55 protein-coding genes and 4 pseudogenes (1 of these 59 cut by a window edge) are annotated in these 56,805 nt (G+C 64.8%); 25 read left to right on the top strand and 34 right to left on the bottom strand.

The features are described from left to right. Window positions 1-273: 273 nt before the first annotated feature. The 4 genes from ACGFK1_RS16525 to ACGFK1_RS16510 all read right to left on the bottom strand — a co-directional run bounded on the left by ACGFK1_RS16525 (window position 274) and on the right by ACGFK1_RS16510 (window position 4,660). Entirely contained in the window at window positions 274-1,125 is an 852-nt protein-coding gene (locus ACGFK1_RS16525; RefSeq protein WP_393430978.1) for a nucleotidyl transferase AbiEii/AbiGii toxin family protein, read from the bottom strand. Then, window positions 1,122-1,679, bottom strand: coding sequence for a type IV toxin-antitoxin system AbiEi family antitoxin domain-containing protein (locus tag ACGFK1_RS16520; protein WP_393430976.1), 558 nt, complete (start codon window positions 1,677-1,679; stop codon window positions 1,122-1,124). The genes ACGFK1_RS16525 and ACGFK1_RS16520 overlap by 4 nt, the downstream gene beginning before the upstream one ends. A 413-nt stretch (window positions 1,680-2,092) precedes the next feature. Then, complete coding sequence (locus ACGFK1_RS16515; protein WP_393430973.1) at window positions 2,093-3,391, bottom strand: mercuric reductase; 1,299 nt, start codon at window positions 3,389-3,391, stop codon at window positions 2,093-2,095. Between the two features lie 528 nt (window positions 3,392-3,919). After that, entirely contained in the window at window positions 3,920-4,660 is a 741-nt protein-coding gene (locus ACGFK1_RS16510) for an SDR family NAD(P)-dependent oxidoreductase (protein ID WP_393430970.1), read from the bottom strand. A 274-nt stretch (window positions 4,661-4,934) separates the two neighbouring features. On the opposite strand from ACGFK1_RS16510, the pseudogene ACGFK1_RS16505 reads away from it, so the two are divergent. Both ACGFK1_RS16505 and ACGFK1_RS16500 read left to right on the top strand, forming a co-directional pair. Next, window positions 4,935-5,297: pseudogene (locus ACGFK1_RS16505) on the top strand (cytochrome P450); the annotation flags it as partial. Further along, window positions 5,290-5,979, top strand: a pseudogene (locus tag ACGFK1_RS16500) (TetR/AcrR family transcriptional regulator). The pseudogenes ACGFK1_RS16505 and ACGFK1_RS16500, both read left to right, overlap by 8 nt. A 130-nt stretch (window positions 5,980-6,109) precedes the next feature. Here ACGFK1_RS16500 and ACGFK1_RS16495 read toward each other — a convergent pair. Beyond that, entirely contained in the window at window positions 6,110-6,943 is an 834-nt protein-coding gene (locus ACGFK1_RS16495; protein WP_393430967.1) for a cutinase family protein, read from the bottom strand. Between the two features lie 555 nt (window positions 6,944-7,498). On the opposite strand from ACGFK1_RS16495, the gene ACGFK1_RS16490 reads away from it, so the two are divergent. After that, window positions 7,499-8,191: a cutinase family protein gene (locus ACGFK1_RS16490; protein ID WP_393430965.1), complete on the top strand. Its 693-nt coding sequence runs from the start codon at window positions 7,499-7,501 to the stop codon at window positions 8,189-8,191. 127 nt (window positions 8,192-8,318) lie between these two features. On the opposite strand, the gene ACGFK1_RS16485 is transcribed toward ACGFK1_RS16490, so the two are convergent. After that, a complete protein-coding gene (locus ACGFK1_RS16485; RefSeq protein WP_393430962.1) occupies window positions 8,319-9,017 on the bottom strand; it encodes an anti-sigma factor domain-containing protein in 699 nt (232 codons plus the stop codon). Continuing rightward, window positions 9,014-9,577: a sigma-70 family RNA polymerase sigma factor gene (locus tag ACGFK1_RS16480; protein ID WP_393431264.1), complete on the bottom strand. Its 564-nt coding sequence runs from the start codon at window positions 9,575-9,577 to the stop codon at window positions 9,014-9,016. Before ACGFK1_RS16480 ends, ACGFK1_RS16485 begins: the two co-directional genes overlap by 4 nt. Before the next feature lie 211 nt (window positions 9,578-9,788). Here ACGFK1_RS16480 and ACGFK1_RS16475 point away from each other — a divergent pair, with 211 nt between their 5' ends. From ACGFK1_RS16475 to ACGFK1_RS16465, 3 genes are all read left to right on the top strand, one after another. After that, window positions 9,789-10,376 (top strand): fasciclin domain-containing protein, encoded by a 588-nt coding sequence (locus ACGFK1_RS16475; protein WP_393430959.1) that lies wholly within the window; start codon window positions 9,789-9,791, stop codon window positions 10,374-10,376. A 217-nt stretch (window positions 10,377-10,593) separates the two neighbouring features. Continuing rightward, complete coding sequence (locus ACGFK1_RS16470; protein ID WP_393430956.1) at window positions 10,594-11,397, top strand: nitroreductase; 804 nt, start codon at window positions 10,594-10,596, stop codon at window positions 11,395-11,397. A 201-nt stretch (window positions 11,398-11,598) separates the two neighbouring features. After that, entirely contained in the window at window positions 11,599-12,852 is a 1,254-nt protein-coding gene (locus ACGFK1_RS16465; RefSeq protein ID WP_393430953.1) for an alpha/beta hydrolase, read from the top strand. Between the two features lie 219 nt (window positions 12,853-13,071). Here the strand turns inward: ACGFK1_RS16465 and ACGFK1_RS16460 are convergent, their stop codons facing one another. Both ACGFK1_RS16460 and ACGFK1_RS16455 read right to left on the bottom strand, forming a co-directional pair. Next, window positions 13,072-14,445, bottom strand: coding sequence for an NAD(P)/FAD-dependent oxidoreductase (locus ACGFK1_RS16460; RefSeq protein WP_393430950.1), 1,374 nt, complete (start codon window positions 14,443-14,445; stop codon window positions 13,072-13,074). A 357-nt stretch (window positions 14,446-14,802) separates the two neighbouring features. Beyond that, window positions 14,803-15,780 carry an alpha/beta fold hydrolase gene (locus ACGFK1_RS16455; RefSeq protein WP_393430947.1) on the bottom strand — a complete coding sequence of 326 codons (978 nt, stop codon included), beginning with the start codon at window positions 15,778-15,780 and terminating at the stop codon, window positions 14,803-14,805. Here ACGFK1_RS16455 and ACGFK1_RS16450 point away from each other — a divergent pair. Next, window positions 15,775-16,224: an alpha/beta fold hydrolase gene (locus ACGFK1_RS16450; RefSeq protein WP_393430944.1), complete on the top strand. Its 450-nt coding sequence runs from the start codon at window positions 15,775-15,777 to the stop codon at window positions 16,222-16,224. The genes ACGFK1_RS16455 and ACGFK1_RS16450 overlap by 6 nt on opposite strands. A 311-nt stretch (window positions 16,225-16,535) precedes the next feature. On the opposite strand, the gene ACGFK1_RS16445 is transcribed toward ACGFK1_RS16450, so the two are convergent. Next, complete coding sequence (locus ACGFK1_RS16445; RefSeq protein ID WP_393430941.1) at window positions 16,536-16,994, bottom strand: cupin domain-containing protein; 459 nt, start codon at window positions 16,992-16,994, stop codon at window positions 16,536-16,538. 237 nt (window positions 16,995-17,231) lie between these two features. On the opposite strand from ACGFK1_RS16445, the gene ctaD reads away from it, so the two are divergent. Further along, window positions 17,232-18,983, top strand: coding sequence for a cytochrome c oxidase subunit I (gene ctaD, locus ACGFK1_RS16440; protein ID WP_393430938.1), 1,752 nt, complete (start codon window positions 17,232-17,234; stop codon window positions 18,981-18,983). A gap of 13 nt (window positions 18,984-18,996) precedes the next feature. Here the strand turns inward: ctaD and ACGFK1_RS16435 are convergent, their stop codons facing one another. The 3 genes from ACGFK1_RS16435 to ACGFK1_RS16425 all read right to left on the bottom strand — a co-directional run bounded on the left by ACGFK1_RS16435 (window position 18,997) and on the right by ACGFK1_RS16425 (window position 20,156). Beyond that, window positions 18,997-19,362, bottom strand: coding sequence for a hypothetical protein (locus ACGFK1_RS16435; RefSeq protein WP_393430935.1), 366 nt, complete (start codon window positions 19,360-19,362; stop codon window positions 18,997-18,999). Window positions 19,363-19,397: 35 nt separating this feature from the next. After that, window positions 19,398-19,679, bottom strand: coding sequence for a hypothetical protein (locus ACGFK1_RS16430; protein WP_393430933.1), 282 nt, complete (start codon window positions 19,677-19,679; stop codon window positions 19,398-19,400). Window positions 19,680-19,796: 117 nt separating this feature from the next. Further along, window positions 19,797-20,156: a MerR family transcriptional regulator gene (locus ACGFK1_RS16425; protein ID WP_393430930.1), complete on the bottom strand. Its 360-nt coding sequence runs from the start codon at window positions 20,154-20,156 to the stop codon at window positions 19,797-19,799. 224 nt (window positions 20,157-20,380) lie between these two features. On the opposite strand from ACGFK1_RS16425, the gene ACGFK1_RS16420 reads away from it, so the two are divergent. Next, complete coding sequence (locus ACGFK1_RS16420) at window positions 20,381-21,292, top strand: ANTAR domain-containing protein (RefSeq protein ID WP_393430927.1); 912 nt, start codon at window positions 20,381-20,383, stop codon at window positions 21,290-21,292. Between the two features lie 3 nt (window positions 21,293-21,295). On the opposite strand, the gene ACGFK1_RS16415 is transcribed toward ACGFK1_RS16420, so the two are convergent. Beyond that, window positions 21,296-21,601, bottom strand: coding sequence for a DUF732 domain-containing protein (locus ACGFK1_RS16415; protein ID WP_393430924.1), 306 nt, complete (start codon window positions 21,599-21,601; stop codon window positions 21,296-21,298). 337 nt (window positions 21,602-21,938) lie between these two features. Between ACGFK1_RS16415 and ACGFK1_RS16410 the strand changes: the two genes are divergently transcribed. The 5 genes and pseudogenes from ACGFK1_RS16410 to ACGFK1_RS16390 form a co-directional block, all read left to right on the top strand. Next, window positions 21,939-22,307 (top strand): hypothetical protein, encoded by a 369-nt coding sequence (locus tag ACGFK1_RS16410; protein WP_393430921.1) that lies wholly within the window; start codon window positions 21,939-21,941, stop codon window positions 22,305-22,307. A 181-nt stretch (window positions 22,308-22,488) separates the two neighbouring features. After that, window positions 22,489-24,528 (top strand): alkaline phosphatase family protein, encoded by a 2,040-nt coding sequence (locus ACGFK1_RS16405; RefSeq protein WP_393430918.1) that lies wholly within the window; start codon window positions 22,489-22,491, stop codon window positions 24,526-24,528. Window positions 24,529-24,848: 320 nt separating this feature from the next. Next, entirely contained in the window at window positions 24,849-25,079 is a 231-nt protein-coding gene (locus tag ACGFK1_RS16400; RefSeq protein WP_393430915.1) for an MbtH family protein, read from the top strand. A gap of 22 nt (window positions 25,080-25,101) precedes the next feature. Beyond that, window positions 25,102-25,299: pseudogene (locus ACGFK1_RS16395) on the top strand (hypothetical protein); the annotation flags it as partial. 2 nt (window positions 25,300-25,301) lie between these two features. Further along, window positions 25,302-25,977: pseudogene (locus ACGFK1_RS16390) on the top strand (MMPL family transporter); the annotation flags it as partial. Here ACGFK1_RS16390 and ACGFK1_RS16385 read toward each other — a convergent pair. From ACGFK1_RS16385 to ACGFK1_RS16375, 3 genes are all read right to left on the bottom strand, one after another. Beyond that, window positions 25,978-26,328: a hypothetical protein gene (locus ACGFK1_RS16385; protein ID WP_393430912.1), complete on the bottom strand. Its 351-nt coding sequence runs from the start codon at window positions 26,326-26,328 to the stop codon at window positions 25,978-25,980. Window positions 26,329-26,374: 46 nt separating this feature from the next. Beyond that, window positions 26,375-27,349: an aldo/keto reductase gene (locus ACGFK1_RS16380; protein ID WP_393430909.1), complete on the bottom strand. Its 975-nt coding sequence runs from the start codon at window positions 27,347-27,349 to the stop codon at window positions 26,375-26,377. Between the two features lie 217 nt (window positions 27,350-27,566). Then, window positions 27,567-28,187, bottom strand: a complete 621-nt coding sequence (locus tag ACGFK1_RS16375) for an isochorismatase family cysteine hydrolase (protein WP_393430908.1) — start codon at window positions 28,185-28,187, stop codon at window positions 27,567-27,569. Window positions 28,188-28,253: 66 nt separating this feature from the next. Here ACGFK1_RS16375 and ACGFK1_RS16370 point away from each other — a divergent pair, with 66 nt between their 5' ends. After that, a complete protein-coding gene (locus ACGFK1_RS16370; protein ID WP_393430905.1) occupies window positions 28,254-28,664 on the top strand; it encodes a hypothetical protein in 411 nt (136 codons plus the stop codon). Between the two features lie 7 nt (window positions 28,665-28,671). Here the strand turns inward: ACGFK1_RS16370 and ACGFK1_RS16365 are convergent, their stop codons facing one another. Continuing rightward, on the bottom strand, window positions 28,672-29,007 hold the full coding sequence (locus ACGFK1_RS16365; RefSeq protein ID WP_393430902.1) for a hypothetical protein: 336 nt from the start codon (window positions 29,005-29,007) through the stop codon (window positions 28,672-28,674). A gap of 143 nt (window positions 29,008-29,150) precedes the next feature. Here ACGFK1_RS16365 and ACGFK1_RS16360 point away from each other — a divergent pair, with 143 nt between their 5' ends. Then, a complete protein-coding gene (locus tag ACGFK1_RS16360) occupies window positions 29,151-30,860 on the top strand; it encodes a hypothetical protein (RefSeq protein ID WP_393430899.1) in 1,710 nt (569 codons plus the stop codon). A gap of 59 nt (window positions 30,861-30,919) precedes the next feature. Here ACGFK1_RS16360 and ACGFK1_RS16355 read toward each other — a convergent pair whose 3' ends face one another. The 6 genes from ACGFK1_RS16355 to ACGFK1_RS16330 all read right to left on the bottom strand — a co-directional run bounded on the left by ACGFK1_RS16355 (window position 30,920) and on the right by ACGFK1_RS16330 (window position 37,029). Next, entirely contained in the window at window positions 30,920-31,090 is a 171-nt protein-coding gene (locus ACGFK1_RS16355) for a hypothetical protein (RefSeq protein WP_393430896.1), read from the bottom strand. Between the two features lie 172 nt (window positions 31,091-31,262). After that, complete coding sequence (locus tag ACGFK1_RS16350; RefSeq protein ID WP_393430893.1) at window positions 31,263-32,003, bottom strand: SDR family NAD(P)-dependent oxidoreductase; 741 nt, start codon at window positions 32,001-32,003, stop codon at window positions 31,263-31,265. A 29-nt stretch (window positions 32,004-32,032) separates the two neighbouring features. Further along, window positions 32,033-33,640 (bottom strand): ABC transporter ATP-binding protein, encoded by a 1,608-nt coding sequence (locus ACGFK1_RS16345; protein ID WP_393430890.1) that lies wholly within the window; start codon window positions 33,638-33,640, stop codon window positions 32,033-32,035. 13 nt (window positions 33,641-33,653) lie between these two features. Further along, entirely contained in the window at window positions 33,654-34,541 is an 888-nt protein-coding gene (locus ACGFK1_RS16340; RefSeq protein WP_393430887.1) for an ABC transporter permease, read from the bottom strand. Further along, a complete protein-coding gene (locus ACGFK1_RS16335) occupies window positions 34,538-35,503 on the bottom strand; it encodes an ABC transporter permease (RefSeq protein WP_393430884.1) in 966 nt (321 codons plus the stop codon). The genes ACGFK1_RS16340 and ACGFK1_RS16335 overlap by 4 nt, the downstream gene beginning before the upstream one ends. Further along, window positions 35,503-37,029, bottom strand: a complete 1,527-nt coding sequence (locus tag ACGFK1_RS16330) for an ABC transporter substrate-binding protein (RefSeq protein ID WP_393430881.1) — start codon at window positions 37,027-37,029, stop codon at window positions 35,503-35,505. Before ACGFK1_RS16330 ends, ACGFK1_RS16335 begins: the two co-directional genes overlap by 1 nt. Before the next feature lie 90 nt (window positions 37,030-37,119). On the opposite strand from ACGFK1_RS16330, the gene ACGFK1_RS16325 reads away from it, so the two are divergent. Together ACGFK1_RS16325 and ACGFK1_RS16320 are read left to right on the top strand one after the other, a co-directional pair. Further along, complete coding sequence (locus ACGFK1_RS16325) at window positions 37,120-37,641, top strand: hypothetical protein (RefSeq protein ID WP_393430878.1); 522 nt, start codon at window positions 37,120-37,122, stop codon at window positions 37,639-37,641. Beyond that, window positions 37,638-38,762 (top strand): DUF4185 domain-containing protein, encoded by a 1,125-nt coding sequence (locus tag ACGFK1_RS16320; protein ID WP_393430875.1) that lies wholly within the window; start codon window positions 37,638-37,640, stop codon window positions 38,760-38,762. The genes ACGFK1_RS16325 and ACGFK1_RS16320 overlap by 4 nt, the downstream gene beginning before the upstream one ends. Window positions 38,763-38,765: 3 nt before the next feature. On the opposite strand, the gene ACGFK1_RS16315 is transcribed toward ACGFK1_RS16320, so the two are convergent. Further along, the gene (locus tag ACGFK1_RS16315; protein WP_393430872.1) at window positions 38,766-39,509 is read right to left on the bottom strand and encodes an SDR family NAD(P)-dependent oxidoreductase; all 744 of its coding nucleotides are present in this window, start codon (window positions 39,507-39,509) and stop codon (window positions 38,766-38,768) included. Window positions 39,510-39,565: 56 nt separating this feature from the next. Here ACGFK1_RS16315 and ACGFK1_RS16310 point away from each other — a divergent pair, with 56 nt between their 5' ends. From ACGFK1_RS16310 to ACGFK1_RS16295, 4 genes are all read left to right on the top strand, one after another. Beyond that, complete coding sequence (locus tag ACGFK1_RS16310) at window positions 39,566-40,318, top strand: potassium channel family protein (RefSeq protein WP_393430869.1); 753 nt, start codon at window positions 39,566-39,568, stop codon at window positions 40,316-40,318. Beyond that, entirely contained in the window at window positions 40,293-41,390 is a 1,098-nt protein-coding gene (locus ACGFK1_RS16305; protein ID WP_393430866.1) for a dihydrodipicolinate reductase, read from the top strand. The genes ACGFK1_RS16310 and ACGFK1_RS16305 overlap by 26 nt, the downstream gene beginning before the upstream one ends. A 313-nt stretch (window positions 41,391-41,703) precedes the next feature. After that, window positions 41,704-43,455: an Hsp70 family protein gene (locus ACGFK1_RS16300; protein WP_393430864.1), complete on the top strand. Its 1,752-nt coding sequence runs from the start codon at window positions 41,704-41,706 to the stop codon at window positions 43,453-43,455. Between the two features lie 10 nt (window positions 43,456-43,465). Further along, window positions 43,466-45,205, top strand: a complete 1,740-nt coding sequence (locus ACGFK1_RS16295) for an acyl-CoA dehydrogenase family protein (protein ID WP_393430860.1) — start codon at window positions 43,466-43,468, stop codon at window positions 45,203-45,205. Here ACGFK1_RS16295 and ACGFK1_RS16290 read toward each other — a convergent pair. From ACGFK1_RS16290 to ACGFK1_RS16255, 8 genes are all read right to left on the bottom strand, one after another. Continuing rightward, the gene (locus ACGFK1_RS16290; protein ID WP_393430857.1) at window positions 45,168-45,485 is read right to left on the bottom strand and encodes a hypothetical protein; all 318 of its coding nucleotides are present in this window, start codon (window positions 45,483-45,485) and stop codon (window positions 45,168-45,170) included. The two genes, ACGFK1_RS16295 and ACGFK1_RS16290, sit on opposite strands and share 38 nt — an antisense overlap. Then, window positions 45,473-46,102 (bottom strand): DJ-1/PfpI family protein, encoded by a 630-nt coding sequence (locus tag ACGFK1_RS16285; protein WP_393430854.1) that lies wholly within the window; start codon window positions 46,100-46,102, stop codon window positions 45,473-45,475. The genes ACGFK1_RS16290 and ACGFK1_RS16285 overlap by 13 nt, the downstream gene beginning before the upstream one ends. A 72-nt stretch (window positions 46,103-46,174) precedes the next feature. After that, entirely contained in the window at window positions 46,175-46,873 is a 699-nt protein-coding gene (locus ACGFK1_RS16280; protein WP_393430851.1) for an alpha/beta hydrolase, read from the bottom strand. Beyond that, a complete protein-coding gene (locus tag ACGFK1_RS16275) occupies window positions 46,870-48,108 on the bottom strand; it encodes a glycosyltransferase (protein ID WP_393430848.1) in 1,239 nt (412 codons plus the stop codon). The genes ACGFK1_RS16280 and ACGFK1_RS16275 overlap by 4 nt, the downstream gene beginning before the upstream one ends. A gap of 38 nt (window positions 48,109-48,146) precedes the next feature. Then, on the bottom strand, window positions 48,147-49,334 hold the full coding sequence (locus ACGFK1_RS16270) for a multidrug effflux MFS transporter (RefSeq protein ID WP_393431261.1): 1,188 nt from the start codon (window positions 49,332-49,334) through the stop codon (window positions 48,147-48,149). 37 nt (window positions 49,335-49,371) lie between these two features. Then, window positions 49,372-50,952: an AMP-binding protein gene (locus ACGFK1_RS16265; protein WP_393430845.1), complete on the bottom strand. Its 1,581-nt coding sequence runs from the start codon at window positions 50,950-50,952 to the stop codon at window positions 49,372-49,374. A gap of 127 nt (window positions 50,953-51,079) precedes the next feature. After that, window positions 51,080-51,490: a cupin domain-containing protein gene (locus ACGFK1_RS16260; protein WP_393430842.1), complete on the bottom strand. Its 411-nt coding sequence runs from the start codon at window positions 51,488-51,490 to the stop codon at window positions 51,080-51,082. Window positions 51,491-51,557: 67 nt separating this feature from the next. Beyond that, on the bottom strand, window positions 51,558-53,000 hold the full coding sequence (locus ACGFK1_RS16255; RefSeq protein ID WP_393430839.1) for a PLP-dependent aminotransferase family protein: 1,443 nt from the start codon (window positions 52,998-53,000) through the stop codon (window positions 51,558-51,560). Between the two features lie 91 nt (window positions 53,001-53,091). Between ACGFK1_RS16255 and ACGFK1_RS16250 the strand changes: the two genes are divergently transcribed. Further along, on the top strand, window positions 53,092-54,624 hold the full coding sequence (locus ACGFK1_RS16250) for an acetolactate synthase large subunit (RefSeq protein ID WP_393430836.1): 1,533 nt from the start codon (window positions 53,092-53,094) through the stop codon (window positions 54,622-54,624). Between the two features lie 46 nt (window positions 54,625-54,670). Continuing rightward, window positions 54,671-55,633 carry a GlxA family transcriptional regulator gene (locus tag ACGFK1_RS16245; RefSeq protein WP_393430833.1) on the top strand — a complete coding sequence of 321 codons (963 nt, stop codon included), beginning with the start codon at window positions 54,671-54,673 and terminating at the stop codon, window positions 55,631-55,633. On the opposite strand, the gene ACGFK1_RS16240 is transcribed toward ACGFK1_RS16245, so the two are convergent. Next, entirely contained in the window at window positions 55,630-56,718 is a 1,089-nt protein-coding gene (locus ACGFK1_RS16240) for an SAM-dependent methyltransferase (protein ID WP_393430830.1), read from the bottom strand. The two genes, ACGFK1_RS16245 and ACGFK1_RS16240, sit on opposite strands and share 4 nt — an antisense overlap. Before the next feature lie 52 nt (window positions 56,719-56,770). On the opposite strand from ACGFK1_RS16240, the gene ACGFK1_RS16235 reads away from it, so the two are divergent. Then, window positions 56,771-56,805 carry the 5' end (the start) of an SHOCT domain-containing protein gene (locus ACGFK1_RS16235; protein ID WP_393430827.1) on the top strand. Its footprint extends 706 nt past the window's final position, so 35 of the gene's 741 nt are visible here — the first part of the coding sequence; the start codon lies at window positions 56,771-56,773; the stop codon falls past the right edge of the window.

The raw sequence follows: 56,805 nt of genomic DNA, 5'->3' as shown, positions 1-56,805 counted from the left end.
CCGATCAGCCGAGTAAGGACACCTTCGGCGTAACTACGTCATGGCTTCGCCCGCCTTGACACATCCGCTCGGCGGCACGCGTATCGCGGTATGAAGAAGCGGCGGGGAGTGAACAGCTTTCGGACAGTGAATTGACGACAACTCTGACGACAACGTTGACGACAACTGCCCCGTCGACGACAGAGGCTACGGACGAAATCCGGCCCTATTGTGGCTGTTCACGGCCCTTGCTCGTTCCTGGCAGTGTGAGGTCGAATGGACCCGTTAGCGCCGTTATTCGGGACCTTTGACGAAGACCGGATCGAGGCACGATGCGACCAGGGTGATCTGGTCGTCGAGGTTCTCCTCACAGACAGATTCGAGGCGTTCCTTGCGGCGCCATGCAGCCCATTTCGCTTGTGCGACTGCGCCGTAACCGAGCAGGTATGGTGCGACCGGTTCGAGGGTGACGCCGCGGTGGCGGGCGACCACCCGGGCCGAGCGGAGCAGTTCATCGGGGTCGATGCCTCGGCGGGCGAGCCCGACGATGTCGACGTAGTCACGCCAGCGGGTACTGGTGACGCCGCGTTCAAGGATCGTTACGCCCTTCTCGGCGATGATCGTCTCGGGCGCGTAACCAAGAAGCGTGATGGGCTCGCCAAGGATCCGATCGATGGTCACCGGGCGGGGTGATGGCACGATCGGGTCTCCGGTGGATACATCCCATGCCGCGACGCCCTTCCATGATCCGATCGACGCGGCGACTCGTACACGCAGGGCCGGGTAGTCGGCCTGCTCGCGGATCTCCTGCACGCTGATTGTGTCGAGGTCGAATTCCACCCCGTCGTCGACGTCGATCGCGGCGATGTCCCGGACCACCTGGGCGAGATTCTCGGCGGTGACGTTGGAGCTGACGGCGTTGGAGTCGGTGTCCTTCGTCGGACGGCGTACTCCGTAGGCGGCCAACAGGATTCCGCCCTTGAGGACGAAGTCGCTGGCGTGGGGAGTCCGGGTGAGCCGGTCCAGGAAGGATTCCAGGGTGTGCCGGATCAGGTACTCCTGTGTGGGTGCGCTGAACCCGCTCTTCGCCGCTGTGTAGCGGGCGAGGGACTGGATCCGGCGGAACGCTGTGTCGCCGGAATTCAACCGAGGAACTCCAATGCCTGTAGGACCGGGGACTTGGCTCTTGGAAGGCGAGAGGCGACGTCCATCAATTGGGTTGGTTTGCCACCTCGACGCAGCCATTCTCGCAGTGCGTCGCGGGCCAGCTCGTATCCGACCGCACCGCGCAGCCGGAATGCGTCGGCGATCGAGCGCTCAGGTGAGTAGATCCAGATGGTCTGATCCGATCCCGGGATCGTGATCCGCCCGCGTCCGATCTCGAACGTCCCTCGGTCGAACTGATGCCACGCAATCGCACCCGTACTCGCCGGCGTCCTGGATCCCCGCGGGATCGCGACGTCCAGCGCGGCGGGGATCGCATCGGTCAGGTCGTGATACGCGAGCGCGGAGGTCAGACAGATCGTCGCATCGGGTCGCCGGGTCGCGGCCTCGATCTGATCCCAGTCGGCTGCTGGCGCCTCTGCAGGCAGGTAGACACCGCGGGCGATGCGATCCAGGCAACCCGCCCGCGCCCCACGGTAAAGCCCGATGCGCGACAGGCCGGCCTGCCCCGCAGTGCGCGGCGTCAGAGCACTCATGGCGCCACCTCCTATACGTAGACATGATACGAAACGTCTACAGATAATGCTATCTGTGGACGTTTCGTATCCGCCTTGGACAGGGGCGCGGGATGCATCCGGGGCGCGGAGACGACGGTGCTCGGAAGCTGCGGACGCGCAACAAGCGCGCCGAGCTGAGTCTTGCCACGGTTACATCCACACCGTGAACCCCTTTTGGCGACCCCAAAATATGTGGCTATGTCCCTACGCATTTTCGTCATCATTTTTTCAACGGTTATGAATGGGATCCGACCGGAATCGGCAGATTTTCGTTGGGAATCGATCCACTCGAAATCCCTTGTGATACTGAGAAATAACCAGATTTCGGGCGAGTCGTTGAAACCCCCAAAACCGAATCCGTTGGTCGCGGGTTCGAGCCCCGCCCGCCCCACTCAAGCATTGAACATCGCGAAAAGGGTGTTGAGGCCTTCCGCCAGCAGTGGATGGGCAAAGATGCCGTCTGCCATAGCGGTGTGGGTGAGCTTGCCCATCATGGCCACCTGGATCATGGTCATGACCTCGCCGCCTTCACTACCAAGGACTGCGCAGCCCAGGATTTGCCCGCTGTTGGCATCGACGATTGCCTTCATGAAGCCCCGCGTCTCCCCAGTCTCCAGGGCTCGGATGACCGCGTTCATCGGAAGCTTCGCCACCCGAATTTCGCGTCCCTGCTCCTTGGCCTCGCGCTCGGTCATCCCGACGCGGCCAAGCTGCGGGTCGATGAATACTGCGTACGGCACGACCCGGTCCCGCGTGCTTGCCTTCTCACCTGCGATGAGACCGGCGTGCAGGATGCGGTAGTCGTCGTAAGAAGAGTGTGTGAAAGCCGGCCCGCCCGCGACGTCGCCCATCGCGTAGACGCCGGGGACGCTGGTCTCCAGGTACTCGTCGACCTCGATGAAGCCGCGATCGTTGATCAGGACACCGCCCGCTTCGGGTGCGAGCGCCTCTGTGTTCGGGATTCGGCCGATGGCCGACAACAGGTGCGACCCGTCGATATCCCGCTCGCCGTCTGTGGTGCGAACGGTCAGCCGCAACCGGCCACCTTCGAGCGACTCAACCGCCACTGGCGTCGACGAGGTCAGCACGGTGATCCCGTCGTCGCGCAAGATAGCAGCGACCTCGTCCGAGACGTCCTCGTCCTCGTTTTTCAGCAGGTGAGGCCCCCTGTGGATGATGGTGACCTCGCTGCCGAAACGGCGGAACATCTGCCCGAACTCCAGCCCGATGTAACCGCCGCCGAGGACGATCAGATGCTCCGGGAGTTCGTCCAACTCCATGATCGAGGTTGAATCGAGCACGGGCACGTCGCCCGCGCCGCGGATGTCCAATGGTTTGGGTCGGGTGCCCGTGTCGATGACGATCACTGGCGCGCCGATCTGGCGCGTGCCGCCGTTCGTGGGCGTGATTTCGACCGTCTTGGGCCCCGTGAAATGAGCCGTCCCTTCGACCATTTCAAGCCGGTCCTGCGTCAGGCGACTGGCGTAGTTCTGCCGCGCACCGGAGACCATCGCGCGTTTACGCTCGCGCACCGCCGCGAGGTCCACCGACACGGGGCCAACGTTCACGCCGTACTCCGCGCCTCGGCGCGCCTGGTACGCGAGACGCGCGCTGGCGACCATCGTCTTCGTGGGTGTGCACCCCGTGTTGACGCAGACGCCGCCGAGTGGGCCACGCTCGACGAGCGCCACCTTCTGGCCCGCCTTGGCAAGCTCGATGGGAAGAAACCGACCCCCTTGGCTGGGTCCCTATCACGATCGCGTCGTACTGCTCACCGGCCATCTCGTCCGTCCTCCGCTCGTGATCGACCGTCACCCTGGTCTCAAGTGTGCGAGCCTTCGACTCAATCGACCAGCCCCACACGCCAATTCTTGATGGAGCCGTCGTTGCCCACCCGATATGCATTGAGGCACAGGGTCTTGCATCAAAAGACTAGTTTGATGTCTGGTGGGCGGACGCCAGAAACCGCATCCGAACCTGTGAGGCAAACGGTGTGTCGGCAAGCCACCAGGTGACATGCAGTGGTCATGAAGAAGACCGATCGCAGCTATTGAAATTCGGAATAGGGCGCGGACATGCCGGCACCCATCACAACGTTCCATCGGGGAGCGGCATCTCGCCTCGATCGGATTGGCGTACTTGGGTTGGGTGGCCAGCCAATTCGCGAGGCCGCCACATTGCCCAGCTGGTCAGTGCTTTCGACACCGCCGGATCCGTGATCATGGGGCGATGGCAATTTGTCCGCCGGTGGCCTGCAGAATAGCGCCGTTGATGTAGCTCGCTGCGGGCGAAGCGAGGAAGGTGACAGCATTGGCGATCTCGTCGGCGGCGGCCGCCCGGCCAAGCGTCGTTACCTCACCGAGTGCGTCTGTGACGCCGGGAGTTGCAGCGGTTCCGGGTGTTTCAGTGGGACCGGCTTGCACGGTGTTGACCCGAACGCCATTGCGGCCGAATTCGTCGGCCCACACGCGTGTCAGTAGTTCCAGGCCAGCTTTGCTCGCACCGTAGATTCCCGCACCGCGCGCCGGCGTTCCCGCCGCGACGGTGCTCAGGTTCACGATGGCACCTCTTCCGCGCTCGGCCATGCCTGGCGCAAGCTGCTGAACCAGGATGTATGGGGCGCGCAAGTTCACATTGATGTGCTCATCGAAGAGCGTGTCGTCGCTCTCGGCGGTGGCGGCGAATTTGTAGACGCCTGCGTTGTTGATCAAGATGTCGACGGTGTCGGCCGCCGACGCGAGGCGGCGGACATCAGCTGCGTCGCCGAGGTCAGCAGCGATGAATCGTGCCTTGCCGCCCGAGTTTTCGATCTCTTGGATCAGTTCGGCGCCGCGTTCAGCGCTGCGGCCGTGTACCACGACCTCGGCGCCGGAAGCCGCCAATTGCAGAGCAATCGCCTTGCCGATGCCCGATGTGGCCCCCGTCACGAGCGCGATCGAGCCGCTGAGTGTGTTCGTCATGACTTATTGAACCTCCCGCGGCAGTCGGGCCGACACCGATTTGTCGCCCTCGTCGCGTTCATTCCCCCTGTCACTAGACGAGGGCGTTCAGCGCGGCCCAGCAGCGGTACGACGGGGTGTCATTTCCGCCGATGGCGTCGAAGGTTGGGGTGTCCGACATGCAGATGGCGGCATGCCCAATGCCTTGCCGCAGCCAACCGCTCCGGCGCAGCCAGACGAATACGTGAGCAACGTGGGGGACCCATTTAGGGGGCTGGCTGCCTATCCAAGCGATGTGCCGCGAGTCGCCGTCGAGGACGTCGAGTTCGGTGGATACATGGTCCCGGCAGGGACCTTCGTCCTCGCGAACACCTTTGCAGCCAACCGCGATCCAGCTATCTACCGCGATGCTGACCACTTCGACATCACGCGCAAGGACGTACCCGCAATTCTGACCTTCGGCGGAGGCGCGCACTATTGCCTCGGGGCGAACCTCGCGCGCCGGGAACTGGCGGAAGCACTCACAGTCCTCACCCGCCGCCTAACCGCCACCCATCGTGCCGGTCCGGCACCGTGGAAGTCCCTGTTGGGCATGACCGGTCCGACAACTCTTCCGATCGAATTCACCAGCGAGAGGCTTGTGGCCGCGGATGCGTAGTCGCGGTTGGGGGGTGCCCCACCCTCATCCGACGAAGAGGCGATCTCGCGAATTCTGACTGCGGTAGACGTAGAAGTCGCCCAGCGCGGATCAGCGATAAGCCTTGCCGACGTCGCCCGCGGGCTCGGTGTCACTCGCCGACGGTGTACCGCTACTTTCCTAATGCTTGCGCTGCTCATCGCCAGCTCGATGCGCGCGGTCAACGGGTTCATCGACCAGGCTGTAGAACACGTCAGCGAGCTCAACGACCCGGTCACGGCAGTAGTCGAATGCGTTTCGTTCTGAGTCGAGAATCTCTCCGGTGATCCGCAGCTGGAGAGCCTACTGACCCGCCGACAGGATGAGGATGGCATCTCGCTGACCTCCGACACGGCGATCGCATTCTGGTTGTCGGTTCTGCACCGCCTCGAAGTCGATTGGAAGCTTCACGGCTTCGACGCCGCCGCGCTCCATGAACTTGCCGAAATGACCCTACGCAGTGCAGTCCCTGCTGACCGATCCTGGGCAATCGGCGCGCGACGGGATCGCACTACGCCGGTTTGTTGCTCGATGGCTCGGGCCGGCAATCCTCTACCCACGAATGACGTCGCTGTCGATGCTTCATCAACACGCGTCATCGGACAGGCACATCGAAGCGGAAGCGCACGCATCGCTGTCGCAATGTGGTCGCCAAGCAGGTTGAGGATTCGTCGTTAGAGTCTGACCATCGAAACGCCAGGAGTTCGCTTCTCCGCAGCCCTGCTGCCATCAGAACGGTGATTGGTCGGCGAGGTCATTCTGCCCGCAGAAATCTGCCGCCTGAATCGGCCGGGTCAGTGATAGACGGTGGGACCTTCGGCCGCCGTAGACGGTGCGAGCGTCGCATACGGCCCGGGCGTCGAATATGGCCCCGGCATCGCATACGGCCCGGACGGCGCAAATGGCCCTGACGCAGTCGGAAGTTGGGCGCCCAAGAGTTGCGCGACGACGAAGCTCGCCGCTTGGTCGGTGTAGACGGGTACGTAACCCTCGGTATGCCCGCTCCATTCGTTGCCAGGACCCTCGTGACAAATCGGGTCCATCGGGTTGCACAGATCCATCGCCTTGGAGCCGAGCAGCGCACTATGGGTCGTTATCGGTTGTTTGGTGCGGTCGGCCACATTGCCGAAGGTGACGACCGCGGCGACGTTGTTCGCGTACTGGGCGGGCAGCGTGGTGCCCCTAAGCAGGCCGCCCACCGAATCTCCGGCGACGATGTCGACCACCGAAGCACCCTGTGAATATCCGCCCAGGACTAGCGGCGTATTCGGGCATTTGTCGGCCATGGATTTGATGTGCGATACGGCGTCCTTGGAGCCGTCGTCGGTGTGCAACTGGAGGAGGCTTGCTTTGTAGTTCACCGCATGCGCACCGACGTTCATGCCGGTCTGCTCGCGCAGCGAGTCCACTAGGGCCTGGCCGACGCGTCCAAGGCCGGCCGGTTCGTCGGTGCCGCGGGCAAAGGTCACCTCGACGTCGGGGCAGTCGTCGGCGCTGGCCGGGGGGACGCCGCGCGAGACGACGCTTGGCGCGATCAGCAGCGCACTGGCGGCCAGCACCGCGGTGGCACCCATGGCGGCGCGCCGCAAACCGCGCGACCAGGAACGACGCAACCGGTGATTGCTCATCGGCAGATGTTACCGAGCAACCGCGGGCAGGTTCACATCTGCGGGTCGCCCGCCGGTTAACTGATAGGACAGGCGGGGCAGTTCGCAGTCAGTGCCACGATTGCGTGACACAGCCCGCAGTACAGCGTGCTCACTTGCAGTCCTTTCGGATACGGTCGCAGCTTGTCGCTCGCGACCCGAATCATGTAGTTATGTCTCCACACGTTTTCGTCATCATTTTTCAACGGTTGTGAATGGGATTCGACCGAACTCGGCAGATTTTCGTTGGAAATCGATCGACCTTGAATCCCTTGTGGCCCTGGGAAATAACCGTTTCTCAGAACCCCCGAGACCGAAGTCGTTGGTCGCGGGTTCCAGCCTCGGCTGATGCGTGACACTTCCTAGATGAGGGCGTTGAGCCCACGATCAGGTACATGTCGGGCGGCTCGCAACTGGTTGCGCGGCCATAGCGCGCGTGATCGACGGCAGCCAACCCCGCGCCGGCCCGCCCTAGTTTGCTCGGGCTGTCGCGGCGAATCGCCGCGCTCGGGAAGGCACAGTGTCAACATTGAAGATGTGAGCGCACGCCTTCTCTTTCGTGTCCTCTTTGGGTTCGTGCTCACAACCTGCGCGCTGAGCACACCCCTCGACATTTCCGTCGCATCTGCCAACCCATGCCCAGACATCGAGGTGGTGTTCGCCCGCGGCACCGATGAGCCCCGTGGTGTCGGCTCGGTGGGACAAGCCTTCGTCGATTCGCTAGTGCCGAAAGTCGGCGGAAGATCGGTCGGGGTGTACGCGGTCGACTACCCAGCCAGCGGGGCCTTCTCCAGTTCCGCCTCCGCCGGTGCTGCAGCCGCGAGCGCCCATATCCAGTACATGGTCGCGAACTGTCCCAACACCAAGATGATCCTCGGTGGATTTTCCCAAGGCGCGGGTGTAATCGATCTCATCACGGTCGGCCCGGTACAGGTCGCGGGATTCACGCCCGCCCCGATGCCGCCAGAGGTCGCTGATCACGTTGCCGCAGTCGCCGTTTTCGGAAATCCATCGGGGAATTTCCCAGGCTTTGGCCCGCTGACTGCGATCAGCCCGTTGTACGGCCCTAAGACCATCGACATGTGCGCCCCCGGCGATCCACTTTGCACGCCGGGCATCCCGTGGCAGATTTGGTACCCGTGGTTCCCCGCTGATCTTTCGGCGCACCTTTCGTATGCGCAAAACGGGATGGTCGGCCAGGCCGCGGATTTCGCAGCGAGTCGGCTTTAGCCGACGGATTCCTGAGTTGGGCGCCCGCGCTCGCCGTCTCGCGTGCCGGTTGACGAGAAACGCACACCGAGTGTTGCCCTGCCAAGGCGCGGCCCCCGTGAGATCCTCTAAAACGCGTCGAATTGCGTTATGCCAAAGGCAGTTCCGCGATCAGCGGACCGGTCGGTTGAGTGGACCCGGGTGACGGCTCCACCGAGAACGCCAACGCGACAGATTTCCCGATCTCGTTGATTACAGCCGTGGTCGACGGTGCAACCGACTTGGCGTCCATTGTGCCGGCCAACTTCGCGTTGTTGTCGCCGATCAGCCACATTTGATACACGGTGTCCGGCGACGGCGGCGGCACGTTGTTCATCACCAACACGCCGGCGTTCTTCTCGCTCGAATAGACGACGGTGGCAGTGCCGCCCCCAGGCATGTTGCCGGATACCGTACGCACATCGGGCGCAGCAAACACCTGCGCCGGGGTCGAAGGTGGCGGTGTGGAGCGCAACGCCAATCCCGCGCCCAGCGCGCCGAGCCCAATGGCAATCGCGGCCGCCGCCGCCAAGACGATGGTGCGCCACCGACGTCGGCGTGCCGACCCTGATTTGACCGCCGCTACCAGCCGCCCTCGCAAAGCCGCCGGCGGCTCGACCGATGTCGATGCCGAGACAGCGGCCATCGTCTCCCGGACCCGTCGAACTTCGTCGTCGAAGGCCGCGGCAACAGCGGCGGAGGCCCCAGCGACACGGGTTTCGATCGTAGCCCGCTCACCATCTGATACGGCATCGAGTGCGTAGGGCGTCGCCAGCTCGAGCAACTGGAATTCCGACGGTTCAGTCATGTCACGCCCAGACAGTTCTTCAGCCCGCGCAGCGCGTCGCGCATGCGGGACTTGATTGTCGCCAAGTTAGCCGACAAACGCTCCGAAACCTGGGCATAGGTCAGGCCGCCGTAATAGGCCAGCTCGATGCACTCCCGTTGCGCGTCGGTCAGTGCGTCCAGACACTCGGCGACCTGGCGGCGCTCCTCGCGAAGGATTGCCGAGTCGGCAACGACGTCGGCGGGCCGATCGGTGCTGGCGCTTCCATAGCGGGATTCGCGCTGCGCCGCGGCCTGCTCTGCGCGCACGCGGTCCACCGCGCGCCGATGGGCAAGCGTCAGCACCCAGGCCAGCGCCGACCCCGCCACGGGATCGTAGTTGCCGGCGTTGCGCCACACCTGCAGGTAAACCTCCTGCGTGGTCTCCTCGCTGTAGCCGGGGTCGCGCAGTACACGCGCCACCATCCCGAAGACACGCGAGCTCGTCAGGTCGTAGAACTCTGCGAAGGCGTCTACGTCATGTTGGGCTACCCGGCGCAGCAATGAGTTCAAGTCGCCGGTCACTGGCGGCTTTTCGCTCATGGCGCCGTAGCGTAACGGCGGACGCGCGTCCTTCACCGGCAAGCCGGACAAATCGGCGCACATGACATCTGCGGCGCACGCGCTTCTCACACCTGGTATTCGATGCTGACTGATGCCCAGATGACCCATCCAGGCCCTCGCTTGCTCCGAATGACAACACGTAGGCAATTCGGGCACGGCCGCAAGGCCGTCAGTGAGAGGGAAGTCAACCATGAAGATTCGTCTAGCCACCGCCGCCGGCGTCACGGCCACAGTCGCCGCTGGTCTGCTGCCGTTCGCGGGCACCGCCAGCGCAGACCAGACAGCACATCTGGTCGGCCCTGCCTGTGCCAGCTATGCGCAGCAGGTGCCCACCGGGCCCGGCTCGATCGCAGCGATGGCGCAAGAGCCGGTCGCCGTCGCTGCGTCGAACAACCGATTGCTGACCACGCTCACCGCGGCGGTCTCCGGGAAGTTGAACCCGAACGTCAACTTGGTGGACACGCTCAACGGCGGCCAGTTCACGGTGTTCGCACCGGTCGACGACGCGTTCGCCAAGCTCCCGCCCGCGACCATCGACTCGTTGAAGACCGATTCAGCCGGTCTGACAAACATCCTCACCTACCACGTGGTGCCCGGTCGGTTGACTCCGCAGGACGTTGACGGCGTGCACAAGACGGTGCAGGGCGCCGATCTGACGGTCACCGGCTCCGGCAACAACCTCACGGTGAACAACGCGTCAGTGGTGTGCGGTGGCGTTCAGACCGCTAATTCCACCGTTTATCTCATCGACGCGGTGCTGACCCCGCCCGCCATGTAGGTCTCGGTACGACTGGCGCATGCGACCGTAGTGGCGTCCACTTCGGGAGGCGGCGCACTGCACCTCCTTGCCGGATTGGGTGAGTCGTCCAGCGTGGATGTCAGAAGATGGGTCGGTGAGACTGTGATGATTTACGTGAAGCGAACTCGGTGCTGCGCGGGAGGTGAGACAACTGGCAGCTTTTCCCGATACAGAAACGCTCGAAAAGGCGTTGGACATGGCTGCGCGAGCGCCGTCCGCCCAGAACTCGCAGCCGTGGCATTGGCGGGTCAGCAGGGACGGCTTGCATCTCTACGCTGACCGCAGTCGCCAACTAGGCCACGCCGACTCTGACCGGCGTGACGTGCTGCTCAGCTGCGGAGGCGTGCTTGACCATTGCGTTGTGGCGCTGGCGGCAGATGGTTGGCACAGCCGCCTGCGGCGCTTCCCCGACGCCTCCGACCCCGATCATCTGGCCCTGATCGAAATCATCGAAGCATTGCCTGCCCAACCCAGCAGGGAGCTGGCTGTTGCCATCCCACGCCGCCGCGCCGACCGTCGCCGTTACGGTGTGGGTCCGATTCCGTCCGGCACGCTGGAACTGCTGTATATCCGCGCCGCCCGGCACCAAGTCACGGTGGGCGTGGTCCCCGCCATGCGATGGGCCCGTCGGGATGACCACGGTGTGGCGCTGCGATACGGCGGCCAGGCGGGTAGGGGAGACGCCGCACGCGAGGACGCCGGTGTGCTGCTCGTGCTCGCAACCGACACCGACGATGACTTGATGCGGCTGCGGGCCGGCGAGACCATGAGCCGGCTCTTGTTGTCCGCAACCGCGTTGGGGCTTGTCAGTTGCCCGTTGACCGACCCACTGAAGCAGACCCGCGACCGCCTGGCTCTCGCATGCGAGGTGTTCGACGGCGACAGGCATCCCCAAGCCCTGATCCGGTTGGGTCAACCGTCGTCGGACAGCGACCCGCTGCCCGTGGTCGAGCGATTGTCGCTTGCCGAGACGACGAGCTGGGACACGGGCGTCCGTTAAGTTCGCCACAATCGCGTCAGACGCCAGACCCGGTGGTGGTCGCTTTGCTGAGTCCGGAGACGTGCCGCGCGAGGTGGTCGACAAACCGGTCCCAGCCCGAACGCAAAGTAAGCGCGCGCCGGGTTTCTGGGTATTTCCCCGACCATGACGACGGTTGCGAGTGCCGAGGCGACTGATAACTGCGCCTCGTCCCTGTCCCTGATGGACGGCTACCTCCCTGCCGTCGCGCAGGTAGCCGCAGCGGTCATTGTCATGGCCGCGGTTCTGTGCCAGTTCCGGCGCTCGGGTCTCGGCCGGCTCGTCGCGGTGGCCGCGGCGGGTGGGATCACTGCTTTCGCCTTGAACTGCTGGTTCGAATCGCTTGGTCTAGCGGGCGAGCCTGCGCCCACGCAGTTGTGGGCATGGACCGGTGTCGCCGTTGCCGCGATTGTGCTCACGGCAGCCGGCTGGGCAGGGGCAGGATGGCTGCAACGGAACCTCTACGCGTTGAGCGCAGCAGTGTGTCTGCTGTGCGTCGGGCTGACCGTCAATGCGTGGATCGGCTACTTCCCAACTGTGCCCATCGCGTTCAGCCAGCTGGCCGACCGCCGGCTCCCCGGCCAGATCGAGTGGGCCGACGTCCATGCCATGCAAGCCGGCATGACGGCGCCCCCACGAGGCGTCTTGATGTCTATTGAGGCTGGAACCGGTGCATCGGGTTTCGCTCACCGCGACGAACACGTCTATCTGCCACCCGTGTGGTTCACAACCACGCCGCCCCCAGTTCTGCCCGCGGTCATGATGATCGCAGGCCAGTTCCACACGACAGCCGACTGGATTCGCGCCGGCGAAGCAGTGGCCACTCTCGACGCATATGCGGAGAGCCACGACGGATACGGTCCGGTGGCGGTGTTCGTCGACTCGAACGGAGCGTTCCTAAACGACACCGAATGCGTCAACGGTCCCCGCGGCAACGCTGCAGACCACCTGACCGATGACGTGATCGCCTACACCACTGCGCGTTTCGGCGTTCAGCCTGCTGGGTGGGGTGTTGTCGGTTTCTCCGCCGGAGGCACGTGCGCCGTGAACCTGACGGTGATGAACCCCATGCAGTTTTCGACATTCGTCGATATCGGTGGGGACATAGGTCCCAACACCGGCAGCAAGGCGCAAACCGTTGAGCAACTCTTCGGTGGGAGCGTTCAGGCCTGGGAAGCATTTGATCCGATAACGGTGATGCACCGACATCGCCGATACGACGGCGCGTCAGGACAGTTCGTCGTGCCGGAATCGGTTGGTGGCGGATATCAGGATGCGGCAACCACTTTGTGTGACGCCGCTAGAAGGCACGGCATCACGTGCACGGTAAGCACCCACCCTGGACGACACACCTGGCCTGCCGCCGCGGATGCGTTCAGGCAGACGTTGCCGTGGCTGATGTCCGCTCTGCGCGCATCTGTAAAGCAGTCGTCCTGAGGCGCCGGAGACGAATTCGTGATCAGAATCGCCTGTGGCACAGGGGATAACGCGGGCTTCACGAGCGAAGGTTGCTCGAGTCTCAGTCACGAGTCGTCGGTCAACAGCCGATAGAGCACGTAGAGCGCGAACCAGATGATCACGACGCTCATCGCCGCGAGTAGCACCTCGTAGAAAATCGTCATATGTTCGATCCTTCCGGGTCTCGAAGCGCACGCATCAGGCGCTGTGTTCCGCGTCGTCTGCCCCTTGCTTCTGATGCCGCAGATGCGGGTGGGCGAACTTCAACCAGTTGTAGGGGTGCTCGGGTGCGGTCGTAGTGCCGAGAACGAACGTTCGATCGGTGCGGTGTGCACGCGCAATCGTGATGAGCCAGGTCGCGAGAGTGCTGATGCGGTTTTGCACACCGGTGAGAAACGCAATGTGGATGAGACCCCAGCCCAGCCACCCGAGCAGTCCGGAAAGTTTGACCGGTCCGGCTTGCAACAACGCGTGCCCTCGGCTGATGTACGCCGCAGCGCCAAGGTCGCGGTATCGGTATGGGCGGCGGGGTTTACCGTCGATATCGCGACGAATGCATGAGGCCGCGTGCAACCCGCCCTGCATCGCGTTCTCGGCCACGCCCGGCAAATGGTCGCGCCCGGCGAGGTCGCCGATCACGAAGACCTCGCGGCGACCCGGCACGCACAACTCGGGGTCCACCGCGATGCGTCCGGCGTGATCGGACTGTGCACCCAGCACCTCGGCAACGCGTCGCGCGAACGGCACCGCCTCGACGCCGGCGGTCCACAGGACCGTCCGGGCCGCAAACTCGACCGGCGCGTCACCGTTTTTCGGCGTGACCGTGACGCCGTCACGCCGTACGTCGCTCACATGCACACCCATGTGCAACTCGACCCCCAGCTTCTCCAACGTCTTGGTGGCGCTGGAGGTGAGATCGGACGCGAAGCTGTCCAGCACGCAGTGACCCCCGTCGAACAGGAGCACGCGGGCGTCTTCGGGCGCAATGCTGTGAAACTCATTGGCGAGCGTGCGGGTGGCCATCTCTCGGATCTGTCCGGCCAATTCGACGCCCGTGGGTCCGCCGCCTGCGATGGCGAAAGTCAGCCAGGCCTCTCTTTCGGGACCCGCAGGTAGCGTCTCGGCCATCTCGAACGCGCCGAATAGTCGGCGACGCACGGTCACCGCGTCATCGAGTGTCTTCATCCCGGGAGCCCATTGAGCGAATTCATCGTGGCCGAAGTAGGACTGACGCATACCGGCGGCAATGACCAAGACGTCGTAGTCGACGGTGAACGTCGTGTCATCGGGTCGGCGGGCCGTTACTCGGCGATTGTCAGGATCGAGGTCGAACGCTTCCCCCAGAAGCGTGGTCACGTTGCCGTGGCGCGCGAGTTCTTCACGCAGCGACCGGCTGATCTGCCCGATGCTCAGCGTCCCCGTCGCGCATTGATACAACAAGGGCTGAAACACGTGACAAGCGGCGCGATCCAGTATCGTCACCTCGACGTCGGCACGTCCGAGCCTGCGCGCGCAGAACAGTCCGCCGAACCCACCGCCGATGATCAACACCTTCGTCGGACCCTGACCCATCACTCACCGATTCCTCTCCGAAGACAGTTGACCACGGTGTACCCATATCGCGTCGATCTAGTTGGCTTGCGGCATGGTTGGCGGGCGAGATGATGGCCGTTCGGAGGGGTGGGATGGGTACCACCTGTGCGCCTCACCGGCGTCTGACTGCAAGCCTCCACAGAGCAAGGACATGATGAGCTGGGTCTGATCACCCAGGAACCTGCACACTGCTCCGCCGGCCCGAAACTGTGATCAGTGCAGTGGCGATGTGGGACAGCTAACGGGCCGCGCATGACGGGCAGCGACGTGCGGCAAGGAGAAGCCTCGGCGATCCGAAGCTTAGATGACTAGGGCCATCTGAGAGTCAACCCCGGCTCAGCGTCCGATGTGCTCGAGGACATGCTTGGCCCAGATATCCGGAGACTCAAGCGGGCTGAAATGGCCGCAGTCATCCAGGAATTCCAGCGTGTAATCCGAATAGAAATCGTCTAAGTTGTCGCTCCACGCCTGCGGGAACAGCGGATCCTGGTCAGGCCACAAGATGGTGACCGGTTTGGAAAACCTCTCGTCGCGCGAGGGCACCGTCTCATTGGCGTAGTAGGTAATTGGGTTGCCCTCCGGGTTACGGAACCACAACACGCCGGCAAGGAAATCCCTTGGACTCGAGTGGTTCTCGGTCAGATGGTCGAGTAGTTCGGCGACAACGGTTGATCCGGGCGCCGACCAATTGGCCAGGTTCTCCTTCAGAGCCGCACGCACGGCATCGGGTTTGCCGTCGATGATTTCTTCAACCAATTCGTTCTTGTAGAAGATGGCGTGAACGAACGCGTTGACCGCGTCCTCTTCCAGGATCCGTCGGCCGACGCCCATTGTCGGAGGCGCGATGACAAGCGACCGCGCGAGGTCGGGGCGTTTCATCGCGATCGTCTGGACGGTGAAGCTGCCGACGTCATATCCGCAAAGCACGGCGTTGCTGATGCTCAACTCGTCGAGTAGGGCAATGACCCCAGCCACCTGGCGGCTCAGCGCATAGGCGGTCGGGTCCTCGAGGTGTTTGTCCGACTTGCCATAGCCGCGCAGATCCAGCACGGTGACATCGGCGTGCGGCTCGAGCTGTGGTAACAGCTTGGCGTACTCCTTGTGATCGCCGGGATTCCCGTGTATCAATACGACCGGCACGCCCTCACCGGAACGCTCGTAGTAGAGCTTGAACCCGTCATGTTCGGTTGAATACGGCCCACGCACGTCGAGCGTCTCGTGCTCATGGAGGCTCCGATACCGGGTACCAAGGCGATGGAAAGCGTGGCGACGACGAGATTTAGGGAGAACAAGCTTTGGCACTTCCACATGCACGGCGCGGCGGACAACGTCGCCGAGACCCTGATCGCTGGAAGCGAATTCGCGTATCTGCGGTCCTTCTATCTCCGGTTGAGCGCGAATCCCGATGCTATTTCAATAGCCGACGCACAGCGATACGTCGCGGATTACACGGCTTCTGGCGCCATGCGCGCCGGCTTGGAGCTCTTTCGAGCATTCGAGAAGGACGCCGTTGACAACCAACGTGTTCTGTCGGAGAAGGGCAAGCTCACGATGCCCGTGCTCGGTTTGGGAGGGACCGCGAGCTTCTTCCTGCCGATCGCCGAGGAGATGCTGTCGGAGGTGGCGGAGAACTTCACCGTCCGACCGATCGAGGATTCGGGACACTGGATCGCTGAAGAACAGCCGCAAACACTCCTGCGGCGCCTGCGCGAGTTCATTGGGTCGACCGGTGGGGACACAACGGGTCGAGCAGCATGATCAACCTCAACGTCTTCTTCGACGTGGCCTAAGAGCATGAAGCGAAATTCTGGAAACTTCTGAACCAGATGGTGGTGGAGTCCAACGAAGAGAACGGGTGCAGCCTGTACCAGCTGTGGCGAACGCCCATGATCCGTACAGTTATGTCCTTGTTGAACACTGGGATTCGGGGGAGAGCCTGACCGCTCACGGCAAGACGCCACCGTCAACGAGTACCTCATGAAGAACTACGAGGAACATCACTACACCGAGATACCTCGCTGAGGCCTCGGCGCGGTGATGCCTGAAGACCTACAAGGTGGCGTAAAAGCTTACAACGCGTACAAAGCCGGCAGATTGACGACGATCGCCTCCTGGCTGCTTCGCGCGATTACGAGTTCGGCGGGTGTGGTGGGGTCGGGGTTTTCCTCCCTGTGTGGCAGGTGCGGCGGGACGAAGACGTAATCACCGGGACCAGTCCGAACACGCACCTCGCTTGTGCCGTCGAAGAAGACGAATTCCGGATGCCCGTTGCGGACGTAGATCATGGTCTCCGAGTCGCCGTGGTGGTGATTGGCCGAGACGCTGCCCGGCGCGGCCAATGTCTCTCCCATCCAGAGCTTTTCGCTGCCGACGGTGGCCCCGCTGAGCGCCGCGAGGCGCTGCATGCCATCGGTTTGAGCTGTCGTGGCATCCAGTTCGGATGACTTCACATGGCGCACGCGATTACGGCGCATGCCCCGCTCATGATTGATGGAGAAGTCGGGATGGAAACCGTCGGGACCAGCCATGCATACCACGGTAGCCCTGTGGGCTGGCCGAACGCTGGTGTAGTCGTCGACGAGTTCAGGCCAATCAGCAATCGATTCAGGTCAGTATCAGCGAAATGTCACCTCCCAGCCCGTTAGTCCGGCTGGTTCGATCCCTTCCCTTATTTAGCCTGGCTAGCTGAGGTTTGACGCTCGCCGCAAGGGGTAGGCGCGGCTCGGCGCACGCGCGCCGTCAACCTCGAACGGTAGGGAGGCGGCATGACCGCACAAGCTTCAGCTCCACCACTGCAAGAACTCGAAGTCCGCCGTCCGTTCCCGGCTCGTCTCGGGCCGAAGGGCAACCTGGTCTACAAGCTCGTCACCACGACCGATCACAAGTTGATCGGCATCATGTACTGCGTCGTCTGCTTCATCTTCTTCTACATCGGCGGTTTGATGGCGCTGCTGATCCGGGGCGAGCTGGCCCTGCCCGGGCTGCAGTTTCTGTCCAACGAGCAATACAACCAGCTGTTCACCATGCACGGCACGGTGATGCTGCTGTTCTACGCGACCCCGATCGTGTTCGGGTTCGCCAACCTGGTGCTTCCGCTGCAGATCGGTGCCCCCGACGTCGCGTTCCCGCGGCTGAACGCGTTCTCGTTCTGGCTATTCCTGTTCGGCGGCACCATCGCCACGGCCGGCTTCATCGTGCCCGGCGGCGCTGCCGACTTCGGCTGGACCGCCTACACTCCGCTGAGCGACGCGATCCACTCGCCCGGCGCCGGCGGCGACCTGTGGATCATGGGCTTGGCCGTCGGTGGTCTTGGCACCATCCTCGGCGGCGTCAACATGATCACCACGGTGGTCTGCATGCGGGCGCCTGGTATGACGATGTTCCGGATGCCGATCTTCACCTGGAACGTCTTCGTCACGTCGATCCTGGTATTGCTGGCGTTCCCGCTGCTGACCGCCGCGCTGTTCGGCCTGGCTGCCGACCGCCACCTGGGTGCACACATTTACGACCCGGCCAACGGCGGTGTGCTGCTGTGGCAGCACTTGTTCTGGTTCTTCGGCCACCCCGAGGTGTACATCGTTGCGTTGCCGTTCTTCGGCATCGTCACCGAGATCTTCCCGGTGTTCAGCCGCAAGCCGATCTTCGGCTATACCACGTTGGTGTACGCCACCATCGGCATAGCGGCTCTTTCCGTCGCGGTGTGGGCGCATCACATGTTCGCCACCGGTGCGGTGCTGTTGCCGTTCTTCAGCTTCATGACGTATCTGATTGCGGTGCCCACCGGTATCAAGTTCTTCAACTGGATCGGCACGATGTGGAAGGGGCAGTTGACCTTCGAGACACCGATGCTGTACTCGATCGGCTTCCTGATCACGTTTCTATTGGGTGGCCTGACCGGGGTCATGCTGGCCAGCCCGCCGCTGGACTTCCACGTCACCGACTCCTACTTCGTGGTGGCGCACTTCCATTACGTGTTGTTCGGCACCATCGTGCTCGCCACCTATGCGGGTATCTACTTCTGGTTCCCGAAGATGACCGGCCGGCTGCTCGACGAACGACTGGGCAAGCTGCACTTCTGGTTGACGTTCATCGGCTTCCACACCACCTTCCTCATCCAGCATTGGCTGGGCGACGCCGGCATGCCGCGGCGCTACGCCGACTACCTGCCTACCGACAACTTCACGTGGATGCACGTCGTGTCGACGATCGGTGCCTTCATCCTGGGGGTGTCGATGCTGCCGTTCACCTGGAACGTGTTCAAGAGTTGGCGGTACGGCGAACCGGTCATGGTCGACGACCCGTGGGGCTACGGCAACTCGCTGGAGTGGGCCACCAGTTGCCCGCCGCCGCGGCACAACTTCACCGAGCTGCCCCGCATCCGTTCGGAGCGACCAGCGTTCGAACTGCACTATCCGCACATGGTGCACCGCATGCGCGCCGAAGCCCACGTCGGCCGCCACCCCACAGCGGGCGAAGTGCCTGAGGGCTTCGGCCCACGGACCGAGCCCGATCGCTGAGCGAGTCGCCGTCTTATGGGCACATGAAGGCGATAGGTGGGCACGGGCGCGGAGTGATTGCCTCGGGCGGGGGATTGTCGCCATCCCAGATGTAGGGGTTGATGTTTCCGTAGCCGTAGTTGGTTCCGTACCACGTGTGGCAAACCGTCATGTCCCAGTTCACATTCACTCCCGGGGCACCGCGTCCGGTCGCCGTGTCGAGGCCTTCCGACATGGAATCGCCGGGACACCACCGCCACGGGCCTCCGGACGGAAGTGGACCGAACACACCGGGTTGGGCATGGGCCGGGCCTGCCGCCAGTCCCATACCGGCCACCGCGACGCCGCCCGACAGCAGCGCCCCGGCAACGATCCGTTTGAGGGGATGGGTGTTTTTCACGCGTCGAGGTTTGTGACGTGTTGTGGCGCAATGAATCACGGACGGCCGCTGTCGTCGGTGTCGGCGACATCAGCCTTGTACCGAGCGAGGAACCCGGCGGCCGCGATGGCCGCCGCGGCGCCGATTGCCCCCCACAGCACGATCTGGAAGACCAGCGATCCGAACAAGAAGTCATAGGTCAGCGCGAGATACAGCGACCAGAGCACCCGGTACAGAGACCAGAATGCGAGCACTCCGCAGCTGATCCCGATCGCCAGGCTCGGCTGGCGATCGACGCGATTGATCTGTTGCTCGATGGCAGTGGGCACGATCTTCATGACAGTTGTTCCCTTCTGAGGCGCCACGGGTGGGCGTCGTCGTGGCAAGTACAGCGCGGCTGACTTGCTACCGATCCCAACTACTCATCGGCGCATCACAAACGAGAACTGTCGTCGTCAGCGATCAGTGTCCGTACCGGCTGATCGTTGCTTCGCCCGCAGGCTGGCGTTGTCCCCCTCCAGGAGAACGTTGCGCTCATCGAGGGCCTCGTTGCGATCTTCGAGCTCGAGGATGCGAGCGATCCCCGTGAGGTTCACGCCTTCCGCTACCAACTCACTGATCCGCTGTAACCGGACCAGATCGTCGGCGCTGTAGCGGCGGGTCCCGCCCGCACTGCGCGCCGGCGCCAGCAGTCCGCGGCGCTCGTAGAGGCGCAGCGACTGCTCGGCGATCCCGGACAGTTCGGCGACCACCGAGATGGAGTACACCCCGCGGTCAGAGGCCGGTGGACCGGCCTTGTAGTCGTCGTTGGTCATTGAGGCGATGCCCCCTAGGGCTCAGCTGACAACGGCAATCTTCTGGCGAGCACAAGTAAACATCTGCCGGTGTTCTTGTACAAGTGCTGATGCGGTGCTATACAAAAATCTATATTGTAAGCCACAGATTCTGTTGACGCCCGGTGGTAGCGGAAATCGGTACAGGAAGTGGTGACGATGGGAGCGCGCCCACACCCACATGTCGCGGCATCCCGCGAGGCGAGATGACGGTGGACATGGTCACAGTCGCCGTTGAGTTCCTGACGCGGCGCTACGAGATGGATGCGGACGCAGCTCATGACCTGTTGGCCCGTTTCGCTGCCAGGGACCGACTGCCGGTCACCGATGTGGCTTGTCGACTCATCAACGAACACTCCGCGCCGGATTCCGACGGTGAGGTGCGCGCCGGAATTCGGCCGGCTTTATCGTCGACGACCGGATGTTCTGCCCATGACGTTTACGTCCGCATGGCGGATTCCATCCGCGAAGTCCGCAGTCGGGGCGCCACCCCGATCGGCAAGATGCTCGACGACCTCGCGACGATCGCCGTTCAGACCGTGTCGGGCGCGCAGTACGCCGGCATCACTGCCACCGACGGTCGTAGTCGGATGGGAACCGGAAGCACCGTCGGCGGCTGTTCCGAACTACTGGACCTTATCCAGCGGCGGTATCAGGAAGGGCCCTGCGTCGACGCGCTCCGGGACCGCAACACCGTGCGCGTCGACGACCTGACCACTGACAATCGATGGCCGGACTATCAACGGGAGGCGTTGGCCCACACTGCAGTTCGGTCCACGTTGAGCTACCCGCTGGTGGTTGACCAACACGTCTTGGGTGCGCTGAGTTTGTACGCCGACCAGCCAGACGCCTTCGACGCCGACGCGGAACGCCTGGGATTCGTGTACGCCACCCACGCCAGCCTGGCGTGGGACGCGCTTCGCCGCGAGAGTCAACTTCGCGAGGCGCTGGGCTCACGCGACATCATCGGTCAGGCCAAAGGCATGTTGATGGAGCGACATCAGATCAGTTCCGATGAGGCCTTCAACTTGCTCCGGCAGCTGTCGCAGCAGTCAAACACCCGCGTCGCCGAGATCGCTCGCAGACTCGTCGCGGCGGCCCCACCGAACCGGCAATAGTCCTCAGGTCGTTGCGGCCCGCTCAGGACAGAAGTACAGCTTGGCGCCCGCGATGATGTAATTCGACAAGTTCTCGTTCTTGGTCGAAGAGTCCAGCTTCTGCAGCACAGTGCCCAGATCGACGCCGCGGTCGTACTCGGTGCACACGTCCCTGGCGAGGGCGGTCATCGTGGCGCAGTCGCCGGTGAATCCAACGCCGGCCATGCTCCGGCAGAAGTCGGTTTCGGGAGAAGCGACGGCGACGGGCGCGCCGATGAGTGCGCAGGCGATCGCCACCCACAACAAACTGATTTTCGTGAACACGGCCATTGTGAGTCCTTCCTACCGCCGATTACCCGAACGCGACAGCCGGCACGCAGTGAGCAGTGCAATTCGAGACAGCGGCGTTACCTCGCCGCGACCATGCTGACCGGTTCTCCCATCACGCATCCTCGTTCGCAGCAACGGCTTTCGAGTTGTTGACGCGACGGCACTCGTACTTGAGTCTGAATCGCTCGCCGTGCGGCGCTTACCTCGCGGATAGGAAATTCTTCCCCGCTGCGCAGTGGAATCTGGCTCCCGGGCGATTACGAATGCTCCATCTGATCAGCAGTATTCCTCTCAACAACATCACGACACCGACCCGAACTCCCGAGAGGAAACAACAATGACCACTTCACAGGCTCGCAAGCTGACCGGCCTCAAGTACGCGGCGACCGTCCTTGGCGCATTCGGCATTCTCGCCATGGCCCCCGCCACCGCGTTCGCCGTCGACAACGAGCCCACCCCGGGCGGCGGCGGGTGCACCTACACCGACAAGGACGGCTACGACATCCCGATCGACGACGGCCAGGACGTGTTCGTCGACGGCAAGATCGTCAGCTGCCGCGGCGGAAAGATCACGATCACGACCGCACCGCTGCGTGGCCAGGTGGGCGGCGTCGGCACAGTCGATGGCGGAGGCAAAGTGAGCGACCCGGGCCGGCTGCCGGTGCTCGGCGGCGCCAAGCTCCCTGTCTTCTCGAAACAGCCCTGACCTCCGCGATCAGTCGGCCCGCCACCAACCCTCCCCGGGTGGCGGGCCGAACTGATTGCGCACGGTCCGGTTCCGACCGTGCTGGGCTTGCCAGCAATCCGTCGATTCCTGTCAACCAGCTGTGTGAACGGCGTAACTTACGCCGCGTCCGCCTTTGCCGGAGTCGAGGAGAGGAATCGCCGTGGGTTGCGCGAAGCACATCGGTCGAGTTGGCGCATTAGCGGTGACGCTCGGCGTCGGGGTAGCCGTGGCGACAACCCCGGGCATCGCGTATGCCGGCCCGGCGGATCCGGCGTCGTCCGGTGACACCTCCGAGACGACCACGTCGTCGGCCACCGATACATCCACCTCACCGCCGAAGACCGCTCCCAAGAAGAAGAAGAAGACACCGGCGGCCGCCGCGACGGAATCCGGCGATGACGACAAGGGGCCGGCAGCCGACCCGAAGCCGTCCACTGACGCTGACGGTACATCTGCGGCCGCCAACGAGGGCAACGACGACGACGCCGGGCAAACTCCAACCGCTGAGACCTCGCCTGCCGGTGAGGACGACAACCACGAGCCGGTGACGGAGAACTCCGGCGCCCACAAGGCATCGAAACCGTTACCGAGCCCGACCCCCGTCGCCGGCGTGGTGACTTCGGTTCCTTCGCTCACCTCGACCGCCCGCGTCACCCGTCAGAAGGTGCAGACACCGGTCGCCGACGCACCGGTGAGGACATTCTCGGCGCCGCCCGTAAACGACCCGGGTAAGTTCACCGCGACCACATTCACGACGCTCTCCTCGGACGCGGCACCGGCAGTGCCGCTGCCGCGTCCGACGCTGATCAGCGTCGTGTCGGACGTGGTGGCAGCCGCGCTGCAGCCCCTGCTGAGCTGGGGCACGGGCTCGCCGCTGCAAGTACCCGTGTTGTGGGCGATGGTGTCCGCGGTGCGGGACGAATTGGAACGAAACCTGTTTCGGCGCACCTCTCCGCTGGCGGCTCAACAGCCCACCACCCTGCTCGACCCGGTCGAACCCGATCAGCATGTGCTGGTGATCGGCATCGACGGCACCAACCTGTCCAGGGTGATGGCAGACCCCACCAATGAGAACTTCTTCGACCTGATGGATGACAGCACGAATTCCGCGCCGAGCATCGTCGGGCACACGACGATCTCGAACCCGTCGTGGACGGCGATCTTGACCGGTGCATGGGACAACAAGACCGGTGTGATCAACAACGTGTACACGCCGTGGACCTACGACAAGTGGCCCACGGTGTTCACCCAACTCGAGACGTACAACTCGGCCATCGACACCAAGGCCATCGCCGACTGGGCTGTGATTGCCGCGATCGCCGCATCCGGAGTCGGTGCCGACGACGTCCACTACGTCGCGCAGCTACCCGGCGACACCAACTGGTCGGCAACCGATGCCGCAGTGACCGCCGAAGCCGTCAAGTCGATCAGGGGCACCGAGCCCGGCTATGAGGACGTACCGGAATTCCTGTTCACCTATCTGGTCCAGGTAGACGAGAACGGGCACATGTTCGGCGGGGCGTCGGAGCAATACAAGGAAGCCATTCAACGCACCGACGACAACCTCGGCGCCATCATGGAGGCGGTCACCGCGCGCGAGACCGCGACCGGTGAGAAATGGACCGTCATCGTGGTGACCGACCATGGCCATCAGCCGCAGCAGGGTTTCGGCCATGGCTTCCAATCACCCGACGAGACAGCAACATTCGTGATCGCCCGGGGCCCTGATTTCGGCGACGGAGACATCAACACCGACTACCAGATCGTCGATGTCACACCAACGGTGCTGGATCTGTTCGACGCACCGCTGCGCCGCAACTTCGACGGCCTGCCCCTGACGTCGCTGGGAACCGGTGTGGACCCAGGTGATCGAATGGACCTGCAGGACGCGCTCAAGGCGCAGCTCGCCTCCAATCACGCTCCCGACTTCTTCACCAACGTGGCGCTGAGTGCGCGCACGATCTTCGCGTTCATTCCCTTCTTCGTTCAGGACGCGGACCTGCCCGCGCCCATCGGCGACATCCTCTACGTGGTGACGAATGTGCCCGCCCAGATAGTGGCCTTCTTGACAGGTGTGCACGGCGCCAGCATCTTCCCGCTGCTGCCTCCGCCGCCCGCGTCGTCATTCATTCCCGATCAGTCGACCACGCTCGACTGCGGTGAAGGAACGCCGGCAGCGGCGGCGTGCCTCGCCAGCTGACCGAGTTCCGCTGACACACAACACCGCCGGATGACGCTCGCCGCGTGCCGCACCCGGCGACGCATTGTTGGGATCGGTAGGCGCGCCCGCCCTGTGGGATTGACGCACAACGGCCGCTGAGGGCAGTGGCTTTCGAAGGAAAGAGCATGACGCCAAGGACGTTCGATCGGCACGTCGATTTAGCCCGCGAGCCGCGGGTCACCGATGCCATCTTGACGTCGCCGGTCCGTGATTTGGAAACGACAACCTACTACGCGAACGGCGCCGTGCTCGCTGGTCCTGGTCGTTGACCCATCTCTAGTAGGGAATTAGGAGAACGCGTGAGTACAAATCCGTTCGAGGACGATACCGGTAGCTTCTTCGTTTTGGTCAACGACGAGGAGCAGCACAGCCTCTGGCCCACGTTTGCTGAGATTCCGGCCGGATGGCGGGCGGTTCACGGTGAAGCGACCAGGGCCGAATGCCTCGACTACATCGACCAGAACTGGCCCGACATCCGGCCGAAGAGTCTGCGCGAGAGGCTGGCTCAGGGAGCGGGCTCTGAATCCTAAGCCGTCTGGGCTGGCTGCTCAGCATGTCACGATTCGTGGGCATCGCATCGACCTTGGGGAAGTCACAGCAGCACTAGCCGGTCTGGACGGGGTGGCTCAGGCAGTTGTCATCGTCAGGGAGGATCGCCCTGGCGATACGCGCCTGGTGGGTTACGTGACTGAGGTGATCAGCGGTGCGGTCGATCCGGCAGCAGCGCGTGCCGCGCTAACCGAGCGCCTGTGGCGCAAGGCAATCGGGACAGCATGCAGGCCATCTCCTCGCACTTGCCACAGGTCCTCACCATCATCGCGATCATCACGCTGGTGTTGGTCTTTCTTCTGACGGGCAGTGTGGTGCTGCCCGTCGAGGCCGTGGTGATGAACGTCTTGTCGCTCACTGCGGCGTTCGGCGCGCTGGTGTGTGGTGTGGGTGTTCCAGCAGGGCCACCTCGGCGGATTGGGTACCGCGGCGACAGGGACTCTCGGTGTGCAACTACCGGTCTTGTTGTTCTGCATCGCTTGTGGTCTGTCGATGGACTATGAAGTCCTTTTGATTTCTCGGATTCGAGAATTCTGGCTGGCGTCGGACCGCGGGCCGACCGCCGACAGCGAAAGCGTCGCACTCGGGCTGTCCCGCACTGGGCGGGTGATCACAGCCGCTGCGCTGATCATGGTGATCTCGTTCGCCGCGCTGATGGCCGCGCGGGTGGCATTGATGCGGTTGTTCGGGTTCGGCTTGACGGTGGCCGTGCTGGTCGACGCCACCCTGGTGCGGCTGCTGTTGATGCCTGCGATGATGCAGTGGCTCGGCCGGTACAACTGGTGGGCGCCGAAACCGTTGGCCCGCATGCACGACCGCGCCTCCACCGTGAACTGGCGGAGGCTCTGGCGCCGTGTGTTGTTCGGTCAGAGTGGTTAGTCAGATGGCGGAGATGATCTGTTGGCGCTTGGCGTTGTAATCGGCCTCGGAGAGGGCGCCGCTCGAGCGCATGCCGTCGAGTTGTTGCAGGTGTGCAGAGACCGGCGAGGCCGGCGTGCCGGTGTGGTATTGCGGCGGCTGAATGGTGGGCCGCGACCGCTCGGCGAAGTTGAGCAGCCCGAACTTCAGCAGCAGCACGAAGAGGCCGATCCCGCCGAACGGCAGGCTGAAGTAGATCCAGCTGCCCGAGACGCCGTACGTGCTCAGTATGACGAACCGAACGATGAGCGAGATGGTGAACAGCGCGGTGGCGGCGCCGAGGACGATTGCGATTGCCTTGTTGTTGGTCATGCGCCGAGTTCACCCGGCGCATCCGGCTACCGATCCCAACTCCGGGCTACCCGAGACCAACCTTCTCCCGCACCCGGTCGACGAGGGACCGGCGGGTGGACACCGGCCGGAAGGCGCGGGCGGCGTCAGTGAGCGCGTCGCGGGACGCCGCACTCAGCTCGATATCAGCGGCGGCGACGTTGAACTCGAGTTGCTCAACGCTGGACGCGCCCGGAATTGCGACCACGTTCGGCAGGCTGATCAACCAGGCCAGCGCCACCTGAGCGGGCTTGGCGCCGACCTCGGAGGCCACGTCACGAAGCGTCCGCAGCAGCGGTTCGACCCGGCGCAGATTCTCGGTGCCGAACAGCGAGTTCATTGCCCGCGCGGCGCCGGGCGGACGGTTGTCGACCCCGTACTTGCCGCCGAGGAGACCCTGCGCCAACGGGCTGTAGGCGATCACCACGCGGTTCTCCCGCTCGGCGAACGGCACCAGATCCTCGAGCGCGCCTGGGCGGGCCAGCGAGAACTCCACCTGGTTGCTGATCACCGGCCGTCCGAGCGCGGCGTCGGCCTTCTGCCACCGCCCCAGCGAGTAGTTGGAGACACCCGCCGCCCCGATGTCGCCGCTGTCGAGCAGGCTGCGCATGCCCGGCATGATCACCGAGTCGGGCACGACGGGGTTGGGTTGATGGATCTGGTACAGCGGGATCCTGTCGACCTGGAGCCGTCGAGCGCTGGCCCGCGCCCGATGCTTGACCACCGGTGGGAACGGCGCAATCGGGAAGATCTTGCTGGCCAACGCAACCGATGACCGTTGATCGTCGAGTGCCTCGCCGAGGATGCGCTCACTTCTGCCCTTCCCGTACACCTCGGCGGTGTCGAACAGCGTCACCCCGAGGGCCAGGGCGCGTTGCACGATGTCTCTGGCCACACCGGAGGCGTAGCTGTCCCCATAGCCCCATTCGCTCGAGCCGAACTGCCAGGTGCCAACGCCGATTCGGCTGACCCGGCCCACTCCGGCGACATCGATGTACTTCATAGGCCCACCGTAGTTACTCCGAAATTCGAGTAGTCGACTACTCGTGCCGATATGGCCGAACGCAACGATGCTCATGGGTGAGGGCCGGAAGCGGCGGACGCGGGGGACGCCGCTTCCGGCCAATCAGGACCAAACCGCGTGAGCTTCGGCCGCGAGCGGCGACGGGGGGAACGCCGCTCGCGGCCTTTTCATCGCGCGCATACGCGCGGTGAAGACCTCAGGAAATGGCCCGCACGATCTCACTTGTGGTCACCACCGCGGTGGCGTAGTTCGGCATGTTCACATCGAGCGCGGCGTGCATCTCCTCATCGGAGTAATCCGCCGTCGCATCCCTGACCATCGTGACTTCATAGCCGATTTCGGCGGCGAACCGCACGGTCGCCTCGACGCAAGTGTGCGCGATCAGACCGATGACGATCAATTTGTGGATGCCGTGCTTCTTCAGCAGAACGTCGAGATCGGTGTTGGCGAAACCGCTTGAACACCAATGTTCCTGGGCCACCACGTCACCCGGTTGCGGCTCGAATCCGCGGCGAAGCTCACCACCCCAGGTGCCGTCCTCGAAGGTCTTGCGGTGCCACGCCGCCCGCTGAATCGGGGCGATGTAAGTCCACGTCTCGTAGTCGCCGGGACGATAGCGGTGGTGCAGCGCGTAGAAGACCCGAATGCCTGCCCTTCGCGCCGTATCGAGCACTTCCAGCATGTTGGGGACGCAACCGACGGCCTCCGCGACGCCCTTCAACCGATCCCATACTTTCCCGCCATCGGAGATGAAGTCGTTGTAGGGATCGATCACCACCAGGCCGGTGATGTCCTTTTCGTACGTCACGTCGGCCATTTGCCCTCCCGTGCTCGGCGATGTCGGCAAATAATGGTTCTACGCCATCAGCGAACGGGAGGCAGAATGAACGTCACCGCGCGGATCGCAGTAGCCGTCATGCTCACCGGCACTGCGCTCGGCGTCGCGGCGCCAGCGCACGCCGAGGATTTCAGCGGCACCTTCATTCCGAATGGCCCCGGGATGACGTCCACATGGGTCGTCACCTCGTGCGGGCCCGGCTGCGCCCGGGTATCGGACAGCAGCGGATGGTCGGCGGATGCGCACCGGTGGGGCGACGGGTGGCGCTTCGTTGTCGACCTGCCGGACGGGACGAAGTGCAACAACGACGGGGTACTGCCGGGAACGGTCACATTCAAGGTCGACGTGCCCGGGCGGGAAGGCACCTTCTTGACGACGGACCCCGCCGTGGGATGCCAATGGGGACTTGCGCCGGGTTACTCGCAACCGGTGTTCTTCACACTGACCAGAATCTGACGCGCCTTCAGAAGCCGATCCCGACGCCGAAGCCGCCCCAATAGTCGTCGTTCGGATTCGGACACGAGACGTCGACGTAGACCACCGCCCACGTGTTCTCGGTCGGCGGCGCGTGATTGGGATTGTGAATCGCGGTGACCTTGCAGCGGTTCAGCGGAACTGAAGGGGTGCCGCTCACCCAATTGATCGCAACGTCGTATCCCTGGCTCTGTAGGTCGTCGATCGTGGCGCTGGCGTCCTGGGCGCCGGCGACCGGCCACACCGGATCCGCGTTCGCGATGGGCGCAGCACCGACCGCGGCCAGCATGAGGGCCCAGGTGAGCATGCCCGACTTGATCGACATCGCGATCCTCCTGCTCCCATGATGAACCGCCCGCTGTAACAGTTCCGGCAAACCGCCGATGAACCAGCAGAGCCGTAGCAACTGCTGGACCAGGCCCAGCGTTGGGGGAGTCGGCTACGCATCATTGAAGGAGTCGATGCACAATGCGTGCACCGCTTGAAACCTGCGCTAAGAGAGGCGTTGTCGCCGTTCTGGCGTCGGGCATGGTGATTTCGCTCACGGCGCTAACCGGAGGAATCGCACCGGCGTTCGCCAAACCGGACACCGATCAGATTGTCACGACCACCGCCCCTGCACCGCACTCGAAGGCACCGAAGGCGCCCATCGCTGAGGAGGCCGAACCGCCCGCTCAGCAGGCACCGCCGAAGGCGCAAGAGGCGGCTCCCGCCGCCCCAAGTGTCGACACGCCCGCGCCGCAGCAGACTCGCCAGGTGGTCGAACCGGTCGAACCGGTCGACCCGGTCGAGCCTGTCGCGCCGACCGCCCCGCCGGTCACCCAGACGACCACCGCACCCGTGGTCACCGCCGTCGAGCCTGGCCCGTCGGCGACGGCGACCCCGGCCGCGCCGAAGGTCGAGTCACAGGCACCGCGTGCCGTGACGCCGCCGCCGTCGGAGGCACCGGCGGCGCCGACCACTGCGGTGCGGTCGGCGGAGCCCAGCGCCGCGACGGAGGCGACGACGGCCGCATCCGCCCCGGCGGCGACCAGCGCGGCGCCTGTGCTCGTCGCCCCGAGTTCGGCGATGGACGATGTGCCCGCGGCCAGCATCGCGACGTCGGCACCCAGCACCGAGCAGAAGCCGGGCAGCGAGCACAAGCCCGGCGAGCCGAAGGTGGACGCTGAGCAGACGTCGAGCGCGGCGGTGACGTCTGGTGAACCGACTGTCTCGGTCACCAAGGCCGCCAAGGTCATCGAGATGTCGCAACCCCAGACACTCGACGCGCCGAAAGCCGATGTCGAGCTGGCGCGCAACGCCAAACCGGTTGAGGTGAAAGCGGATCCGGCACCCAAGCAGGATGTCGACGCGATGGCCAAGTCGATCGGCCTCGACCTCGGCGTGAAAGGACCGCTAGGCGTCGACGCGAACGCGAAGGTCGACACGAGGCTGGCCAGTAGCCGTGTCTTCGATCGCCCTGTCAGGCAATGGCGTCCGGACTGGGTGCAGTACGACGAGTACTACCGGCCGATCATCATCAACCCGTATCACGAACGGGTGCGGATCGTGTACGTCTACCAGAACGTGCCACGGATCGTGTGGATCCCGCCACTGGCGCGCGCCGTGCTCGAGGTGGCTCAGTTCGCGGCCTACAGCTTCACCGCTGTCGTCGATACCGCGGCCAACATCGCAAACGCTGCGGTGAACACCGCTCTCAACGTGGCGGTCGGCTCGTTCTTCGGTGGCGGCTACGTCCCGGCCCTCGGGCTTCCGCTGCCACCGCCTCCGCCACCGGTGCTGCGCTACGACAACGTTCCGGTGTTCGTGAACTACTCGAACGCCAGGTACGAGCCGTTCCGCGTGCGGCGTGTCATCGACGTCGGGGACGATCCGCGCTTTGGCGAACGCAAGGTGCTGCTCGACGGCGCGACGCCGGCGTGGGGCGTCTGGACCCAGAACTCAACCGGGGAGCGGCAATTCGAGGTTCATCGGACCCAGCAGTTCCCGGGTCTCGACGATCCGCAGGAGGCTCCGCTGCCCGGCGACTACCAGCTGAGGTTGGCTTCGGATGAATCGCCGTCGGGCATGACCGGCCGGGACATCTTCCTGTACGTCGCGGCAGGGGTCACTATGGCGCTCGGCTTCGGAGCGATCGGCCTGGCGTTCTTCCTGGGCCGCCGGCGGCCACAGCATTAGCAAGACCGCACAACGAAAGAGGGGCACCCGTGACGGGTGCCCCTCTTCGTGTGTCTGTGTCAGCGGCTCTGGTGCACGCTGGTGTCAACCTGCGGCACGCTCACCTGCGGCTGGGTGATGTTGTCGACCCAACCGTGGTGGCCGATGTCAGCCTGGGCCGGACCAGCCAGCCCGAGCACCGCGGCGGCCAGACCGCTAGCGATCATGGTGGCAAACCCGAACTTCTTCATTGTCTCGTCCTTTTTCGATGCCCGCCGGGAGGTTGTTCTCACCGGTCTGATTGCGTAAACAGCGAGGTCAGGGGTTTAATTCCGGTGGCAGTAATTGATCGCCGGTTGGCAGGAATCGACCACTCGGAGCGGTGACACCCGTCACAGCAAACGCATAATGTGCGCCAAACCGCTAGCCCGCGCCCTTGCCGTTGTCGACGCGGTACACCGCGCCATGGATGGCCGCAGCGTCGTCACTGGCCAAGAATGCGATCGCTTTGGCGACGTCGACGGTTTCCATGAAGCCGCGAGGAGAGGCGATACGCAGGATCAGATTCCAGTCGGCGTTCTCCGGCGCCTGGAACTCCGTCGACTGTGCAGTCGGCATGCCGCCGGGGCACACCGCGTTGACCCGCAGCTTCTCCTTGGTGAATTCGACGGCGAGCGCGCGGGTCAACCCGATCAGCCCGTGCTTGGCCGAGCAGTAACCCGCCGAATAGACCTCACCCTCGACGCCCGCGATCGACGACACGTTGACGATGTTGCCGCCCGTCTCGAGCAGGTGAGGAAGCGCGGCGCGGCACAGGTAGAACGGCCCGTTCAGGTTCACCGCGAGGTCGCGGTCCCACTCCTCGTCGGTCATCGTCGGCGTGTGCCGCATCTGATGAAAGCCCGCGATGTTGGCCAGGATGTCGAGCCTGCCGAATTGTGCGACACAATCGGCGACAGCCCGCCTGCACGCGGCGGGATCGGCGATGTCCACCGACGAGTACCTGCCGCCAGGCACCTGTTCGAACACCGCCGCCATCCGGTCGGCGTCACGCGCGATGCCGAACACAGAAGCGCCGCGTTCGGCGAACAGCTGTGCGGTGACTGCACCCAAACCCGCCGACGCCCCAGTGACCAACGCGACCTTGCCATCCAGTTGTGTCATGGCAAGACCTTCTCACGGACCGCCGCGGGTCAGACGGCAGCCCGCGGCCGGGCGGGCGGCACCGCCGCCAACAATGCGCGGGTGTACTCGTGCTCGGGATCGGCGAACAATTGCGCGGCGGGCCGGTACTCCACCGCTTCGCCGTCGCGCATGACCAACACGTCATGGCTCATCTGCTGGATGACCGCCAAGTCGTGACCGATGAACAGACACGTCAGTCCGAGTTCCCGCTGCAGGCGGGTGAGCAAGTCGAGAATGTGGGCCTGCACCGAAACGTCCAGCGACGCAGTGGCTTCGTCGAGAATCAACAGATCCGGCTCGGCGGCCAGCGCGCGGGCGATGCTGACTCGCTGCCGCTGACCGCCCGACAGTTCGTGCGGGTAGCGGGAGGCGAACGGCGTTGGCAAGCCGACTAATTCGAGCAACTCGGCGACCCGGTTCAGCCGGCCGGCCTTGCCCTCGGCGAGCCGGTGCACCCGCAGCGGTTCCTCGATCGCGGTCTGCACCCGCACCCGGGGGTTCAGCGACGAGAACGGATCCTGAAAGACCAGACCGATCCTGCGCCGCAGCGCCTTTTCCGCCTTACCGCGTACGCCGAACACCTCGACACCGTCCAACTGCGCGGTGCCGTCGGCCGGCCGGATCAGCCCCGTCAGCGTGGCGGCGACGGTCGACTTGCCCGAACCCGACTCGCCGACCAGGCCCAGCGTCGTGCCGCGCCGAACCTCGAACGACAGATGCTTCACGGCGTGCACGGTGGATCTGCCGACCGGTGTGGTGACCGGGAACCGCACATCGACACCGTCGACACGCAGCAGCACCTGGGCATCGTCGGGCGCGGGAGCCGGTTCGGCCCGGCCGACCAGCGGCCGGGCACGCAGCAGTTCACGCGTGTAGTCCTGCTGCGGCCGATCGAAGACGTCGAGAATCGGTGCCTGCTCGACGGTTTCACCGTCACGCAGGACGGTCACGTCGTCGGCGATCTGCCCGATCACCCCCAGGTCGTGGCTGATCCACACCACCGCAGTGCCGAAATCGCGCTGCAGGTTGCGGACCAACTCGATGATCTGCGCCTGCGTCGTGACATCCAGCGACGTGGTCGGCTCGTCGGCGATCAGCAGTTCCGGGTCGCAGGCCAACGCGATCGCGACCATCACCCGCTGCCGCTGTCCGCCCGACAGCTGATGGGGGTATGCGTGCAACCGGTTCTGTGGATCCGGGAGGCCGACCGCTTCGAGTAGTTCCAGCGCGCGCGCTTGCGCCTGGCGCCGGGTCATTTTGCGATGTGTCTCAAGCGATTCGGTGATCTGACGATCGAGCGTGAGTAACGGATTCAACGACGTGCCCGGATCCTGGAACACGAATCCGATCCGGCCGCCGTGCACGCTGCGCAGCAACCGGGCGGACGCGCCGACCAACTCGGTCTCGCCTGCCAGCCTGCTGCTTCCGTCGACGACGGCACCAGGGGTGTCGAGCAGGCCGGTCGCCGCGAGCGCGGTCATCGTTTTACCCGACCCCGACTCGCCGACAATGCCGAGTGTCTGCTCGCGGTGCACCTCGAAGCCGACACCGCGAACCACCCGGCGGTCACCGATACACACCCGCAGACCGCGCACGCTCAGCGTAGGATCACTCACCGCTTGCCCCTGGTCATTTTCGCTCCTCGCGTGCGCGGGCCTCGATCATGCTGCGCTGCTTGGGGTCCAGCACGTCGCGCAACCCGTCGCCGACCAGGTTGAACGCCAGCACGATCACGAAGATCGCCGCGCCGGGGAACACCGCCATCCACCACGCCATCGTGACGAACCCCTGTGAGTCGAAGATCATCCGGCCCAGGGACGGCTGCGGCGGTTGGATGCCGAGTCCGAGGAAGGACAGCGCCGCTTCGGACAGAATCGCGAACGCCAGCGACAGCGAGGTCTGCACGATCAGCGGTCCTGCGATGTTCGGAATCACGTGGCGGCCAAGGATATACAGACTGCCGGTGCCCATCGCCCGCGACATCTGGACGTATGGTTCGACGCGGACACCCAGCGTGCTTGCGCGTGCGACGCGCGCGAAGATCGGCGTGTAGACGATGCCGATCGCCAGGATGGTCGTCGTGGTGCCCGGCCCGAGGATCGCGACGACGGCCAGCGCCAGAAGCAGGACCGGAAAAGCGAACATCACGTCGACGACCCGCATGAACACGGTGTCCACCCAGCCGCCCCGGTAGCCGGCGATGACGCCGACCGTGACTCCGACGACCACCGCGAACGCCACACTGACGACGGCCACCCGCATCGACGCCTGAATCGCCACCAACACCCGCGACAAAATGTCGCGCCCCAATTCGTCGGTGCCGAACCAATGCTGACCGTTCGGTGGCTGCAGCGCATTCGGGACATCGACGTCGTTGACGCCGGACGGAGCGATCCAATCGGCTGCCACCGCGACGACGACGACAACGCCAAGCACGACAGCGCTGACGACGGTGACGGGATTGCGCGACAACAGCCGCCAGGACGCGACCCGGGTCGACTCGGTGGCTGTCGTCATGCCAACCGAATCCTTGGATCGACCACCGCATAAAGCATGTCCACCACCAGATTGATGAGCAGGAACAGCGCGGCGATCAACAGCACCGCGCCCTGGATCACCGGATAGTCGCGGGCGGCGACAGCGTTGTACACCAACCGGCCAAGGCCCGGCCAGGCGAACACCACTTCGACCACGATCACACCGCCGAGGATCGTCGCGAGCTGAATCCCGGTGATCGTCAACACCGGGACGAGCGCGTTGCGGACGGTGTGCCGAAACGTCACCACCCGCGGCGGCAACCCCTTCGACCTGGCGGTGCGAACGTAACTCATCGACGCGACCTCCAGCACCGCGGCCCGCACATAGCGCGTCATGATCGCCCCAGCCACCAAACCGACTGTAAGCCCGGGCAATACGATGTGGCGCAACCAGCCCGCGGGGTCGTCGAACAGTGGGCGGTACCCGGACGTTGGCAGCCAACCCAACGTGGTGGCGAAGAGTGCGATCAACAGGATGCCCAACCAGAAGTCGGGGACCGATACCCCGAATTGGCTGGTGATGCGCACGATCGCATCCGACACCCGGCCTTCCCGCAACGCCGACCAGATGCCTGCGGGCAGCGCGATCACCAACGCAATCACGATGCCCACCAGGCCAAGTGACACCGTCGCGGGCAACCGCTCCAGCAGAGTCACCGTTACCGGGTCGCCGTTACGGAAGCTGACGCCGAGGTTTCCGGTGAGTGCCGAACCGATGTAGCTGAAGAACTGCTCGACGATCGGGCGGTCAAGGCCGCTCGCCGAGCGCAGGGCCTGGTATGCCTCGGGGGTGTAGCGCGTGCCGAGCGCGATGCGGACCGGATCACCTGGCACAAGGTGCACAATCGCGAACACCACGACCAGCACACCGAACAAGACGACAACCGAATAGAGCAGCCGCCGGGCGATGAAACGCGTGACTGGATGGGTGAAAACTGTCATCACTCGGCCCCACCGGGTGTGAGGGCCGCAGTGGCGAACCGGACTGCGCCGTCCCTGCGCGCCTCGTAGCCCGACAGTCGCGTCGTCCAGGCCTGGATCACCGACGGGTTGTACAGGTACAGGTAGCTGACCTGATCGGCGATGATCGTCGCCGCCTTCGCGTAGTCGGCTGCGCGGGCGTCGCGGTTCGTTTCGACCCTTCCTGCGTCGAGCAGTCGGTCGACCTCGGGGTTCGAGAACTTCTGCGCATTGCTGCTGCCGTCGGTGTGGTGCTGTGCATAGTAGAAGTCGTCGGGGTCGATGTTGCCCAGCCATCCCATCATCAACATGTCGAAGTGGCCGTTGTTCTGCTCGTCGAGCCAGGTGGCGAAGTCGACCGTGCGGATGTTCACCGTGATGCCAAGCGGTGCAAGGTTATCCGCGATGACCTGCGCCGCGGTCACCGTCTCGGGGTACTCGGTGGTGACCAACATATCGAGACTCTTCGGGTCGGCGCCGGCCTCGGTCATCAAGCTCTTCGCTGTGTTGATGTCGTAGCGGTATCTGTCGTACCGCGTGTACCACGGATTGCCCTTTGGTATCGCCAGTTGGTTGGCAACGGCCGTGCCGTAACTGGTCGTCTGCACGATGGCGTCCCTGTCGATGGCGTAGGCGATGGCCTGCCTGACACGTACGTCGTTCCACGGCGGGCGCGCCTCGTTGAGGGCCAGATACCAGTAGTCGTTGCTCGGCGTCGCGGCCAAGGTGATGGAGTCGTCGTCCTTCAAGGCCGTGACACGCTGCGGCGGAATGGAGTCCGTCCAGTCGACCTCACCGGCTTGCAGCGCCGACAACGCTGTGGACGCTTCGGAGATGAATCGGAAAGTGATACCCGAAACCTTTGGCGCCCCAGCCCAGTAGGTGGGGTTCGCCTTCAGCGTGATCGAGTCACCGCTCTTCTGGCTCACGAACGCAAACGGGCCCGTGCCCACCGGGTGCGTGGCGATCTGGCCGCTCTCCACATTGCGGCGCTGCACGATCGCCACCCCCTTGAAACCGCCGAGGTTGGTCAGCAGGTTCGGTGTCGGCTGCTTGAGCGTGATCCGTACGGTCACCGGGTCGAGCGCGGTGACACCGGTGACCGCGCTGAACTTGTCGGCGTTGGCCAGCTTCTGGTCGATGATGCGGCGATAGGAGTACACGACATCGTCGGCGGTGAACGGGCTGCCGTCGTGGAACGTCACGCCACGGCGCAGATGAAACGTCCACGCCAATTGGTCGGGGCTGACGTCCCATGATTCGGCGAGCGCCGGCCGCATCTCCAGGTTCGCGTCGGGCGCCACCAGGGTGTCGAACACATTCTCCAGCACCTCGAACGAGAAGTAGGCGCTGGTCTTCTGCGGGTCGAGCTGATCCGGCTCGCCCGCGATCGCCGCGACGAGGTTGCCTGCCGAATCGTCGCCGAGATCGACCCGAGAACCTGTCGAACAGCCGGTCAGAGCGGCAACTACCCACACGACAATGCCGAGAGCGGTCAAAACCCGCACGCCGATCTTTACCCCGACGAAGGGGCCCCCAAAACCCGATGACGCCGCAAACCGTGACTTTGCCGAGTGGTCGCTGAGATACTCAGCCGCGTGAGAATCATCGGCGGGCTCGCAGCACTTGTCCTTCTTTGCTCAGCCGGCCTCGGGTTGACCGGGCCTGCGCATGCTGACCAGGTGCTCCAGGGTGTCTACGAGTACACCCCCGAACAGGGCGACAGCGGCACGTATGAGATCTGGCCGTCCTGCGTGCCGGTCGTCGGCGACCTGCGCGAACCGCTGAACTTGCCGGTCGCGTGCCGGCTGCACATGTCCCCGTCGTCAGGTCTCACCGGCGGTGACGCCACCCTGTCCGGTGGCGTGTGGCAGTGGGTGACGCCCAAGAAGGAGGGCATGCAGTGCCCCGACGGCAGTTGGGCGCCCGTGGTGGAGACGCTGAGATTCGACGACCGCACCATGACCGGCACCCGCTCAATCAGCCACACCGACGTGTGCGGCCTGGCGCCGGGGATCATCAACATTCCGTTCACCATGTCCTACAAGGGCCCGCTGCCCATCCCGAACGAGCAATACCCGCTGTACTGCGAGCCTGCTGGGCTGCGCATCTGCCAGTGACGGGCCCAGGCGTCGGCGGACGGGCGGGCCAAGGCCTACAGCCCGCGGCCGCCGTCCCACTGCTCAACGGCAAGGTGGTCGACTTGACCGGCCCTGGGCTGACGTCGCGCTTCGGCGTCACGTGTACCGACCTCGGGGCCTCGGCGATTGCGCCCAACGGCAAGCTGGTGTCCGTGTTCGGCGACACCTTCTCCGGACGCAAGGTCGGACAGGGTGATTGGCGATCGCCCGTCGTGCTGATCGGCGCCGGGGACGCCGACCACGAAATCGTCTACGAGCGGGCCGGGGGCGAGGACCCAAACTATGCCCGCCAGTTGTGGCACTACGTCCACGACGACGCGGCCACCGGCTGGACCCGGGGCGGCATCAGCACGGTGATTCCGTCGGACCTGCTGACCGTCGGCGACTCAATGTACTTGCACGCCATCGTCAATCGCGGATTTGGCAATGTGGTGTGGACCGAAATCTGGCGGTCCGACGACAGCGGCGTGTCGTGGTCGCATATGGGCTCAGACGCCAAGTTCCCCGCCGACTGGCACGACGGATTCGCGCAATGCTGGTCGTGGGACTACGAACCCGACGACGGGTGGGTGTACGTGGCGGCCACGGGTTTTCAACGCGACAAGGGCATCGTGTTGATGCGGGTTCGTCCTGCGCACATCGGCCAGCGGTCGCAGTACGTCAGTTGGGGTTACGCCGACGAGAGCTGGGCATGGGGGCAACCCGCGACTCCCATCACCCCCGAGCGCGAGAAGTGGGGCGAGTTGACGTTTCGCCGGATGGCGCAAGGCAAGTGGGTTCTCGGCGGCTTCCTGGCCTCCGAATACGCACTCGGCTACCGGGTGGTCGATTCACCTGTTGCCAATATGCACACGACCGAACTTCAACTCCCGGTGAAGGGTTCGTCGTGGCAGGATGAAGACCACACCAAGAACCGCGTCGCGCAGCTGTACGGCGGCTACGTGCTACCAGGGTCACGGTTCGACATCCGGGGCGGCTTCGGTTTGATGGTGTCGCAGTGGCACACCGCCACGGGATGGCCTTATCGCGCAATGCAATTCAAGGCGGCGTTGAGAGACACCACGAAAACGATCGGACCGCCCGATCCGATCAACCTGTGAGCCTCAGGCGGTGAAGCCGCCGTCGACGTTCCAATTGGCACCCGTCACGAACGACGCTTCCGGCCCGGCGAGGAAACTGACCACACCAGCAATGTCGCTGGTATTGCCGTACCGGCCAAGCGATGTCATCGGTCGTGCCCAGTCGGCGAAGCCGCCGTCTTCGGGATTCATATCGGTGGCGATCGGTCCCGGTTGAACATTGTTGACGGTGATGCCGCGTGGTCCTAGCTCACGGGCCAGCCCCAGGGTGAGACTCGCGACGGCGCCCTTGGTCATCGCGTACACGGATAGGCCTGGCACGGGCACTCGGTCGGCGTTGATGCTGCCGATGTTGATGATCCGGCCGCCGTCGCCGAGATGAGGCAGCGCACGTTGGATTGCGACGAAAACGGCGCGAACGTTGACAGCCACCAGCCGGTCGAACTCTTCGAGCGGAAACGTCTCCGTCTCGCCGACGGCAGCCACGCCGGCGTTGTTCACCAAGATGTCCAGGCCGCCGAGTTGTGCGACGGCGTCGTCGACCGACCGTGAGACCTGCTCGGCATCGGTGCTGTCGGCCTGGATCGCGACGGCCGTTCCACCGGATTCGGCTACTTGGGCGACCAACTTTTCGGCCTGTTCGGCCGACGCACCGTAGGTGAACGCCACCGCGGCGCCCTCGGAGGCCAGTCGTCGGACGATTTCGGCCCCGATGCCGCGTGATCCGCCGGTGACCAGTGCCCGACGTCCTGCGAGTGATTCAGTCATGCATACCTTAAGGCAAGTCGCGCGCTGAACATTCCCGGCGCTAGTGTCACCCGTTGATGACCGAGCACACCCGACTCGAACGCTGGGACCAGCGAACGGACCGGCCTTTGGCCGGCGTCGCGCTGGTGTTTTTGGCGCTGTATTCGGTGAAGGTGTTGGTTCGGCCGCACGGCGGGGTCGACAAGGCCGTCGATATCGGGCTGTTGATCGTCTACTGCCTGTTCGTTGTCGACTACCTCGCACGGTTCTACCTGGCGGAGCCTCGCGGCAAGTGGTTCATCAGGCACCTGTGGGAGCTGCCGGTCATCGTGTTGCCGTTCCTTCGTCCGCTTCGGCTGTTGAGCCTCGCCGTCGTGGTGAACGCGCTGCAGCGGGCCGTCGGCCACACCATCCGGGGGAAAGTGATCGTCTACACCGCGGTGGGTGCGGTGGTGATCGTCTACGCGGCATCCCTGGCGGTTCTCGACGTCGAGGGCACCCTGCCCGAGTCCGACATCCGCAATCTCGGCGACGCCATGTGGTGGGCCGTCACGACGGTGACCACAGTCGGGTACGGCGACAAGTCGCCTGTCACACCGATGGGCAAGTTGGTCGCCGTCGCGTTGATGATCGGCGGCATCGCGCTTGTGGGTTCGGTGACCGCGACGTTGGCGTCGTGGATCGTGCAGCGGGTGGCCGAGGAGGACACCGCCGACGAGGTGGCCACGCGGGCCCAGATCGAGGAACTCCGCGATGAGATCCGTCGGCTGTCGAACTTGCTCACCGACGAGGACAAGCCCGCCTATGGTGAAGGCCGTGAAGCAATCTGACAAGAAGCGGGTAGTCGTCTGGGGCACCGGATTCGTCGGCCGGATGGTGATCCCCGAGGTAGTCAAGCACCCACTTTTCGAACTGGTTGGCGTTGGGGTCAGCAACCCGGACAAGGTTGGCCGCGACGTCGGCGAAATATGTTCTCTCGGAGAGAAACTCGGGCTGGTTGCTACCGACGACGTCGACGCGCTGATCGCGCTGAAACCGGATGCACTGGTGCACTACGGCCCCACGGCGGCGCACGCCGACGACAATATTGCGCTGATCACCCGCTTCCTGCGGGCCGGGATCGACGTGGTCTCGACCGCTATGACGCCGTGGGTGTGGCCGAGCATGCATTTGAATCCACCGAATTGGATCGAGCCGATCACCGAAGCGTGTGAACTCGGTGAGTCGTCCTGCTTCACCACCGGCATCGACCCGGGCTTCGCCAACGACCTGTTCCCGATGACGCTGATGGGCCTGTGCTCGGAGGTCCGCAAGGTGCGCGCGTCCGAACTGCTGGACTACACCAACTACGAGGGCGACTACGAATTCGAGATGGGCATCGGCAAGCCGCCCGAGTACCGGCCGCTGCTGGAGAACAAGGACATTCTGGTATTCGCTTGGGGTGCAACGGTTCCGATGATCGCGCACGCGGCAGGCATCATGCTCGACGAGATCACCACCACGTGGGACAAGTGGGTGACGCCCACCGAGCGCAAGTCCGCAAAGGGCATCATCGAGCCGGGAAACGTCGCCGCCGTGCGGTTCACCATAAACGGCGTGTATCAGGGTGAGACGCGTATCCAGCTGGAGCACGTCAACAGGATCGGCGCCGACGCCGCACCGGACTGGCCGTCGGGCACCGAGGACGACGTCTACCGCGTGGACATCGAGGGCACGCCGAGCATCTTTCAGGAGACCGCGTTCCGATTCACCGACGGCTCCGGCCGCGATTCGGCGGCGGCCGGCTGCCTGGCGACCGGATTGCGCGCGCTGAACGCGGTTCCCGCCGTCAATGATCTATCGCCGGGCTGGGTGACGGCGCTGGATCTGCCTTTGATCCCGGGAGTGGGCACCATTCGCTAGTGGTCGGCGCGTTGCTTCGCTCGTGTGCTCGCCTGCCGGCACTTTTCGCCGTACCGAGCGGATTGACGGTCCGTCTGGATGGCGGATTGCCGAGAGGTGTAAGCGGGCCGGGTGAGCACTGTTCGAATTGCCCAGGCTGGTTGTGAGCCGGGCACATCAGGGTGTGTCGTGCGGCAGCGAAGGCCCCGCAAAACCCACCCAACCTGTGGATGAATTTGCACCTGGGGATAACTTTGGCGGACTCCGTAGCTAGTAACAATGGTGGCGTCGGCCAAGATGGACTACCGATGGGGTTTCATCGAGACGGAGTGACATGTCTGACGGGGTAGGGCTGTCGGTTGGTGCCACCAACCTGGCGGCCGTCGTAGTGGGCCGCACCGCGGTACGGCGGTCTGCGGTGGTGACGTTGTACGGCCACCGGCCGCCCGAGGTCGGCGTGCCGAGCGAGAACCCCAACCTCACCGAGCGCGGCCTGATCATCACCGACTTCGTCGACCGCGTCGGGGATCCCGTCGGGATCGTGGCCGCCGACGGTTCGACGCACATGGCCGACGACGTGCTCGCCGATGGGCTGCGGGCCATGCTGCACACCGTCGGCCAATCGGCTCCGGTCGCGGTCACCCATCCCACAAACTGGCGACCCGGCGCGGTCGAGGCGCTGCGCACCGCTCTGGCGAGTGTGCCGGAACTACAGCAGGCCGCGCTGATTTCCGACGCCTCGGCTGCGCTCACCGCGTTGCAGGACGACCCCGGCGTGCCGACTCGGGGCGTGATCGCGCTCTGCGACTTCGGCGGCACCGGAACCAGCATCACGCTCGTCGACGCCGCCAACAGCTTCGCGCCGATCGGCCCGACCGTGCGCCACACCGATCTCTCCGGCGATCTGATCGACCAGGCACTGCTGACCCATGTCATCAACGACCTATCCGCGGCGGGCACCATCGACTTGTCCGGCACGTCGTCGATCGGCTCACTGAGTCGGTTGCGCGCGCAATGCCGCGGCGCCAAGGAGCGGCTGTCCACCGCGGCGGTCACCTCCCTGGTGGCCGAATTGCCCGGGCACCGCAGCGACGTGCGGGTGACCCGCAACGAACTCGACGAAGTGATCCGCGGGCCGCTCGCGGAGTTCGTCGCCGTCGTACATGACACGCTGGAGCGCAACGGAATTCGAGATGCCGACCTGGCCGCGGTCGCCACCGCCGGCGGTGGCGCTCGGATACCGATCATCACCACGACGCTGTCCGAGCACTTCCGCATGCCTGTCGTGAGCACCAGGCAACCGGAGTTGACCGCCGCGATCGGTGGCGGCCTCAGGGCAGCGCGCGGCACCGTCGACGAGGGAGCGACATCGATGGCCGTCGCGCCGGCAGTCGCGGCGGCCGCCGCCGCTGCCACCGCGATGGCCCCCGAGGTCGGCGCGCAGGACGCCCCGCAATCGAGCACGTTCCGCGCGCTGGCATGGTCGGACGCCGACGACGTTCCCGACGTCGCGCCCTCCGATGCGTATGCCTACGACAGTCCGGCCGACCCTCGGCCGCAGATGCAGTTCGACCACGAGGCGTGGGACCAGGCGCCTGAGCCGCTGCCGTGGTACCGCAAACCCGCTGTGGTCCTGGTCGCGGGCCTGCTGGCGCTGTTGGCGGCGTTGACCGCCGCGGTGCTGTTCGTGATGCGCGACGACTCCACTCCGTCGCCCGCCTCGACGACCGGCCCCGTCACCACGACTCCGGCCCCGACGACCACCGCGGCGCCGCCACCTCCGGCGACCCAGGCGCCGGCGCCGCAGCCACAGGCGCCGCGCACCCGCACCGTCACCGAGCAGGCGCCGCCGCCGGAGACGACCGAAGCGCCGCCACCGCCGCCCGCCACCACGGAGGCCCCGCCGCCGCCGGAGACGACCGAAGCGCCGCCACCGCCGCCCGCCACCACGGAGGCCCCGCCGCCGACCTCGGAGGCTCCGCCGACAACGACTCGGCCGCCACTCATCCCGACGCTGCCCTACGAGACCATTCCCGGCCTGCCGTTCATCCCGAACCCGATACAGCCGCCACCCCCGCAGCCCTAGGCTCGCCTGCATGACCGACGGCTTGCTCTTCGACCCGAACACCTACGACCCGCAGCAGTTCGACGAAGAGACGCGTCGGTTGCTGCGCGCGACCATCGACTGGTTCGAGGGACAGGGTAAAAAGCGCATCCTCGATGACGACCTAACCGCGCAGTGGCCCGCGGAATTCATCGACTTCGTCAAGCGGGAGAAGCTGTTCGCGACGTTTCTGACCCCGTCGGAGTTTGCAAACGGTGATCCGAACAAGCGCTGGGACGCCGCGCGCAACGCCGCGCTGTCCGAGATTCTCGGCTTCTACGGCTTGACGTATTGGTACACGGAGCAGGTGACCATCCTCGGTCTCGGGCCGATCTGGCAAAGCGAGAACAAGGCCGCCAAGCTGCGCGCGGCCGACGACCTCGATGCGGGCGAGGTGATGGCCTTCGGGTTGTCGGAGCGCGCGCACGGCGCCGACGTCTACAACACCGATATGGTGCTGACCCCGGCCAGCGAGGAGGACCGCGCCAACGGCATCGCCTACCGCGCGACGGGGGAGAAGTACTACATCGGCAACGGCAACGTCGCCAGCATGGTCTCAGTGTTCGGCCGCCGAGACGATATCGACGGCCAGGACGCGTATGTCTTCTTCGCTGTGGACAGCCGGCATGAGAACTACCATCTGCTCGACAACGTCGTGCACATGCAGATCTATGTCAGCACGTTCCGGCTGGAGAACTATGCGGTGCGCGAAGAGGACATGCTGCACACCGGCGTCGAAGCGTTTGCGGCAGCACTGAATACTGTCAACGTTGGCAAGTTCAATCTGTGCACGTGCACGATCGGCATGACTGAACATGCCTTCTACGAGGCGATCACACACGCGCAGAATCGCATCCTGTACGGCAACCCGGTCACCGACTTCTCCCATGTGCGAGCCAATTTCGCCGATGCGTACGCACGTCTGGTGGCGATGAAATTGTTCAGCCAGCGCTCGGTCGACTACTTCCGAAGCGCGAGCCTCGAGGACCGGCGTTACCTGCTGTTCAATCCGATGACGAAGGCCAAGGTCACGATGGAGGGCGAGACGGTGGTGCGGGCCCTGCACGATGTGATCGCCGCCAAGGGGTACGAGAAGAACACGATGTTCCGTGAGGTGTCACAGTTGATCGGCACGCTGCCCAGACTGGAAGGCACCGTGCACGTGAATGTCGGCCTGGTGCTGAAGTTCATGCCCAACTACATGTTTAATCCCGCGGATTACCTCCAGATCCCCACTCGCAACGACCCGGCCGACGATACGTTCTTTTGGAACCAGGGGCCGACGCGCGGCGCGGCGAAGGTGCGATTCGCCGACTGGAAGTCGGTCTACCAAGCGCACGAACACATTCCGAACGTCGAGCGATTCTACGAACAGTCGCAAGCATTTGCGGCGCTGCTCGCGACCGCGGCGCCCGACGCCGCGCAGCAGAAGGACCTCGACTTCATGCTGAACGTCGGGCACCTGTTCTCGTTGATCGTCTACGGGCAACTCATCCTGGAGCAGGCGTCGCTGACGGGTATTGACGACGACATCGTCGATCAGATCTTCGATTTCCAGATCCGCGACTTCAGTGGCTATGCCGTTGCGTTGCACGGCAAGCCGAGTTCGACTCAGGCCCAGCAGGATTGGGCGCTGGCGGCGATTCGCAAGCCGGTGTCTGATGCCGACCGCTTCGACCGGGTGTGGCAACGGGTCAAGGCGTACGACGGCGCCTACGAGATGCGGCCCTGACACCGGTCGCCGCCGACCTCGGCAACCGCCCTGCCTTCGAGTGGCCACTCATTCGGTCACCGTCGATGACAACATCGAAGGCCAAGTCCCGCAGTATCGGCTTCGTCACCGATTGCCTCCAGGTAACCCGTTGTCCCTCAACGACAATGTCCCGCACCGGCACGGTCTCACCCTTGCCGGTCGCGGTTCCGCTTCCATCGGCAGCGAAGCAGTAGACGACGGCCAGTGAGCCGATCGGCGTCTTGATCGTGACGTCCCAGTCGCCGGTCAGCTGGTCCACACCGTCCCCCTCCGCTCGTAGCCGAACAACGATTCGACGGTCAGCGCCACCCGGGGGCCGTAACTTCGCTCGAGCAGATGCAGTGCGAGGTCCAGACCCGACGTCACCGCGCCCGCTGTCACCAGATCGCCGTCGTCGACCACCCTCGCATTGACGACGTTGACACCCGTCGCGTCCAACACATCCATGCCGAGGTGATGGGTGACGGCGTGCCTGCCCTCGAGCAGCCCTGCCATCGCCAGTGCGAGCGACCCACCGCAGACCGTCGCGACTATGACGTCAGGATCGGCCATCGCCTCGCGAATCAACGGCACTGCGGCCGTCTCGCCAAACCGCGCCAATAGCACTGGGATGGTGTCGATCTCATCCGGATCACCATCGGTGGGACCACTGGCGCCAGGCACGATCACATAACCCGGCTTGGCCGGATCGAGTCGGGCCGTCGCGTTCAGCACCAAACCGCGAGTGCCGCTGATGACGGCTCGCGGCCCCTCGGCGGAAACCAGTTCCACCTCCAGATCACCGCCGACAGCCTCGCTGCCCGCGGCGAGCACCTCGAACGGTGCGATGGCATCGAGCGGGTCGAACCCGTCGAACAACACAATCTGTGCATGCACCTGCTCATCGTCGGGTCGCATGCGACTACACAACAGTGGTCTGGCGGCCAGCGCCCGCCGAGATGTTGCCAGTCAGCTCGGTTGTGAACAAACACCCCGGATAAGCCGTGCGAGCGCCGCGGGCTGGGACAGGAAAGGCGAATGTGATGCCCGAATTCGCAGCACTTCGTCGGCGCGTTTGGCCATCACCTCCTGAGCAGCGACAGGAATCGCATTGTCTTCTTCGCAGATGATGTATGTGCTGGGAACCGTCTTCCACGCGGCTTCTGTCAGTTCCTGCTCCATCGCCGCGTAGCGCTGGTAACCGAGTTGCTCGGCGGCATCTCTGGCGGTCACGACCTCGACGTCGTTGTAAAACACCGTCATCGGTGTCGCCACCTCGACGTAGCCACCGACTCCGTCGAGGTAGTGCAGCCTGGTCCACGGCATCAAACGGCCCCCGGCGGGCGACAGCTGCGACTCGCCAACGTCGAGCTGGGACGCGGCGAGATAGATGATGCGCTGCACGTTGCCGGCATTCGACAGTGCCTGGGTCGCAGGCACGCCGCCATAGGAATGCGCGATGACAACCACTGGCCCGTCAATCGCGGCAACGGCTTGCGCTACCACCGCGGCGTCGGCATACATGTCGCCAAGGGTGGTCGGGTCATCGCCGCTGCTGGTCAAAGTCACAGTGTGTACGTCGAAATCCTGCAGCGCGTCGACGAGGGGGTTGAAGTGCCCGGGCTTGTTCCAGGCGCCGGGCACCAGGAGTAATGCGGGACGCGTCACGACGCCCCCTGTATCGACATCAGCAGCTGTTGTTCGATCAGGTCAGCGCCACGGGCCACACCGCCGGTAGCGGCGTACCCCGCCGCGACGCGGCGCGCGCCATCGGTCATCGCCATTGCTTGGAGGATTCTGGCACGCATCCGCGACGCGCTGAGGTGCTTGGGCAGCAGTCGGGTGCCGCATTTCGCCACTTCCACGCGACGGGCAACTTCGAGCTGATCGCGTCCGTAGGGCACCACGCATACGGGTACGCCTCTGGCCAAAGATTTCTGGGTGACACCCATTCCGCCGTGCGTCACAGCGCATGCCGCGTGGTCGAGCACCAGACTGTGTGGCACGAACTCGCATACGGTGGCGTTGGCCGGTGCCGTGATGTCTGCGGGCACGCCCGCCGGAAAGGTGGCGACCACGTGGACGGGTTCCTCCGCCATTGCCTGCAGCGCGACGCGGGCCAGTTCGCAGTCGCCCTGGTCCTCTGACGACGTCGAAACCAGCACGATCGGCCGGTCGATCTGCGCCAGCCAGTCCGGCACCGTCGAGGGCGCCGGATCATAGGAACACGAGCCGATGAACTGGACGGAGTCATCCCAATCAGGGTGCGGGTACTCGAACGGTTGCGCGGTGGCCACAAGAAGCAGCGGTGCTCGGCGCGCGTAGTCGTCGGCTGACTTGATCGGTGGCAGACCCAGCTTGGCGCGGATGATGTTGTGCGACGGGGTCCACGAGTCGAGCCCATCGAACTTGCGGCGCGCCAACGCGTCTCGGAGCCGGCCGACCGGACCCGGCCACGGCCGCAGCCCAGGGCCCCACGGCGGCAGCCCACGCGACCGCAAGTACGGCAAGAAGGCCCAGAACGACAGCCATGGCAACCCACTGGCTTCGGCCACCGCTGACGCGCCCCAGCAATTCGGGTCGACGATCAGTATTTCCGGGCGGAATTCGTGGATTGCCTCGGTCAGATCGACGATCTCGTACTCGGCCCGCCGGGCGAACGTTTCTCGCACTCGTGCGAGCGCCTCCTGCGGACTCGCCGAGCCCGCGTCGTCAAGTGGCATGATCTCGATGCGCGGATCGACGGCCTGAGTATCGAAACCCATTTCGCGACCGGCGTTTACGCCGGCGGCGAGGGTACGCAGCGCGATGTCATGCCCGCGGCTGTGTAATTCTTTCAGCAGCACGCTGATCGGAAAGAAGTGCCCCATCGCAGGCGTTTGGTACGCGAGAATTCGTGCCATATCACAGATTTCCTTCTGTTCGAGAGGTAGATGTCGGGTCAAGAGCCTTGTTGGCCGCCACGTCCACGGGTAAGGGTGAACAGCGCGGTCGCCGCCGCTGACGATGCGGCGAACATCACGACGCCCATCGGTACTGCGCTGTTGCGTCCGGCAACGCCGACCAGCGGCGAGACGAGTGCGCCCGCGGTGTATTGCGCGAAACCGAAGATCGCGGATCCGGTTCCTGCGGCGTGGCGGACCTCGGTCGTCGCCAGCATGGCCGCGTGGCCATACAGGAAGCCGACGAATGCCATGAAGCAACCCATCAGCGTGATCGTCGGCCACGGGCGCACACCGCCGACCGTGACCGTGGACAACAGCAGGGCGGTGATGACGACCAGCGCCACGACTCCGTAGACCATGACCAGCCGGGGTGCGACAACATTGATGGTGCAGCGCGCCGCGATACTGCCGAGGGCGAGCGCAGCGGAGAACGATGCGAACGTGTACGAATATGCCTGGGCAGACAACCCGACGATGTCCTGTAACACGAAGGGCGAGGCCGATACGTAGCCGAACATGGCCGCCGCTACGAAGGCAGAGGTAAATACGTAACCGAGATAGTGGCGGTTGTGCAAAACGTCGAAGATGTTGACGGCTAATGCTTTCAGGCCGCCCTGGCGCCGTCGGTCGTCGGACAGTGATTCGTCCACGAACAGTACGACGCCCACGAGGGTCGATAGGTTCATCACGGCGAGCACGACGAACACCGCACGCCAGCCGAGGGTGGTGACGACGGCACCGCCAAGCACGGGCGCCGCGATCGGTGCCAGCACGGCGGTGATGGTCATCGTCGAGAACGACTGCACCGCGGATCGGCCCGTGACGCGGTCAGCGACGACGGCACGAGCGATCGCAACGCCCGCCCCACCGGCGAAGCCTTGGACGAACCGCAGGCCGATGAGGACCTCGATGGCGGGAGCGGCGACGCACAGCGCGCTGGCCACCAGGCACGTCGTGGTCCCGGCGATGAGCGGGGGCCGCCGGCCATACCGGTCGGAAAGCTGCCCGACGACGAGTTGCCCGCCGGCCAAGCCGATTAGAAACGCCGTCATCGTCAGTTGGATCGACGACGTCGACGCGTGGAAATCGCGGGCCATCGCAGGGAAAGCTGACAAATACATGTCGATCGAAAACGGCGCTACCGCGTTGAGCGCCGCCAGCACGGCGATGAGTGCCGGTGAAATTCGTGACGACGGCCGAGCGCCTTGTCGGGTCGAGTCGTCATTCGCACAACGAGGCATGGCCCACCAGCCAGCGCCGCAGAAGCTCCTTGCGGACCTTCCCGTTACCGTTTCGCGGCAGCGCTTCCACGTACTCCAGACGCGTCGGCAGATACCACTCGGTCATCCCCTGCACCGTGAGGTAGTGGCGCACTTCGTCCAGGCCGATCGGCGGCGTGGTGGCGGGAACCATTACGGCGCACGGCGATTCGCCGCCGTCACGGTTTCGGTACCCGACCAGCGCCACATCCTGGATGCGCGGGTTCCTCAGTAGCTCGGATTCCACGTCGCGGGCGGGGATCATGAGCACTCCGCCGATCCGGTCGGCGACGCGGCCCATCAGCCGGATTCCGCCGCAGCCGTCGGGTACGGCGAGATCGCCGGTGTCGTACCAGCCGTCGTCGTGTTCGGCGGTGACTGTCAGCGCACCCGTGTCGCGGCACACCGTGGCCAGGCAGACCGTGCCACCGCGGACGAACACTCGACCGGGCTGTTCGTGCGAAGCGCCTGCGGGGGAGCGAAGCTCGACCTCCACGCCCGTGACCGGCCGGCCGTCACTGAACGCGGCCCAGTTCGGCGGATCGTCGACGCGCGTCACCGTCCCGGTGCCGATCTCAGTCGTTCCCCACCCGCTGAGCAGACGCGCCCCGAAAGTCGCGGGCACTGCGGTGATGAGTGGTTTTGGGATGGTGGTGCCGACGCAGCGCACCGTGCGCAGGGTGGGCAGAGGGGTGGGTTTCCGCCTGGCCGCCGCAAGCATGTCATAGACGAAACTCGGCGCGGCGACCATCCCGGTGGTTCCGCTGTCGGCAAGGACCTGTAAGCCGCGCTGGCCGGACCACTCGTCCAGCAGAACGACGGACGCGCCGGCCATCAATGCCGATCTGGCGGTGTCCTGTCCGACCGTGTGCATCAATGCGTGAGGTGTGAACCGAACGTCGTCGGGACCGAAGTCGTGTACCTCGGTGAGGCTGCGTGCGGAGGCATACAACGTGTTCTCCGTATGCAAAGCGCCCTTCGGCTCACCGGACGTGCCAGAGGTGAACAGTATTGTGGCGACGCGGTCCGGGTCTTCCACCGCGTCGTCCAACGCCACCGGATGTCCCTGCTCCCATGGCGTCTGCTCGACGAACGATCGGAAGTCGAGGTCACCTTCGGTCGGTTCACCGATCACCACGCGGTGTCGTAGTTCGGGCAGTGTCGACGCCATGTCTTTCAACGCGGCGCCGTGGCGGAAGCCCGCGCACTCGGCCGTGGTCACAAATACCGACGCTCCGACGCGGTGCAGTACCCGCTGCAGCTCACGCGGTCGGATGGTGGTCATGATCGGCGCCACGACCGCCTGCAATCGCGCTGCGGCAATCAGCAACACGTGTGCTTGCCAGCAGTTAGGCAGCTGATACGCGATCACTCGCCCCGGTCGCACACCCAGCTCATACAGCGCGCCGGCGAAACGCGTTACACGCCTGGCCAATTCGGCGTAAGTGATCAGCTCCGCCTCACCACTGGCACGGTATGCATGAATGGCTATCGCGTGCGGCCTCTGGTCTCGCCACCGACGGAGATCACTTAGTTGACCCACATCCCGCCAGACTCCCAAATCACGGAACCGTTGCGCGCGGCTCGCGGAAGGGCGGAGCGTTACATCGAAAACCAATTTCAGGGTTGCCTTGTCTCGGTGTTCTTTCGGTCCGATTGCTCGCGTGGTCTCAGCCCGCGTGCTGGCGAGCACTGGGGTGGCGCAGTGAATCGCGAGCCACCACTTCCTCCGGCTTCAGCACGGTGATCATGTCCACCCCTGGCGCGCATATGCAGACCGCGACGAAACGGGTCCAGCCAGTGGCGTCGAGATTTTTCATCTGATAATGCACCACGTCGCCGCCCGGTTCCCAAAACGCCTCGCCTGCAACAATTTCCCTCGGTTCCTCGCCTTCGAGCTCGAACAGCATCCTGCCCTCGAGCATGTACCCGAACACCGGCCCTGAGTGTCGGTGTGGCGGCACTCCGGCGTCGGCGGGAGGGAGCTCGACCAGCTGCGTCATGGTGTGCGAGCCCTCCGGGATTGTTGGCGGGGTCACACAGAGCAGATCCGTCTTCTTCATGTTTCCTAAGATCAACATGTCGTCAACGCTAGGGGCGGTATCGCACCGATAGTGGGCCACTTGCGAGGCCAGCGAAGGGGCCAGTTCATCGAGGTCCCTCGGGCAGCAGTCCGGTCAAGGCATCAAGCGCCGACGACCATGCACTCAGGGCAGGAGACGCGTACCCGACCACCAATCCGTCACGCTCGCTGTGCGTGTCGGGATGGCGAAACCGATCAAGGCCCTCCACGCCGAGCCGCCGCCACGCAAGCTGACGGCTCAACTCACTCTCGCCGCCACCGGCGAGTGCGAGCATGACGTGTAGGCCGGCAGGGTCTCCGGTCACGGTGCTGTTCGGTGAAGACTTGGCGACGGCCGCGACGAGTTGTTCACGGCGACGGCGGTACTGGGCGCGCATGGTGCGCAGATGTCTGTCGTAGGAGCCGGACATGATGAACTCGGCCATCGTCAATTGGTCGACGAAGCCAGAGGTCTCCGCCATTTCGCCCTTTTGCCGGGCGACCGTTTCGACGAGTCGTTCAGGCACCACCAGCCAGCCGAGCCGAAGTCCCGGCGCCAGCGACTTACTCACCGTGCCCATGTAGATGACATGGTCCGGATCGGCCCCTTGTAGTGCACCGACCGGTTCTCCTGCGTAACGGAATTCCCCGTCGTAGTCGTCTTCGATGATCACCGCGTCGGTCCGTCTCGCCCACTCGATGACCGCTGCCCGGCGCTCGCGACTCAGGGTGACGCCCAGTGGAAATTGGTGCGCCGCGGTGAGCAGCACGCCGCCCGTCTCCGCCATGTCGCCGAGAGCCGTCACATCAGCGCCGCCGGAATCGACCCGCAATGGCGGGCAATCGATTTCGGCTCGATTGAGCGAGGCCCATTGCGTGGGCAGACCGAATTCTTCGACGGCCACCGAGGAAACCCGTTGCTCTGCCAGCGCGCCTGCGATGAGGCTCAATCCCTCCGCGGCGCCGGAGCACACGATGATGGTGCACGGTCGCGCCCGCACCCCGCGCGCTCGAGCGAGGTACTGGGCGAGGGCGTGACGTAACTCGGGCCTGCCGTACGGATCGGCGTAGCCGAACGCGTCCGAGGGGGCCGTGTCCAATGCCCGCTTCACCGCCCGACTCCACTCTGAGCGGGGAAAAGACGACACGTCCGGTCTGCCCGGTCGCAGATCGTGGTCGAGACGACGGGTCCCACCTTGCCTTGGCGGGTTGGCGACGGACCGGGCGACATCAGCGGCCCGCTGCGAAACCAACGTCCTCGAGCCGTGCTGGGACGTCAACCATCCCTCGGTGACGAGGTCGGCGTATGCGCGCGCCACGGTGTTTCTCGCCACACCGAGGTCGGTGGCCAGCGAACGGCTCGAGGGCAGCCGGGCGCCGGGCGCCAGGCGTCCCGACCGGATGGCGTCACGAATGGCGTCGGTCACACTGTCTCGGACCCTGCGGCCCACGCGCTCCAAGTGCAGGTCCAGGCCCGCGGCGGGCATGCGCCATTCCGTGACGCGCTCCACGTCGGCGCTCACGTCCATCCCGCCATCCCTCCTGAAGGCAACACTGACAAAACGCCGGACCGGGGCCGCCGTATTGCATCCGTTCTCGACCGCTCGACAGGATGGGTGGATGACCACGGGCGCGGAGATCGTTGTCGAGCGACTTACCGCCGGGGGAGTCGAGGTGTGTTTCGCCAACCCCGGCACATCGGAGATGCATTTCGTGGCGGCGCTTGATTCCGCGCCCGGTATGCGCGCCGTGCTGTGTCTGTTCGAGGGGGTGGCGACGGGCGCGGCGGACGGCTATGCACGCATGGCGGGTAAACCCGCGGCCACCCTGCTGCACCTGGGCCCTGGGATGGCGAACGGGTTGGCCAACCTGCACAACGCCCGGCGCGCTCACAGCCCCGTCGTCAACATCGTGGGCGACCACGCCACCGACCACCAAAAGCTCGATGCGCCATTGCAATCCGACATCGACGCGCTGGGCCACTGGCTGACCAGCACCGTGCACCGGCCCGCGTCATCGGCCGAACTGGCGGCAGCTGTCGACGCAGCGATCGCCGCGGCGGCGCTCGGCCGTATTGCCACGCTCATCCTCCCTGCCGATTTGTCGTGGAGCGAGGCGGATCTCAAAGCCGCGACGCGATCGGCGCAGCCCATCGGTGACAGCCAGGCGACGGATGTCGACGCCTCCGCGATCGCCGAATTGCTGACGACTTCCGGCGGACAAGCGGTCCTACTGCTCGGCGGGGCGGCCACCGGCGCATCCGAGTTGCGCGCGGCCGCGGCCATTGCAGCCGCCACCGGTGCGCGGCTTCTGATCGAGACGTTTCCGGCCCGACTGACCCGTGGCCGCGGCGTGCCGAACATCCCGCGGCTCGGCTACTTCGCCGAACTGGCGCGGCAACAGCTCGACGGCACAACACATTTGATCTTGGTCGGTGCGCGTTCGCCGGTGGCGTTCTTCGCATACCCGAACATCACCGGCGATCTCGTACCAACCGGAGCCACGGTGCATGAACTTCCGGCGGGGAGGCTGGGTGATGTCGCTGAGCGTCTCGGCGCCAGGGAAGTCTGCGATCCCGCGCCCAACCCGCCCGAACTGCCGAGCGGACCGCTGCGATCCGACAACTGGGCTGCGGTGGTCGGGGCGCTGCTGCCCGAGAACGCGATCATCTCCGACGAGGCCAACACCAGCGGCCTGCTGCTACCGGATGCCACCGCCGCTGCGCCGCTCCACGACGTGCTCACACTGACCGGCGGGGCGATCGGCCAGGGCTTGCCGGTGGCGGTCGGAGCAGCCATCGCCGCCCCGCATCGCCCGGTCATTGCGCTGCAGTCCGATGGGAGTGCGCTGTATACGATTTCGGCGCTGTGGACCATGGCGCGCGAACAACTCGACATCACCGTGGTCATTCTCGATAACCGCGCATACGCGATCCTGCAGATCGAGTTGATGCGGGTCGGGGCGTCGGCGGGCGGCCCGAAGGCACGTTCGTTGTTGGACCTGTCCAAACCGGACCTCGACTTCGTCGCCATCGCCGAGGGGTTCGGGGTATCGGCGAAGCGCGCCACCACAGCCGAGGAACTCGCCGAGCACTTCCGCACCGCGCTCGCCGAACCCGGGCCTCACCTGATCGACGCGGTGCTGACCATTTAGCACCCGACCGCCAATATATTGCCAACACGGCTGATATTGTCCGGTCGTGCACACCATCGCCGTCCTGGCCCTGCCGGACACGATCGCCTTCGACTTGAGCACCGCCGTCGAAACGTTCGGCCGCGCTCTGCTGCCGTCAGGCAAGCCGGGTTACCAGGTGCTGGTATGCGGCGCCGAGCCCATTGTCAGCGCCGGGCCGATGCGGATCGCCACCGATTACGGCCTCGACGCCGCGGCCGATGCCGACACGATCGTCGTCCCCGGCCGCAACGACGTCACCGTCGCAACGCCCGACGAGGTACTGCTCGCGGTCAAGACCGCCCATGCGAACGGCACCCGGATCGCGTCGATCTGTACGGGCGCGTTCACGCTCGCCGAAGTTGGGCTGCTCGACGGCAGACGAGCCACCACCCACTGGGTGGCTGCCGAGGCGTTCCGCAGCATGTTTCCCGCGGTCGAGCTCGATCCCGACGTCCTCTACGTCGACGAAGGCCAGGTGTTGACGTCGGCGGGGGCATCAGCGGGCCTGGACCTGTGCCTGCACATGATCGCCGGTGATTATGGGGCCGCGGTGGCCGCCGACGCCGCGCGCCTTGCCGTCGCGCCGTTGCACCGCAGCGGCGGGCAGTCGCAATTCATCCTGCGAAACACCGCTCCCGCCAAGCACATCGCCAAGCGCACCGAGCTCGATGACGTGCTGGCGTGGATCGAGCAGGAGGCGCACCGCGAGCTGTCACTGCGCGACATCGCCGATCGGGCCGCGATGAGCATCCGCACGCTGAACCGCCGATTCCAGGCCGAGACAGGCCAGACGCCGATGCAGTGGGTCACCGGGGTCCGCATCAGGCATGCGCAGCAGCTGCTGGAGAGCACCGCGTACGGTATCGAAAGGATCGGCCGCGACGTGGGCTTCACCTCGCCCGCCAACTTTCGTGAGCAGTTCCGCAGGCTCACCGGGGTGGCGCCGCTGAGCTACCGCAACACATTTCGGGACCGAATGGCGGGCTAGTGTGCCTTCGGCCGCTTCCGCAGCACGATTTGAGCCAGCGGAATCTGCATCTCTTCCGGCTCCGCCGCCATCCTCGCGGCGACACCTGCCTGTAACCGGTCCATGAAATCCGCGCGTCGCGGGTCGGTGCTGCCGCCCTCGAGCCCGGAGGCGATGGTCGGGAACACCGATGCCCTCGCGAACGCGGCCCATTTGGCGCCGAAAGCGGTGGCGTCGTGGTCGACTCGGTACTGCGTCCAGAACCGGTCCTCTGCGTTGAACACCTCGAGGTGCTCGACCTCGACACGTTCGAAGCGGCCCTTCGGCGCGAACGGCGACAGGAAATCACCGGCGCGGCGCGAGACGATCGGAATGCACATGCGGTACACCTCGTCGTCGCTCACGAACTGCCGCGCCATCAGATCGGTCAGTTCGGCGAGCACCGCACGGAGCAACGGTCCGTGCCCGAACTCGCCGTCGTCGCCAACGGCCGTCGTCAGCACCACCACCCGGCCGCCGGGGCTCATCTCACGCCCCCGGAACGCAACGAACTCGTGCCAGTCGAACGCGGCCTGTTTGGCATGGGCCGCCTTGACGCCCTCGTCGCGGCTGTACGCCACCTGCAAGTGGTCGGGCACCGGAGTGGGCACGCGAGCAAGCCATTGGACCGCCCACGACGACCAGCCCAGGTTCACGCTGTTCGACGGCAATATCTGGGTGTAGAACGACCGCCCGATCGCCGAGGCGAACGTCGCCGCGTCCTTCTTCAGGTACGAGTCGGGGTCGGTTTCCAGCGTGTCGAACATGACGGTGAAATCGTTGTCGGCCACGTCGGTGTGCACCACCAGGATGGAATGCTCAGGCCGGGTCCGCCTGCGCAGCACCGTGATTGCCGCGCAGATCGGCAGCAGCGAGTTGTGGGCGGTCGACGCCCCGTAGTCGGCGATGACAATCGGTTGCGGGGCCTTCGGCAGCGGGACGGTGCTGGCGGCCTCCTCGAAAAGCTTTATCGCCCCCGGCAATCCGGCCGCCTGCAGCCGAGAGCTGGCGGTATACGAACCGCTGTCCATCGGCTCGGGCCGCACGACGATGCTGGATTCGGGCACCTTCAAACGGTAGCTCGTGGCGGCCCGAAGCGGGCCGTGACAGACTTCGCGGATGGCAAACCGGACGGGGCCGCGGCTAGCGATCTT

Source organism: Mycobacterium sp. NPDC048908 (genome assembly GCF_043197955.1).
Taxonomy (GTDB): domain Bacteria; phylum Actinomycetota; class Actinomycetes; order Mycobacteriales; family Mycobacteriaceae; genus Mycobacterium.
This window is presented reverse-complemented; position numbering and strand designations above follow the sequence as displayed.

Bases quoted from the DNA above. Each gene is read 5' to 3' on its own strand.
- ACGFK1_RS16520 (WP_393430976.1), bottom strand. From the start codon at position 1,679: ATGAGTGCTCTGACGCCGCGCACTGCGGGGCAGGCCGGCCTGTCGCGC.
- ACGFK1_RS16510 (WP_393430970.1), bottom strand. From the start codon at position 4,660: ATGACGAACACACTCAGCGGCTCGATCGCGCTCGTGACGGGGGCCACA.
- ACGFK1_RS16495 (WP_393430967.1), bottom strand. From the start codon at position 6,943: ATGAGCAATCACCGGTTGCGTCGTTCCTGGTCGCGCGGTTTGCGGCGC.
- ACGFK1_RS16485 (WP_393430962.1), bottom strand. From the start codon at position 9,017: ATGACTGAACCGTCGGAATTCCAGTTGCTCGAGCTGGCGACGCCCTAC.
- ACGFK1_RS16480 (WP_393431264.1), bottom strand. From the start codon at position 9,577: ATGAGCGAAAAGCCGCCAGTGACCGGCGACTTGAACTCATTGCTGCGC.
- ACGFK1_RS16475 (WP_393430959.1), top strand. From the start codon at position 9,789: ATGAAGATTCGTCTAGCCACCGCCGCCGGCGTCACGGCCACAGTCGCC.
- ACGFK1_RS16470 (WP_393430956.1), top strand. From the start codon at position 10,594: ATGGCTGCGCGAGCGCCGTCCGCCCAGAACTCGCAGCCGTGGCATTGG.
- ACGFK1_RS16465 (WP_393430953.1), top strand. From the start codon at position 11,599: ATGGACGGCTACCTCCCTGCCGTCGCGCAGGTAGCCGCAGCGGTCATT.
- ACGFK1_RS16460 (WP_393430950.1), bottom strand. From the start codon at position 14,445: ATGGGTCAGGGTCCGACGAAGGTGTTGATCATCGGCGGTGGGTTCGGC.
- ACGFK1_RS16450 (WP_393430944.1), top strand. From the start codon at position 15,775: ATGCACGGCGCGGCGGACAACGTCGCCGAGACCCTGATCGCTGGAAGC.
- ACGFK1_RS16445 (WP_393430941.1), bottom strand. From the start codon at position 16,994: ATGGCTGGTCCCGACGGTTTCCATCCCGACTTCTCCATCAATCATGAG.
- ctaD (WP_393430938.1), top strand. From the start codon at position 17,232: ATGACCGCACAAGCTTCAGCTCCACCACTGCAAGAACTCGAAGTCCGC.
- ACGFK1_RS16430 (WP_393430933.1), bottom strand. From the start codon at position 19,679: ATGAAGATCGTGCCCACTGCCATCGAGCAACAGATCAATCGCGTCGAT.
- ACGFK1_RS16425 (WP_393430930.1), bottom strand. From the start codon at position 20,156: ATGACCAACGACGACTACAAGGCCGGTCCACCGGCCTCTGACCGCGGG.
- ACGFK1_RS16420 (WP_393430927.1), top strand. From the start codon at position 20,381: ATGACGGTGGACATGGTCACAGTCGCCGTTGAGTTCCTGACGCGGCGC.
- ACGFK1_RS16415 (WP_393430924.1), bottom strand. From the start codon at position 21,601: ATGGCCGTGTTCACGAAAATCAGTTTGTTGTGGGTGGCGATCGCCTGC.
- ACGFK1_RS16410 (WP_393430921.1), top strand. From the start codon at position 21,939: ATGACCACTTCACAGGCTCGCAAGCTGACCGGCCTCAAGTACGCGGCG.
- ACGFK1_RS16385 (WP_393430912.1), bottom strand. From the start codon at position 26,328: ATGACCAACAACAAGGCAATCGCAATCGTCCTCGGCGCCGCCACCGCG.
- ACGFK1_RS16380 (WP_393430909.1), bottom strand. From the start codon at position 27,349: ATGAAGTACATCGATGTCGCCGGAGTGGGCCGGGTCAGCCGAATCGGC.
- ACGFK1_RS16375 (WP_393430908.1), bottom strand. From the start codon at position 28,187: ATGGCCGACGTGACGTACGAAAAGGACATCACCGGCCTGGTGGTGATC.
- ACGFK1_RS16370 (WP_393430905.1), top strand. From the start codon at position 28,254: ATGAACGTCACCGCGCGGATCGCAGTAGCCGTCATGCTCACCGGCACT.
- ACGFK1_RS16365 (WP_393430902.1), bottom strand. From the start codon at position 29,007: ATGTCGATCAAGTCGGGCATGCTCACCTGGGCCCTCATGCTGGCCGCG.
- ACGFK1_RS16360 (WP_393430899.1), top strand. From the start codon at position 29,151: ATGCGTGCACCGCTTGAAACCTGCGCTAAGAGAGGCGTTGTCGCCGTT.
- ACGFK1_RS16355 (WP_393430896.1), bottom strand. From the start codon at position 31,090: ATGAAGAAGTTCGGGTTTGCCACCATGATCGCTAGCGGTCTGGCCGCC.
- ACGFK1_RS16350 (WP_393430893.1), bottom strand. From the start codon at position 32,003: ATGACACAACTGGATGGCAAGGTCGCGTTGGTCACTGGGGCGTCGGCG.
- ACGFK1_RS16340 (WP_393430887.1), bottom strand. From the start codon at position 34,541: ATGACGACAGCCACCGAGTCGACCCGGGTCGCGTCCTGGCGGCTGTTG.
- ACGFK1_RS16335 (WP_393430884.1), bottom strand. From the start codon at position 35,503: ATGACAGTTTTCACCCATCCAGTCACGCGTTTCATCGCCCGGCGGCTG.
- ACGFK1_RS16315 (WP_393430872.1), bottom strand. From the start codon at position 39,509: ATGACTGAATCACTCGCAGGACGTCGGGCACTGGTCACCGGCGGATCA.
- ACGFK1_RS16310 (WP_393430869.1), top strand. From the start codon at position 39,566: ATGACCGAGCACACCCGACTCGAACGCTGGGACCAGCGAACGGACCGG.
- ACGFK1_RS16305 (WP_393430866.1), top strand. From the start codon at position 40,293: ATGGTGAAGGCCGTGAAGCAATCTGACAAGAAGCGGGTAGTCGTCTGG.
- ACGFK1_RS16300 (WP_393430864.1), top strand. From the start codon at position 41,704: ATGTCTGACGGGGTAGGGCTGTCGGTTGGTGCCACCAACCTGGCGGCC.
- ACGFK1_RS16295 (WP_393430860.1), top strand. From the start codon at position 43,466: ATGACCGACGGCTTGCTCTTCGACCCGAACACCTACGACCCGCAGCAG.
- ACGFK1_RS16275 (WP_393430848.1), bottom strand. From the start codon at position 48,108: ATGGCACGAATTCTCGCGTACCAAACGCCTGCGATGGGGCACTTCTTT.
- ACGFK1_RS16260 (WP_393430842.1), bottom strand. From the start codon at position 51,490: ATGTTGATCTTAGGAAACATGAAGAAGACGGATCTGCTCTGTGTGACC.
- ACGFK1_RS16255 (WP_393430839.1), bottom strand. From the start codon at position 53,000: ATGGACGTGAGCGCCGACGTGGAGCGCGTCACGGAATGGCGCATGCCC.
- ACGFK1_RS16250 (WP_393430836.1), top strand. From the start codon at position 53,092: ATGACCACGGGCGCGGAGATCGTTGTCGAGCGACTTACCGCCGGGGGA.